The sequence below is a fragment of the Evansella sp. AB-rgal1 genome (assembly GCF_041820985.1).
Classification (GTDB): Bacteria; Bacillota; Bacilli; order Bacillales; family Salisediminibacteriaceae; genus Evansella.
In genome coordinates this window covers 1-57,671 of sequence record NZ_JBGUAU010000027.1, presented here as the reverse complement: position 1 = coordinate 57,671, position 57,671 = coordinate 1, and the positions used below count along the sequence as shown (strand labels likewise).

The 57,671-nt window shown below is 37.1% G+C and carries 47 protein-coding genes, 1 other RNA gene and 1 riboswitch (1 of these 49 running past the window's edge); of the genes, 38 read left to right on the top strand and 10 right to left on the bottom strand.

Annotated features, from left to right (window positions below; translation table 11 throughout):
• The 11 genes from hisF to ACERII_RS19805 form a co-directional block, all read left to right on the top strand.
• Window positions 1-565, top strand: partial view of an imidazole glycerol phosphate synthase subunit HisF gene (hisF, locus tag ACERII_RS19855; RefSeq protein ID WP_373644635.1) — the 3' portion only. It extends 194 nt beyond the left edge of the window; the window shows 565 of its 759 coding nt (coding positions 195-759); its start codon lies beyond the left edge, outside the window; it ends in the stop codon at window positions 563-565.
• Window positions 562-1,245, top strand: a complete 684-nt coding sequence (hisIE, locus tag ACERII_RS19850; RefSeq protein ID WP_373644634.1) for a bifunctional phosphoribosyl-AMP cyclohydrolase/phosphoribosyl-ATP diphosphatase HisIE — start codon at window positions 562-564, stop codon at window positions 1,243-1,245. Before hisF ends, hisIE begins: the two co-directional genes overlap by 4 nt.
• A gap of 472 nt (window positions 1,246-1,717) precedes the next feature.
• Window positions 1,718-2,611, top strand: coding sequence for an AraC family transcriptional regulator (locus tag ACERII_RS19845; RefSeq protein WP_373644632.1), 894 nt, complete (start codon window positions 1,718-1,720; stop codon window positions 2,609-2,611).
• Window positions 2,612-2,693: 82 nt separating this feature from the next.
• Window positions 2,694-7,715, top strand: coding sequence for a pectate lyase (pelA, locus tag ACERII_RS19840; RefSeq protein WP_373644630.1), 5,022 nt, complete (start codon window positions 2,694-2,696; stop codon window positions 7,713-7,715).
• Between the two features lie 358 nt (window positions 7,716-8,073).
• A complete protein-coding gene (locus tag ACERII_RS19835; protein WP_373644628.1) occupies window positions 8,074-9,150 on the top strand; it encodes a tetratricopeptide repeat protein in 1,077 nt (358 codons plus the stop codon).
• Window positions 9,151-9,430: 280 nt separating this feature from the next.
• Window positions 9,431-10,384: a thioredoxin-disulfide reductase gene (gene trxB, locus ACERII_RS19830; RefSeq protein WP_373644626.1), complete on the top strand. Its 954-nt coding sequence runs from the start codon at window positions 9,431-9,433 to the stop codon at window positions 10,382-10,384.
• An 849-nt stretch (window positions 10,385-11,233) separates the two neighbouring features.
• Window positions 11,234-11,731: an 8-oxo-dGTP diphosphatase gene (locus tag ACERII_RS19825; RefSeq protein WP_373644624.1), complete on the top strand. Its 498-nt coding sequence runs from the start codon at window positions 11,234-11,236 to the stop codon at window positions 11,729-11,731.
• 15 nt (window positions 11,732-11,746) lie between these two features.
• A complete protein-coding gene (gene rapZ, locus ACERII_RS19820) occupies window positions 11,747-12,655 on the top strand; it encodes an RNase adapter RapZ (protein ID WP_373644622.1) in 909 nt (302 codons plus the stop codon).
• Entirely contained in the window at window positions 12,652-13,596 is a 945-nt protein-coding gene (locus ACERII_RS19815) for a gluconeogenesis factor YvcK family protein (RefSeq protein ID WP_373644620.1), read from the top strand. The genes rapZ and ACERII_RS19815 overlap by 4 nt, the downstream gene beginning before the upstream one ends.
• A gap of 37 nt (window positions 13,597-13,633) precedes the next feature.
• Window positions 13,634-14,575: a DNA-binding protein WhiA gene (gene whiA, locus ACERII_RS19810; RefSeq protein ID WP_373644618.1), complete on the top strand. Its 942-nt coding sequence runs from the start codon at window positions 13,634-13,636 to the stop codon at window positions 14,573-14,575.
• A gap of 102 nt (window positions 14,576-14,677) precedes the next feature.
• Window positions 14,678-14,935 (top strand): HPr family phosphocarrier protein, encoded by a 258-nt coding sequence (locus ACERII_RS19805; RefSeq protein WP_373644616.1) that lies wholly within the window; start codon window positions 14,678-14,680, stop codon window positions 14,933-14,935.
• Between the two features lie 227 nt (window positions 14,936-15,162).
• Here the strand turns inward: ACERII_RS19805 and clpP are convergent, their stop codons facing one another.
• Window positions 15,163-15,750: an ATP-dependent Clp endopeptidase proteolytic subunit ClpP gene (clpP, locus tag ACERII_RS19800; protein WP_373644614.1), complete on the bottom strand. Its 588-nt coding sequence runs from the start codon at window positions 15,748-15,750 to the stop codon at window positions 15,163-15,165.
• A gap of 1,180 nt (window positions 15,751-16,930) precedes the next feature.
• On the opposite strand from clpP, the gene rpoN reads away from it, so the two are divergent.
• The 15 genes from rpoN to ssrA all read left to right on the top strand — a co-directional run bounded on the left by rpoN (window position 16,931) and on the right by ssrA (window position 34,237).
• Window positions 16,931-18,274, top strand: a complete 1,344-nt coding sequence (rpoN, locus tag ACERII_RS19795; protein WP_373644613.1) for an RNA polymerase factor sigma-54 — start codon at window positions 16,931-16,933, stop codon at window positions 18,272-18,274.
• Between the two features lie 294 nt (window positions 18,275-18,568).
• The gene (locus ACERII_RS19790) at window positions 18,569-18,820 is read left to right on the top strand and encodes a glutaredoxin family protein (RefSeq protein ID WP_373644612.1); all 252 of its coding nucleotides are present in this window, start codon (window positions 18,569-18,571) and stop codon (window positions 18,818-18,820) included.
• Between the two features lie 173 nt (window positions 18,821-18,993).
• Entirely contained in the window at window positions 18,994-20,019 is a 1,026-nt protein-coding gene (locus ACERII_RS19785; protein WP_373644611.1) for a sugar-binding transcriptional regulator, read from the top strand.
• A gap of 161 nt (window positions 20,020-20,180) precedes the next feature.
• Window positions 20,181-21,188, top strand: a complete 1,008-nt coding sequence (gene gap / locus ACERII_RS19780) for a type I glyceraldehyde-3-phosphate dehydrogenase (RefSeq protein ID WP_373644610.1) — start codon at window positions 20,181-20,183, stop codon at window positions 21,186-21,188.
• A gap of 128 nt (window positions 21,189-21,316) precedes the next feature.
• Window positions 21,317-22,501 (top strand): phosphoglycerate kinase, encoded by a 1,185-nt coding sequence (locus ACERII_RS19775; RefSeq protein ID WP_373644609.1) that lies wholly within the window; start codon window positions 21,317-21,319, stop codon window positions 22,499-22,501.
• Window positions 22,502-22,591: 90 nt separating this feature from the next.
• Window positions 22,592-23,350: a triose-phosphate isomerase gene (gene tpiA, locus ACERII_RS19770; RefSeq protein ID WP_373644608.1), complete on the top strand. Its 759-nt coding sequence runs from the start codon at window positions 22,592-22,594 to the stop codon at window positions 23,348-23,350.
• On the top strand, window positions 23,343-24,881 hold the full coding sequence (gene gpmI / locus ACERII_RS19765) for a 2,3-bisphosphoglycerate-independent phosphoglycerate mutase (protein WP_373644606.1): 1,539 nt from the start codon (window positions 23,343-23,345) through the stop codon (window positions 24,879-24,881). The genes tpiA and gpmI overlap by 8 nt, the downstream gene beginning before the upstream one ends.
• 118 nt (window positions 24,882-24,999) lie before the next feature.
• Complete coding sequence (eno, locus tag ACERII_RS19760) at window positions 25,000-26,286, top strand: phosphopyruvate hydratase (protein WP_373644605.1); 1,287 nt, start codon at window positions 25,000-25,002, stop codon at window positions 26,284-26,286.
• Between the two features lie 1,187 nt (window positions 26,287-27,473).
• The gene (gene secG / locus ACERII_RS19755; protein WP_373644604.1) at window positions 27,474-27,707 is read left to right on the top strand and encodes a preprotein translocase subunit SecG; all 234 of its coding nucleotides are present in this window, start codon (window positions 27,474-27,476) and stop codon (window positions 27,705-27,707) included.
• Between the two features lie 336 nt (window positions 27,708-28,043).
• Complete coding sequence (locus ACERII_RS19750) at window positions 28,044-28,730, top strand: alpha/beta hydrolase (protein WP_373644603.1); 687 nt, start codon at window positions 28,044-28,046, stop codon at window positions 28,728-28,730.
• A 281-nt stretch (window positions 28,731-29,011) separates the two neighbouring features.
• The gene (locus ACERII_RS19745) at window positions 29,012-29,767 is read left to right on the top strand and encodes an alpha/beta hydrolase (protein ID WP_373644602.1); all 756 of its coding nucleotides are present in this window, start codon (window positions 29,012-29,014) and stop codon (window positions 29,765-29,767) included.
• A 38-nt stretch (window positions 29,768-29,805) separates the two neighbouring features.
• Window positions 29,806-32,160: a ribonuclease R gene (rnr, locus tag ACERII_RS19740; RefSeq protein WP_373644601.1), complete on the top strand. Its 2,355-nt coding sequence runs from the start codon at window positions 29,806-29,808 to the stop codon at window positions 32,158-32,160.
• Between the two features lie 187 nt (window positions 32,161-32,347).
• Window positions 32,348-33,133, top strand: a complete 786-nt coding sequence (locus ACERII_RS19735; protein WP_373644599.1) for a hypothetical protein — start codon at window positions 32,348-32,350, stop codon at window positions 33,131-33,133.
• Between the two features lie 123 nt (window positions 33,134-33,256).
• Window positions 33,257-33,727, top strand: a complete 471-nt coding sequence (smpB, locus tag ACERII_RS19730) for an SsrA-binding protein SmpB (protein ID WP_373644598.1) — start codon at window positions 33,257-33,259, stop codon at window positions 33,725-33,727.
• A 170-nt stretch (window positions 33,728-33,897) separates the two neighbouring features.
• Window positions 33,898-34,237, top strand: a transfer-messenger RNA (tmRNA) gene (ssrA, locus tag ACERII_RS19725).
• Window positions 34,238-34,667: 430 nt separating this feature from the next.
• Here the strand turns inward: ssrA and ACERII_RS19720 are convergent.
• Both ACERII_RS19720 and ACERII_RS19715 read right to left on the bottom strand, forming a co-directional pair.
• Entirely contained in the window at window positions 34,668-35,075 is a 408-nt protein-coding gene (locus ACERII_RS19720; protein ID WP_373644596.1) for an LAGLIDADG family homing endonuclease, read from the bottom strand.
• A gap of 555 nt (window positions 35,076-35,630) precedes the next feature.
• A complete protein-coding gene (locus ACERII_RS19715) occupies window positions 35,631-36,314 on the bottom strand; it encodes a DUF421 domain-containing protein (protein WP_373644595.1) in 684 nt (227 codons plus the stop codon).
• A gap of 198 nt (window positions 36,315-36,512) precedes the next feature.
• Here ACERII_RS19715 and ACERII_RS19710 point away from each other — a divergent pair, with 198 nt between their 5' ends.
• Window positions 36,513-39,713, top strand: a complete 3,201-nt coding sequence (locus ACERII_RS19710; protein ID WP_373644593.1) for a DEAD/DEAH box helicase — start codon at window positions 36,513-36,515, stop codon at window positions 39,711-39,713.
• Between the two features lie 93 nt (window positions 39,714-39,806).
• On the opposite strand, the gene ACERII_RS19705 is transcribed toward ACERII_RS19710, so the two are convergent.
• Window positions 39,807-40,250, bottom strand: a complete 444-nt coding sequence (locus ACERII_RS19705; RefSeq protein WP_373644591.1) for a DUF5392 family protein — start codon at window positions 40,248-40,250, stop codon at window positions 39,807-39,809.
• A 304-nt stretch (window positions 40,251-40,554) separates the two neighbouring features.
• On the opposite strand from ACERII_RS19705, the gene ACERII_RS19700 reads away from it, so the two are divergent.
• Window positions 40,555-41,181: an FMN-dependent NADH-azoreductase gene (locus tag ACERII_RS19700; protein WP_373644589.1), complete on the top strand. Its 627-nt coding sequence runs from the start codon at window positions 40,555-40,557 to the stop codon at window positions 41,179-41,181.
• 301 nt (window positions 41,182-41,482) lie between these two features.
• On the opposite strand, the gene ACERII_RS19695 is transcribed toward ACERII_RS19700, so the two are convergent.
• Window positions 41,483-41,650, bottom strand: a complete 168-nt coding sequence (locus ACERII_RS19695; protein WP_373644587.1) for a hypothetical protein — start codon at window positions 41,648-41,650, stop codon at window positions 41,483-41,485.
• 142 nt (window positions 41,651-41,792) lie between these two features.
• Window positions 41,793-41,943, top strand: a riboswitch (cyclic di-AMP (ydaO/yuaA leader).
• 300 nt (window positions 41,944-42,243) lie between these two features.
• Here ACERII_RS19695 and ACERII_RS19690 point away from each other — a divergent pair.
• The 3 genes from ACERII_RS19690 (at window position 42,244) to ACERII_RS19680 (ending at window position 45,251) form a co-directional block, all read left to right on the top strand.
• Window positions 42,244-43,596 carry a TrkH family potassium uptake protein gene (locus tag ACERII_RS19690; RefSeq protein WP_373644585.1) on the top strand — a complete coding sequence of 451 codons (1,353 nt, stop codon included), beginning with the start codon at window positions 42,244-42,246 and terminating at the stop codon, window positions 43,594-43,596.
• A 403-nt stretch (window positions 43,597-43,999) separates the two neighbouring features.
• Complete coding sequence (gene pfkA, locus ACERII_RS19685; RefSeq protein ID WP_373644583.1) at window positions 44,000-44,962, top strand: 6-phosphofructokinase; 963 nt, start codon at window positions 44,000-44,002, stop codon at window positions 44,960-44,962.
• Between the two features lie 85 nt (window positions 44,963-45,047).
• Complete coding sequence (locus tag ACERII_RS19680; protein WP_373644581.1) at window positions 45,048-45,251, top strand: hypothetical protein; 204 nt, start codon at window positions 45,048-45,050, stop codon at window positions 45,249-45,251.
• A 69-nt stretch (window positions 45,252-45,320) separates the two neighbouring features.
• On the opposite strand, the gene gdhA is transcribed toward ACERII_RS19680, so the two are convergent.
• Entirely contained in the window at window positions 45,321-46,703 is a 1,383-nt protein-coding gene (gdhA, locus tag ACERII_RS19675; RefSeq protein WP_373644579.1) for an NADP-specific glutamate dehydrogenase, read from the bottom strand.
• A gap of 211 nt (window positions 46,704-46,914) precedes the next feature.
• On the opposite strand from gdhA, the gene gltC reads away from it, so the two are divergent.
• Window positions 46,915-47,820 carry a glutamate biosynthesis transcriptional regulator GltC gene (gene gltC / locus ACERII_RS19670; protein ID WP_373644577.1) on the top strand — a complete coding sequence of 302 codons (906 nt, stop codon included), beginning with the start codon at window positions 46,915-46,917 and terminating at the stop codon, window positions 47,818-47,820.
• Window positions 47,821-47,886: 66 nt separating this feature from the next.
• Here the strand turns inward: gltC and ACERII_RS19665 are convergent, their stop codons facing one another.
• Window positions 47,887-48,429, bottom strand: a complete 543-nt coding sequence (locus tag ACERII_RS19665) for a YkoP family protein (RefSeq protein ID WP_373644575.1) — start codon at window positions 48,427-48,429, stop codon at window positions 47,887-47,889.
• A 284-nt stretch (window positions 48,430-48,713) separates the two neighbouring features.
• On the opposite strand from ACERII_RS19665, the gene bglB reads away from it, so the two are divergent.
• A complete protein-coding gene (gene bglB / locus ACERII_RS19660) occupies window positions 48,714-49,811 on the top strand; it encodes a beta-galactosidase BglB (protein WP_373644573.1) in 1,098 nt (365 codons plus the stop codon).
• Between the two features lie 35 nt (window positions 49,812-49,846).
• Here bglB and ACERII_RS19655 read toward each other — a convergent pair whose 3' ends face one another.
• A complete protein-coding gene (locus tag ACERII_RS19655) occupies window positions 49,847-50,026 on the bottom strand; it encodes a hypothetical protein (RefSeq protein ID WP_373644571.1) in 180 nt (59 codons plus the stop codon).
• Window positions 50,027-50,394: 368 nt separating this feature from the next.
• On the opposite strand from ACERII_RS19655, the gene ACERII_RS19650 reads away from it, so the two are divergent.
• The 4 genes from ACERII_RS19650 to ACERII_RS19635 all read left to right on the top strand — a co-directional run bounded on the left by ACERII_RS19650 (window position 50,395) and on the right by ACERII_RS19635 (window position 53,753).
• Window positions 50,395-51,660 carry a C40 family peptidase gene (locus tag ACERII_RS19650; RefSeq protein ID WP_373644569.1) on the top strand — a complete coding sequence of 422 codons (1,266 nt, stop codon included), beginning with the start codon at window positions 50,395-50,397 and terminating at the stop codon, window positions 51,658-51,660.
• Between the two features lie 325 nt (window positions 51,661-51,985).
• Window positions 51,986-52,480 (top strand): RNA polymerase sigma factor, encoded by a 495-nt coding sequence (locus tag ACERII_RS19645; protein ID WP_373644567.1) that lies wholly within the window; start codon window positions 51,986-51,988, stop codon window positions 52,478-52,480.
• A complete protein-coding gene (locus tag ACERII_RS19640; RefSeq protein WP_373644565.1) occupies window positions 52,470-53,045 on the top strand; it encodes a hypothetical protein in 576 nt (191 codons plus the stop codon). Before ACERII_RS19645 ends, ACERII_RS19640 begins: the two co-directional genes overlap by 11 nt.
• Window positions 53,046-53,051: 6 nt before the next feature.
• A complete protein-coding gene (locus tag ACERII_RS19635; RefSeq protein WP_373644563.1) occupies window positions 53,052-53,753 on the top strand; it encodes a YfjL-like protein in 702 nt (233 codons plus the stop codon).
• A gap of 291 nt (window positions 53,754-54,044) precedes the next feature.
• Here the strand turns inward: ACERII_RS19635 and trhA are convergent, their stop codons facing one another.
• Window positions 54,045-54,692: a PAQR family membrane homeostasis protein TrhA gene (trhA, locus tag ACERII_RS19630; RefSeq protein ID WP_373644561.1), complete on the bottom strand. Its 648-nt coding sequence runs from the start codon at window positions 54,690-54,692 to the stop codon at window positions 54,045-54,047.
• Between the two features lie 138 nt (window positions 54,693-54,830).
• On the opposite strand from trhA, the gene ACERII_RS19625 reads away from it, so the two are divergent.
• Window positions 54,831-55,403 (top strand): DUF1836 domain-containing protein, encoded by a 573-nt coding sequence (locus tag ACERII_RS19625; RefSeq protein ID WP_373644559.1) that lies wholly within the window; start codon window positions 54,831-54,833, stop codon window positions 55,401-55,403.
• 122 nt (window positions 55,404-55,525) lie between these two features.
• On the opposite strand, the gene ACERII_RS19620 is transcribed toward ACERII_RS19625, so the two are convergent.
• Window positions 55,526-56,932, bottom strand: a complete 1,407-nt coding sequence (locus ACERII_RS19620; RefSeq protein WP_373644653.1) for a Na+/H+ antiporter NhaC family protein — start codon at window positions 56,930-56,932, stop codon at window positions 55,526-55,528.
• Window positions 56,933-57,671 lie beyond the last annotated feature (739 nt).

Below are 57,671 nucleotides of genomic sequence, written 5' to 3'. Positions count from 1 at the left end.
AGTGGAAGAAGTGGCAGGGAAGCTTGCGATTCCATTTACCGTTGGTGGTGGAATTAACACAGTAGAAGATATGAAGCGCATCCTTCGTGCTGGGGCGGATAAAGTTTCTGTGAACACGGCGGCGGTTCTCCGACCTGAGCTTATTAAAGAAGGAGCGGACTTCTTCGGCTCCCAGTGTATCGTTCTTGCAGTGGATGCGAAATGGGATGACGAGCTAGGATCGTGGCGTGTCTATACTCATGGTGGACGTAAACCAACAGAACGAGACGTGATCTCTTGGGTGAAGGAAGCCGTGGCACTTGGTGCTGGGGAAATTCTCTTAACGAGCATGGATAAGGACGGGGAAAAATCTGGTTTTCATGTGGAATTAACGAAAGCTGTTAGTGAAGCTGTTTCTGTTCCTGTGATTGCTTCAGGTGGCGCAGGATCTAGCGAGCATTTTTACGAAGTGTTTGAAGAAGGGTTAGCTGACGCGGCACTCGCAGCTTCCATCTTTCATTATAAAGAAACTTCCGTAGAAGAAGTGAAAAGCTATTTGAAGGAAAAGGGGCTGGAGATACGATGAAGCTAGCAAATATCGAATTTACGTTTGATGATAAAGGATTGATTCCAGCAATCGTTCAAGATGCACAGAGCAAAGAGGTTTTAACGTTAGCATACATGAACGAGGAGTCGTTGAAAAAAACAGTAGAGACTGGCGAAACTTGGTTTTATAGTCGATCTCGTCAAGAGCTTTGGCATAAAGGCGCTACTTCTGGGAATACACAACGTGTGGTGGATATTCGCACCGATTGCGACCAAGATGCGTTGGTTGTGCTAGTAGAGCCTAAAGGACCAGCGTGTCATAACGGAACGTTTACGTGCTTTACAGAACAGGTACAAGAGCAAGGGGAAGATGGCTCCACGGTAGATGACAACGTAAGCAGCGAGGCACCATCCAATGGTGAAGACCGTTTCGCCATCATCCGTGAACTAGAAAAAGTCATCGCCCAACGCCAAGCTGAATTACCTGAAGGATCGTATACGACATACTTATTCACGGAAGGTGTGGATAAGATTCTTAAAAAAGTTGGCGAAGAAGCTGCGGAAGTGATTATTGCTGCGAAAAACAAAGACAAAGAAGAACTTACTTGGGAAAGTGCAGATCTCTTATTCCATTGGCTAGTGCTGTTACGAGAACAAGGCTTGCCGTTGGATGCTGTGTTGAAAAGGTTAGAGGAAAGACATGGTGGAATAAAAGAATAATCATTTGCTTACTAATTAAATAGAGCATGAAAAGGCAAACAAATTACACCCAGATTTGTTTGTCTTTTTTTGCGTTTTATGGTTATATTTGCATGCTAGTGGAACTGGAAATATCTTGTGGGATCAGATATTTCCTATGAAAGATTAGATTGAAAATAGAAATTATTTACAAAACAACAAAAAAGTTGATAACCAAACCCTTCGTACAGTAAAGATAACCTTCTGTATGAAGGGTTTCTTTCGTACCATAAGTCAAAAAGTCAATTTAGGTATTAAGACTCTTTCGCTTTTTAGTATGTTTATTGCCAGTCGATTCCATTGATAATCATTTAATTAGATGTATGTGATAAAGCAATATTTGAATATTATAGAGCCAATTTGTGAATATTCGGTACTCCATATCCATGTTAAAATCCATTTTGTAACCGCTTCCTTACATAGGTATAGTGACGACAGAAATGGACGTGATCAGGTGGGAAAGTATGAAACAAAAATGCTTCAGGCAGATAGAGATCCAATTTTTCAGATTGACTTTAAAACTGATTACAAAACAATTATTAATTTTCATTCTCATGAAGGCTATGAAATTGTTTGGCTCACAAATGGAGAAGCGAATTATATTTTCGAGAACAAAGTGTATCGTTTAACAAAAGGACAAGTTTTGTTTTTTAAAAGCTCCGAATTACACAAAGTTAGATTAAAAGAAGGATGTCCATATGAACGAGTTGTCCTTATGTTCACGGAGGAATTCTTCTCCTTTCAGCATCCTATTTTCACAAACTTCCAACAGTTTTTTGAGGAGAATAAAACTCCTCATTATGCCCTTCACTTCTATACGTGGAAAGCTGATCGCTTTCAACACATTATTGATCAATTATTACACGAAGATGGAAGTAACCAATTGTGGGAACGTAAGAGTGCATTGGAGTTGTATATGCTTGAATTACTTTTGTTTCTAGGAAGAGAAGTTATGGCAGAAACAGAAACTGAACGCCCCCTATATGTTGTGAATAGTTCTGTTGAGAAAGAAGATATGCTTGAACGAGTTTTACAAGAGATTGCACTTATTTGGAATACACAATGGCGGTTAGAGGATCTAGCACAGCGACTTCACATAAATAAATATTATTTATGCCATTTTTTTAAAAAAGAGTTTGGAGTTACTGTTCATCAATATATTCTGCAAAGAAGGATGTACGAAGCGAAAAAGCTATTAGTGTATACAAATATTCCAATAAATCAAATTGCGGAAAAGGTTGGATTCCTAACTGCTTCTAATTTTATCAGAACCTTTAAAAAGCATATTCTTGTAACACCAAAGAAATTTAGGAACAACGAAACAATGGAAACATTAGAGTTTACATAATTCCAAAGGAATAATGAAAGGGGTGATGCTGCTTCTTCGTTGTACGTTATATTTATTAATCTAATAGGGAGATGGAGAGAGAATGAGACTAGCAAAACGTTTAGGAAATTGTACTCTTATATTTATGATTATGTTTATGAGTGTTTTTTCATCTATACCAATTAGTTTTGTAAAAGCTGCAGATGTTAGTGACGAAAATGTGTTTACTTTTGAAGCTAATTTCAATGATGATATTACTGGTGATGTTCCGGGCAATGTCACTGTTAATGAGGCTGGTGGTACTGTAAGAGTAGTAGAAGTACCAGATGAAGCGAATAAGAGTGTTTTTTTAGAAGATACAAGTGACGTAACGCATGTTGCTCTATATAAATCAGTGGAAGATTTAGTAGGGGAAGTTACAGTAGAAATGAAGATTATGCAGCCTAGCTACACTAGCTCAACAAAGGTGATGCGATTAAAAGGGAATGGCACGGCTGTGACTTTGGAAACGAATGGTGGCAATATCAGCTACCGTACAGGTAGTAATTTTCAGCCTCTAGTTCCATTGGTTGAAAACAAATGGTATCACATTAAGGTTGTAATGGATATTGATGCTCAAACTGCGGATGTACATATTGACGGAGAGCTGAAGCTTGAAGGTGCAGCATTTGATCAACCATTAACAAAATTTAATTTCTTTGAGACTTTCACTCCTAATAGTGGAACGAAAGGTCATTATGTGGATGACTTAAAAATTAGTGGTCTTTTACCTGTTGAGGACGATACCCCAACAGACCCAACAGATCCAACAGAACCGTCGGAACCAGTGGAAGATGGAAAAGATGGTATTTATGAAGCAGAATATGCGGAGTTTGAAGCTGCAATTATTGATAATAAACATGTAGGTTTTACAGGAATAGGCTTTGTTGATTATGTTCCAAATGCTCCAGGTGGCTGGATTGAATGGACGGTGGATGTGCCAGTGGCGGGGGAATATAACTTAGATTTCCGTTATGCTCACGGAGGCACGGATTTACGTCCGAAAGAAATCGTGGTAAATGGTGAAGTTGTGAATGGTAGTTTAGCATTTGATCCATCAGGTGGATGGGCTACATGGGTATACACATCCATGAAAGCAACGCTTCATGCTGGAGAAAACACAGTGAGAGCTATCGGTATCGCACCTAGTGGTGGAGCAAATGTGGATCATTTACGAGTTTACTTAGAGTTTGATGAGATTTTAGAAGCTGAGGATGCACTATTTGAAGCTGCTATTATCGATAACAAACATGTAGGCTTTACGGGTACAGGCTTTGTTGATTACGTTCCGAATGCTCCAGGTGGCTGGATTGAGTGGACCGTTGATATTCCTGTAGCTGGATCGTATAAACTAGATTTCCGTTATGCACACGGAGGGACTGATTTACGTCCAAAGGAAATTTTAGTGAACGGAGAAATAGTTACACCAGAATTAGCATTTGATCCTACTGGTGGTTGGACTGTTTGGCAATATTCTTCCCTACAAGCGGAGTTAGTGGAAGGAGAAAATGTCATACGTGCAGTTGGTATTGCACCTAGTGGTGGAGCAAATGTCGATCATTTACGAGTTCATAACAAAGCGGACAGTTCAAGTGAAGGACCGATGGATATAGAAGAAGTGGAAATTACTGATATCGTTAGTGGCCTATTATTGAACGATCTAAACGAGTTAGGAATGTTAGTTGATAGCGAAGATAGTGATAAGGCTAATCAGCCAATTACAAGACTTGAGTTTATGGCTTTGATTAATGATACATTTGGTTTTGTTAAAACAGAAAAGTTTAAAAACCTTAATCTTTCTACAAATGTTTGGGAAGTAACTGTTGACGAGTGGTATGCTTACGTTTTAGAAGCAGCACATCAAGCAGGGTACATGGCTAGTCTTGAGGAAAACGGAAACATTTACCCAACTCAAGAAATGACGAAGCAAGAAGCAGATCAAGTATTTGCAGCGCTACAAGGAGATACTTCAAACTCTAGTAACACTGAATTGTTAACTTGGAGCGAGGCACTGGAATTAGTAGGAAGTCTTTCTGTTACTCCTCAAGAAAACGTGAAAGTTGTTGGGGTACAGGCTATTTCAAATAATCTACTTGTGGTTACACTAAATAGTTATTTTGAAGAATTTGATTTTAGTGATGTGGATGTAGTTTCCCCAACAAGAAATTGGGCGCTATTATCACCTGGATTTAAAAACCTTCGTGTTGATAAGGGAGCACTAGGTATAAACAAATTTGGACAGAGCGTATTAGTTCTTCATAGTTTAGATGAGTGGGATGAGTACGCGGAACTTGAATTTGAACAAGAGGAAGTACGATTTAGTGGAGATCTAGCTAATGCGATCACGGAAGCGAACAACCTTCTTACATGGCAAATGGATCATGGTGGTTGGACGAAGAACTGGCCACATATTTACACACGTGAGTGGAATGGAACAGAACCACGTTCTGAATGGGTTCATAATGGGCGGGAGTTAGGAACCATTGATAATGATGCTACAATAAGTGAAATTATCTTCTTAGCTCAAATTTATAACGAAACAAAAGATGAAAGATACAAGGAAAGTATTGAAAAAGGGTTTGAATTCCTCTTTAACCTTCAATACGACACAGGTGGTTTTGCACAAGTATATCCAGCAAGAGGCAATTACTCTGATTATGTAACATTCAACGATGAAGCAATGATTAACGTGCTGGAAATGTTGGATGATGTATTAGAGAGAAGATATCCTTTTAACTCTGACGTTATTAGTAATGACTATTACTCTTTCATTGAAGAGTCGATGGAACTTGCGGTTGATTATATTGTGAAAGCGCAAATAGAAGTAGATGGGAAGTTAAATGTATGGAGTGCACAGCATGATCCTGTAACGTATGAACCAAGGGGAGCACGTTCTTATGAACACGCATCAAATTCAGGTTCAGAATCTATTGGGATTATCCGCTTCTTAATGTCTCGTCCACAAACAGAGGAAGTGAAGCGTAGCATATTAGGGGCATTAGAATGGTTAGACGAGGTGAAATTAGAAAACACTCGTTATGTTAGTGGAGACCCTAACAATGTTTATTTCTACGATGATCCAAATTCTACTGCTTGGTATAGATTTTACGAAATCGGTACGGATAGAGGAATATTCTCTGGTCGTGATGGAGTAATTAAATACGACATTCTTGAAATTGAAGAAGAAAGACGAAATGGATATGCATGGGGCGGACACTGGGGAACGCAGTTACTAGATGTTTCGCAAAAAATAGGATTTTTTGATAATAAAGTGTTTGTACGAGTAGTGGACACTAACTCGGAAGATGTATTAGGAAGAACTTTGATACAGGATGATATAGAGCGAGCAAAAGGGGAAACGAAGGAGTTAGAGAAGAAAGAATATGAAATTACGGTTGCTCAGGACGGCAGTGGTGATTATGAAACCGTTCAGGCTGCTATCGATGCGGTTCCAGAGAATAATACGAAACCAGTAACCATTCATATTAAAAATGGTACGTATTATGAAGTAGTTACAGTACCAGCCAATAAACCTTTTATTACAATGATCGGTGAAAGCGAAACAGATACGGTTATCACCTATGACAATTATGCAGGGAAAGATAACGGCGTCGGAGGAACAATTGGTACAAGTGGTAGTGCTAGCGTATTTTTACGTGCAAATGATTTTAGAGCGGAAAACATAACATTTGAAAACTCATTTGATGAGAGCTTAGATGTGAATGGAAAACAAGCAGTTGCTGTATATGCTAGTGGCGATCGTATGTACTTTAAGAATGTTAAATTTATAGGAAACCAAGATACACTTTATACTCACTCTGGTAGTCAATATTTTTATCAAGTGTATGTGGAAGGTGATGTTGACTTTATTTTTGGTGGGGCCCGTGCGGTATTTGAAGATTCTATTATCCATTCACTAGATAGAGGTTCCAGCACAAATAATGGCTATATAACGGCAGCTAGTACATTGCTTTCAGAGGAATTTGGAATGTTAATTCTAAATAGTAAATTAACGTCTGATGCACCTGCTGGAACAGTATATTTAGGAAGACCATGGCCTGCTGGTGGAAACCCAGAGGCAAGAGGAAGCGTCGTCTTCATGCACAGTGAATTAGGAGAACATATTCATGTTAGTGGTTGGACTTCCATGAGTGGGTTAGATCCAGCAGATGCTAGATTATTTGAATATGAAAACTATGGTCCGGGAGCTGTTGTTAATGATGCAAGAAGACAGTTAACAGACGAAGAAGCGGCACAGTGGACAGTAGCTAATGTGTTAAAAGGATGGAATCCAAATGGCGACTCTCCAGGGAACCCAAATCCTAATCCAGGTGATGGTGATAGCCCAGATCCAGGAGATGGTGATGATGAGTCTCCAAACCCAGAAGTACCTGATAAAGTGTATGAAGAAACGGTTTTAGTTTTTGAAGACTTTGAGAGTATTGCTGTTGGATCTCAGCCAGATGGGTTTACGTTTACAGGTGATGTAAGTGAAGTTGTGGAATTAGATGGTGTAGGAAAAGTATTACATTTACCGGCATCTGGTAATAGCAATGGATTTACGTTAGAGTTTGACCCACAAACAGGCATTGTTTCTGCGGAATTAGATTTTATGCAACCTGTAAGAGCCAATGCAACAGTTGTCCTTGTTTTAGCGGATGATTCAGGCAATGATGTGATTCGAATTGAAGCACGTGATCATTTGTTTAGTACAAGACTACCTGATAATACATTTAAGCATAGTACTGTACAAAATATAAATGAAAAATGGACAAATGTGAAAGTGATTGCAGACGTTACAACACAAACTTTCAATTTGATCATAGATGGAGAAATAGCTTTTGAAAATGAAGGCTTTTACCGTAATGGCGAGAATATTGCGCAGATAAAATCCATCACTCCAGGTAGCAGTGTAAGGGATCATTACGTAGATAATATAAAAGTAAGTGAATTAGTAGAGGTAACTGATTCAGATGACAATGATGATTCAAAAGAGAAGAAAGAGAAGAAAGAGAAGAAAGTAAAAAAGGATAAGAAAGATAAAGTAGAGAAAAAAGAGAAAAAAGAGAAAGATAGTGATAGGTAAAATTTGATAAAACATTTCCAGATCACTCAATATTGAAACAACTAGTTTTGTAATTTAACCAAATCAAAAAATGAGTCTCCCTTATAAGTGTGAGGGAGACTCACTTTTTTGCAAAAATTCATTACATGTTCACCAAAAGTTCAGGGACCAGACCGGTGAACATTTTGTGTCTTTATAATAAACTAGGACAGGGAGTGGCGTTGTTTGTATTGTTGTGACATGATATACTGCAATTATTAAATTCGAAGCTTTTTTCGTTATGTTACACATTACGTCTATATCAACTATTACTTAGTTATATAAATACATGAATTTAATACATTTGTTTCAATTTTAGTACGATAGGAGGTTCGTGTTCATGCGTGAACTAAATTCAAAAAAGGAAATGGGAAAAATCATTCCATTTTTACAAGATGGGGCTTATTTCTATCGAAAAGGCATAGAGGCATATCAAAATAGACAAATAGAACAAGCGCTTCAATATATAAACAAGGCTATACGCATTGAACCAGAAGAACCTGTGTTTTTATGTCAGCTAGCAATTGTACTGTCAGAAAAAGGAGAATTCGAAACAGCCAACGACCTTTTACAGAAGGTAATCACAGAAGTAGATGAATCCATGGCGGAATGCTACTTTTTTATGGCAAATAATCTAGCACACGTAGGGAAATTTGAATTAGCAAAATTACGCTTAAATAAGTATTTACAAATGGATCCAGAAGGAGAATTTGCAGAAGATGCACATTCTTTATTATACATGTTAGAGGAAGAATTAGAATTTCTAGAAGACTTTGGCACTTTATCCAATTACCCATCCCAACTTGAGGTAATAGTGGATTTAATTCACAAAGGTGATTATGACTCTGCTGAAAAAGAAGCAAGAGGTTATTTAATGGAAAATCCAAAAGAATGGGATGTTTATGCTTACCTTGCTGAATCACTTATGTATCAAGGGGAAATGGAACATGCTAAGTCTATTCTTCAAGATTTACTTATTAAAGACGAACCTAACTTTTTAGCACAATGTATAATGACAGTACTTCTAGCGAAGGAAGATCACAATAATAAGGACCTATGGATTAAAAACCTTGTTAATTTAAGACCTATAAAGGATTGGCACTGTTATTACCTTGCTAAAACTCTTTATTGTGTAGGTGAATATGAGAAATCCTATCAATGGTTTAAAAAATTATTTCAAGGAAGTCAGTTTTTAAAGCTACCAGCTTATTTTCATCAAATGGCAATTTGTGCTTGGAAAAATGGACATGAAGAAAAGGCTCGAGGACTTTGGGAAAGAATTCGTGAGATGGATAGCGAAAATGAAAATATTGCAAACACTTTCTTAGATTTCCTATCTACTGAGGAAAAAATGGACCCTTCGGATGTTTGGTTCACCTATCAACAACCGAAAGAACTTCTCGAAACAATGGAATGATATTCTTACCATAGGAAATAGTAAGGTTAGATAATCATAATGACATTGTGGTGTATATTCTTTTTTAACAAACATAACTTATTTACACCTGTTATGAGGATCATCATAACAGGTTTTTTTACGGACCAAATCATAAAACCAGCTACAAATCCTCGACACAAAAGAGACACATTTAACTGAAATTCATGAGCAGAATTTTGGACTTATTATGTTTTTTTTCATAGGATATACTTATAAAACAATAGCAAGTAACATGCAGTTCACTAGGGGAGTGGAAGTAATGAGTGAAGAAAAAATTTATGATGTAGCAATTATTGGTGCAGGTCCAGCTGGAATGACTGCTGCTGTATATACATCTCGTGCAAATCTTTCAACAGTTATGATTGAGCGAGGAATACCAGGAGGTCAAATGGCCAACACGGAAGACGTTGAGAACTATCCTGGATATGAAAGTATTTTAGGTCCAGATTTATCGACAAAAATGTTTGATCATGCAAGAAAATTTGGAGCGGAATATGCTTATGGAGATGTAAAAGAAATTGTTGATGGAAAAGAGTTTAAACGGGTTGTAACAGGAAGTGGCGAATTTAAAGCACGTGCTATTATCCTAACAACAGGTGCAAAGTATAAAAATCTAGGAGTGCCAGGTGAATCAGAGTTAGGCGGCCGAGGAGTATCCTACTGTGCGGTTTGTGACGGTGCTTTCTTTAAAAACAAAGAGCTCGTAGTTGTAGGTGGAGGAGATTCCGCAGTAGAGGAAGCTGTGTATCTAACACGCTTTGCAAGTAAAGTAACCATTATTCACCGAAGAGATCAATTTCGTGCACAAAAAATATTACAAGATCGTGCCTTTGCGAATGAAAAAATAGATATAATTTGGAATACTGTTGTAAAAGAAATAAACGGAACAGATAATAAGGTTTCTAGTGTTACATTAGAAAGCACTGTGGATGGAACACAGCAAGACTTCAAAACGGATGGAGTATTTATTTATATTGGGATGCTTCCAATAAATGAGCCGTTCTTAAATCTAGGAATTACAAATTCGGATGGCTATGTAGAAACAAATGATGAAATGGAGACGAAGATTCCTGGTGTTTTTGCGGCAGGAGATATTCGTGAAAAAACATTGCGACAAATTGTTACTGCAACTGGTGATGGAAGTATTGCAGCTCAAACAGCACAGCATTATGTGGAAAGTTTATTAGAAGAGTTAGAGACATCAAACAAATAAAACAACGGAGAGGGTTGTATAAAAGGGATGAACTTCCTTTTGTATTACCCTCTTCTTATTCTACATCTACCCTGAAAATAAGTATTTCAATTAGAGGTTAATTTATTTAGTATGACAAAATTGTTGGTTGATATTCCATTCGCTCCAGTGTCTCGCCTTTACTCTACTTCCCACTGGAGTTCGTGGACTTGCTCTCATTCCATAGAAAATGAATGGTACTTAAATACTTCATAACGTATTTTCATCCTTCATGGTGCAAGTGTTCATTTCTTTTTGGCTCATCGAAAGAAAGTCGGTAGTAGTACTAAGCCATACTTCACTGTATATTTTCCTTAACTTTCATTCACTCGATTTTTACATGCTGAAATTTTATCATTTTAGGTAAGACAAGCAGGATAGAAATGACAACGTTTTCCAAAACTGTAACAATCATTTTTTAGGTCTGTATCACTGACAGCCTTATACGGTTGTACATGTTTGTAAACTTTGTTAAGAAGAGTGGTCTACATAAAAATATTTCGTAATTGGTACTTAATTCTACTGTAACAATGCTGAAATATAAACAGGGTATTATAAAAGTAGTAATTGACCCCCTTTTTTTTATATATTTTTGTAGCACGGGCTAATCAGCTCGTGCCCTTTTTTTTATGACCAAAAAACCTCAAAAGTTGTTTAATTCCAGTATCTTGTTTGGTTGTTACAAAAAAGATGTAGTATAATTTATAAATAGACTGTTATATTGATGGAAATACACTGAACGATTGATGATTCAACTTTTATAATATATTGAATAAGATGAGAAAGAAAACAATCCAACATATAATGTAAAAGTTATTTGAGGTGAATAAGTTGCAACGTGTAACGAATTGTATTTTAGAGAAGGGCAACGAAGTCTTAACCTTAAGAAAACCAAAACGTGGTTGGTGGGTTGCGCCAGGAGGGAAAATGGAAGTTGGAGAATCCATTCGGGAAACTGCTAAAAGAGAGTTTTATGAGGAAACAGGTATTACAATTAAAAATCCTGAATTAAGAGGGGTTTTTACTATCGTTGTCGAAGAAAATGAAGACGTAGTAAATGAATGGATGATGTTTACTTTTCATGCGAAAGAATACGATGGAGAACTATTAGAAAAATCACCAGAAGGGCATCTGGCTTGGCAAGAGAAAACATCCATCAGTAATCTGCCTATGGCATCAGGAGACTACTTTATTTGGGACCATGTGTTAAATCGAAAAGAAATAATGTATGGAACATTTTACTATACAAAAGATTTTGACCTTCTGTCCTATCGACTTGAAGGAGACGACTTTGAGTTATCAGCTAAAAAAGAAGAAAGTAATATTTAGGAAGGAGGGATACATGTGGATCATAATATTGAAGTAAGTCAATCTACTCATGATTTAGAATTAGTAATCATAACAGGAATGTCGGGTGCGGGGAAAACAGTAGCTGTACAAAGTCTAGAGGATTTGGGTTACTTTTGTGTTGATAATCTTCCACCGGCATTAATACCTAAATTTATTGATCTTGTAGAAGGTTCAGGGGGCAAAATGAAAAAAGTTGCTCTCGTAATAGATTTAAGAGGAAGAGAGTTCTTTGATCAACTATTTAATGCTATTGATACAATTGGAGTAGAATCCAAAGTAACTCCACAAATATTGTTTTTGGATTCCCGTGATAACGTGCTTGTTAGTCGATACAAAGAGACACGACGTTCTCATCCCTTAGCTGCAGGTGGCCCTCCACTAGAAGGGATTCAAGCGGAACGGGCACTTTTAGATGAACTAAAAGGACAGGCACAAACAATTATTGATACAAGTGATTTAAAGCCTGTACAATTGAGAGAACGTATTATCCAGAGGTTTTGCATGTCAGATAAACAAGTGTTTAACGTTCATATACTCTCCTTTGGTTTTAAACACGGAATTCCGATAGATGCTGATTTAGTTTTTGATGTACGTTTTCTTCCAAACCCGCATTACATCGACCATATGAGACCTATGACAGGATTAGATAAGGAAGTATCAGATTATGTGTTAAAATGGTCTGAGACACAGCAATTTATTGAAAAATTGTATGACTTAGTATCATACATGCTCCCCCATTATAAACGAGAAGGAAAAAGCCAGTTAGTTTTAGCGATAGGCTGTACTGGTGGAAAACATCGTTCTGTTACATTAGCAGAGTACTTTAAAGTGAAATTTGAAGAAGATAGCTACTATACGTATTCCACTCATCGGGATGTAGAGAAAGGGAAACGAGAAGGTTGAAAAAGGCAAATATCGTTGTTATAGGTGGGGGAACAGGGTTATCCGTTTTATTAAGAGGGTTAAAAACCTTTCCAGTAGATATATCTGCTATTGTTACTGTCGCTGATGATGGAGGAAGCTCTGGTCGTTTGAGAAAAGAGTTAAAGATTCCACCTCCAGGAGATGTGCGAAATGTTCTTGTTGCATTAGCGGAAGTAGAGCCATTAGTGGAAAAGCTTTTTCAACATCGTTTTGAAAACGGAAGTGGATTATCTGGACATTCCTTAGGAAACTTATTATTAGCTGGAATGACATCTATTACGGGTGACTTTGCAAGAGGTGTTCAAGAAATCAGCAGGGTTTTGAACGTGAAAGGAAAGGTGTTTCCAGCAGCTAATGAAGAAATTGTTCTACATGCGGAACTAGCCGATGGTTCATTTGTCGAAGGCGAATCTAGAATTCCATTAGCAGGACAGCAAATAAAAAGAGTTTTTTTGGAGCCGTCCAATCCTGAACCATTACAGGAAACGATCTATGCATTAGAAAATGCAGATTTGATTGTATTAGGTCCAGGAAGTTTATATACTAGTATTATTCCTAATCTACTTGTACCACAAATTTCACAAGTAATTAAGAATTCAAAAGCATGGAAAGTGTATATTTGTAATGTAATGACTCAACCTGGTGAAACTGATGAGTTTACTGCTGGAGATCATGTACAGGCAATATATAATCATGTGGATAATCTTCATCTAAACTCCATCATAGTAAATAAACAAACAATACCGTTTTCATATGGACAAAGGTATGCTGAAGAAGGTGCTACGGTTGTTAGTGTAGACGAAGAACGGTTACAAAAGATGGGCTTAGAAATAGTAGGAGATGATCTACTTTATTTTGATAATTATTATCTAAGACATGATGCATTGAAGCTATCACAACGACTTGTCTCAATGCTTTAACAATGTATTAGCTATTAGAAAGCAGGGGGTGAGGCATGTGTCTTTTGCTTCCATGACAAAAAAAGAATTAACACAACTAGAAATTGAGGATTGCTGTACGAAATCTGAATTAGCAGCACTTATTCGAATGAATGGCTCTATTTCTATCAGAAATATGGAAATTGCTTTGGACATTCAAACAGAGAATGCCGCCATCGCGAGACGAATTTATACTCTAATTAAAAAGTTGTTTGTAGTGCATGTGGAACTTCTTGTTCGTAAAAAAATGAGATTGAAGAAAAACAATGTATATGTAGTAAGAATTACGAAAGAAGCAAGGTTCATCTTAGAACAACTTAAAATAGTTGATGACAGCTTTGTTTTTACAAGAAAAATATCTCCTTCATTGATTAAAAATGAATGTTGTAAACGAGCTTATCTTCGAGGAGCTTTTTTAGCAGGTGGCTCTGTAAATCATCCTGAAACATCTTCTTATCATCTAGAGATTTTTTCCTTCTATGAAGAACACAATGAATCGATGTGTGAATTAATGAATTATTTCCACTTAAATGCTAAAATATTAGAGCGGAAAAAAGGTTACATTCTCTACTTAAAAGAAGGAGAAAAAATCAGTGAGTTCTTAAATATTATAGGAGCACATCAAGCACTACTTCGATTTGAAGACGTACGAATTATGAAAGATATGCGAAATTCAGTTAATCGTTTAGTGAACTGTGAGACGGCTAATTTAAACAAAACCGTAGGAGCAGCTATTCGACAAGTTGAAAATATTCGATATATTAAACAGGAATTAGGCCTCGAGGTATTGCCTGAAAAATTAAGAGAAATAGCAGTACTTCGATTAGAGCATCAAGATGTTACTTTAAAGGAATTAGGGGAAATGGTGTCTAGTGGAAAAGTGAGTAAATCAGGAATCAATCATCGATTACGAAAAATAGATGAGTTTGCAAATAAAATGAGAGCAGGAGAGAATGTATAAATCCTCCTCTTTCATTTGTAACCAGAGTGGAAGCGTTTTATTTCACTATTAAATAGAAGGAATGCTACAAAAAGATATATATATAAAAAGGGAGGAATACAAATGATTGAAAAGAATGTTGTTGTAAAGAAAAAAAGTGGTTTACAAGCTCGTCCTGCAGCATTATTTGTTCAAGAAGCAAATCGCTTTCATTCAGAAATCTTTATTGAAAAAGATGGAAAAAAAGTGAATGCAAAAAGTATTATGGGGATCATGAGTCTAGCTATTAGTGCAAATAAGGAGATTACACTTTCCATCGAAGGAAATGATGAGGAAGCCGCAATGGAAACACTTATTACATTTGTAAGTAAAGAAAACTAATAACTGTATGTAAAGCTTTTTGAAATCATACTTCATATATCATAAAAAGGTAGACGAAAATTTATTTGAATTTTTGATCTACCTTTTCTTGGTTAGTGATAAGTATCCATAAGTGGAGGCGAAGTTTTCTCTTTTAGGTAGCTTTCAGGTCCTCTCACTCTTTCTTCGATCACGAAAAAAGCTTGAGGTAATTTCTACCCCAAGCTTTCTTAATCATGTATCACACTTTATTCAGCGCGTTTTTCCATTACTTCATCAATTAAACCGTAATTTTTCGCTGCTTCAGCAGTCATGAAGTTATCTCGCTCTGTATCTCGCTCAATTACTTCAATTGGTTGACCAGTACGCTCAGAAAGGATTTGGTTTAATTTCTTCTTCATTTCTACGATACGTCTTGCATGGATTTCAATGTCAGTTGCTTGACCTTGAGCACCGCCTAATGGTTGATGAATCATTACCTCACTGTTCGGTAAAGCAAAACGTTTACCAGGTTCACCTGCAGATAATAAAAATGCACCCATGGAAGCCGCCATACCAATACAAATTGTTTGTACTTTTGGCTTAATGAACTGCATTGTATCATAAATTGCCATACCTGCAGTGATAGATCCCCCTGGACTGTTAATATAAAGAGAGATATCCTTGTCAGGGTCATCTGCTGCTAAAAATAATAGCTGTGCTACAATAGAGTTTGCTACATTGTCATCAATAGCTGATCCGAGCATGATAATACGATCCTTTAAAAGTCTGGAATAAATATCGTATGCGCGCTCTCCACGATTTGTTTGTTCAATTACTGTTGGGACTAAATTCATTTAGTACTCCTCCTTTATCTAATTTAAAAATATGCGTAAATTAGACTTTCATGAATGCTATTTTAACCATATCATATATTATTGGTCAATGAAGGTCAAATAATATGTATCAGAAAAAAATGTTTTTCTTCGACTCTTTCATGATAGCCTAAATTACGTTATTTCAAACGTCTTTTTAAAATTAATAACTTCTGCAGACAAAGCTATTAAAATGTAAATTATCTCCTGAAAATTAACGAGTTTACTTCAGAGGTGCAAATAAGCCATTCACAAGTAAAAACACATTTTTTTATTTTTATATTAGAGTTTTATTACTAAATGGATTTGAAATCACAAAGTAATTCACAACCCTTTTCACATAGGCGGAAATAAATATTTCCTTCTTGTGATTTCGATGTGATTTGCCATGTGAATTATCCAAAAACACTTAAAATAAGAGGAGAATTTTCCTTTAAAAGTCAGAATATAGCTTGGTATGGGGGAAATAAGGGAAGGTTTTCCGGTTAATATGCCAAAATACTCAAATTCTCATGTTTATTAAGTAAATAGCCGGAAATTCTCCTTCTATTTTAGCTGTTTTCGGTGTCATTTTCTAATTAAGGGAAGTTTCTCCCCTTATTAAATAACCCATGTTGCTGATTCCCTCATTGGTCCAAGTGGGGCCATGAATAATAAATATAGAATGATTTGAACAAACGGATAAGAGACTGATCGATGAAGTTCTTCGTGCCGTAATTAATATGCGAATCTACTTTGATTTCGGTTGTGAGAGTTGTACGATTTAGCGTGTGAAATTACCTGCGTTTTTCTGTTTTGCACCTCTGAAGTAAACCCGGTACCTGTGTTCACTTACATGAACGTCTAATCTTAATAACTTTGTATGTTGCTATTTACTCGCTTTCCAGAGTGATCTGAAGTATCGTTAGCTTTATCCACAACAGAAAATGATTGTAAAAATATGCTTCTAAAAAGTATTCACAAGAAAAAATGGTTAATTTCATTGGCAAAAATAAATAGTTTTATTTTTTTAGATATAATACAATCTTTGTAAGCGTATACATTTTAGGGGGTGTCATTGAAATTTATAAGTGAATAAGAAACAATCATGTTACATTTTCAAACAGATGTAAGGCAATAACACTATGTATTACTGTATAATAACACGTAAGGAGGTGTTGGAATGAATATGGATTTTGGTTTATATCAACAGCAGTCTATGAAACTTGTTATGACAAATGAACTACGTCAGGCAATTACCATATTACAGTACTCTGTTTTAGACTTAAATCAATATTTACATGAGCAGCAATTAGAGAATCCACTAATTGAATTGAAGGAAAAGCACCTCGACGAGCTTGAACAGAGCAATTTTGAAAAGCCTACATTTTCTCATGAATATACCATTCGTAACACCGAACACGAAGAATCTTTCTCGGTACTAGATCAAGTAAGTGCAGAGGATGAAGGATTACAGGATTTTTTATTAAATCAAATAAGGTTTCTAGATATAGATAATACTATACGAAGGATTGTCACCTATATCGCACTATCTGTAGATGAAAATGGGTACTTAAAACAAAGCTCAGAGGAAATCTCTGAAGATATGAAAGAACCTATATATATTATTGAAGAGGCAATTAAGGCGTTACAGAGCCTTGAACCATATGGAGTAGGCGCAAGGTCATTACAGGAGTGTCTTCTCATTCAGTTGAAAAAATTAGGGATACGGGATTTGTTAGCTGAAAAAGTGGTTGAGTTTCATTTAGATGAACTAGCAAAAAAGCAATTTAAACAAATAGCAAAAAAAGTCCATGTGGATATTGAAGAAATACAATATATTTCTGATTTTATCCAAACACTTAATCCAAAGCCAGGTTCCTTTTTTCATAATGAACCAGCTAAATATATCGTTCCTGATGTAACTGTGAAAAAAATAAAGGGCAACTATATCGTTGAACTAAATGATGAGTATATGCCTAAAATGACGATGAATTCTCGATACGAAGCATTAATGAAAGAGGGAGATTCGGAAGTTAATCAATATATGAAGCAAAAATATGAACAATTTCAATGGATAAAAAAAAGTATTGAACAAAGACAACAGACATTATTACATGTTACAAAAGCAATTGTTGAATACCAAACAGATTTTTTAGAACATGGTCCAACTCATTTTCTGCCACTTACGTTGAAGCAAGTGGCAGATACCATACATGTTCACGAATCTACTGTTTCTCGAGCAACGACAAAGAAGTATGTTCAAACAAGTAGGGGAGTGTTTGAATTAAAATACTTTTTTTCTTCTGCCGTAGGGAAAGAAACAGGAGAATCGAATTCTTCGGAGAAAGTAAAAATATACTTAAGACGATTAGTGGATAATGAAGAGAAGCAAAAACCGTTATCGGATCAGAGACTATCTGATCTATTAAAGCGTGAGTTTGGAATTGTGATTTCTAGAAGGACGGTTGCAAAGTATCGTGAGGAAATGCATATTCCGGCTTCTTCTCAGAGGAAACGTTATTAGTTTATGTACTCTGATAAAAGGGTGTTGAATAGAGAGAATGCTAACTATGTTGGCTTTAATTCCATTCGCTTCTGTCCACTCCTTTCCTGTGGGGAGTTGCCGAACCACCTTCACGACTACGTCGCTAAGGTGGCTTGCCTTTACTCTGCTTCCCACTGGAGTTCTGCGGGCATTCGCTCATTCCAAATATAGTTGATGTTAGTAAATTTTCAACCTGGTCCAATTTTCGTTTGCACGTTCTTTACTGAAACAAGATATAGTTCTACTATTATTTAAAAGGAGTTAAAGCTAACAATGACCACACTTTATTTTTACACCAAAAATGGTTGTCCTTTATGTGATAAAGGCCTAATGATTTTGAAAGATTTACAAAAAAAATATAATTTTGAAATTCAGGAGCGCGATATCTATACGTCTGATGAGTGGCTTGAAACGTACCAGATACGTATCCCGGTTATTGAGGATGCGGAGGGGATTGTATTAGATGAAGGAATCATCAGTAATTTACAATTAGAACAAATTCTCAACAAAATGTTCACATGTTAGTGCTTGCTAGACAATCATTTCCTTGTTACAATAAATCTGGAAGTTCAAAAGAATTCTTATCCAGATTGTTGTTCAAAGAAATGATATTTTTTTTTGGAGCAAGCGGGACATAATACGTCTACGAGGGACTTACAAAGACCCGGTTGTGGAGTCGACATAAAGGAGCTTTTTACATGAGAATGCTTTTGGAACTACAGAAAAAATTGTTACCTGATTTAGTGAAAGTTCTAGGAATGAGATACCGAGTACTGCGTTTTATTCGATTAATGCAGCCAATCGGTAGAAGAATGTTATCTCAAAACCTAGAAATGTCAGAAAGGACACTTCGTAGCGAAGTTACTTTTCTAAAAGAGCAAGGTCTCATTCATGTTGAATCCTCTGGTATGACCTTGACAGAGGAAGGTAATATTTTGCTTACACAGTTAGAAGACATGATGAAGGAAATTTTTGATATTCGATCGATGGAATCCGAATTAAAAGATCTCCTTAAATTGAAAGAGATCTATATCGTTCCCGGAGATAGTGATATTTATCCATGGGTGACGAAAGAAATGGGGCGTATGTGCGTTTCATTAATGAAAAAAAAGCTATCAACTAGAGGGAACACCATTGCAGTTACAGGAGGAGCATCCATCGCTGCGGTAGCAGAAATGATGGTTCCAGATACTGATTTAAAGGAAGCACTCTTTGTTCCAGCTAGAGGTGGACTTGGTGAACAAGTAGAGAACCAAGCGAATACCATTTGTGCAACAATGGCAAGAAAAGCAATGGGTAACTATCGATTATTGCATGTACCTGATCAATTGAGCAAAGAAGCGTACCAATCTTTGATTGAGGAGCCTTCCATTAAAGAAATTCTTCACTTAATACGATCTGCAAATATGGTTGTTCATGGTATTGGTGAAGCGAATGTAATGGCAGAAAGAAGAAATTCTTCTGAATTAGTTATAAATAAACTTAAAGAAGAAAAAGCTGTTGCTGAAGCTTTTGGATACTATTTCGATAAATCAGGAGACATTATACATAAAGTACTAACAATCGGATTACAATTGGAGGATTTAAACACTATTCCGCATATTATTGCGGTTGCAGGTGGTTCTTCAAAAGGTATGGCAATACAGGCATACATGAAGAATGGATCTTCTCAGGTACTTGTCACCGATGAAGGAGCAGCAAAATCTATCTTGCAAAAAAATTAAGTTTATTTCTATTTTTAAATGGATAATAGGACATGTAATACGAATAATTGGAAATACTGTATGCTTAGATAAGGTATTTTACTTATTTATTCGAGGGATAACTATCATGTTTCCCTTTAATATAGAATTATTGTTTTTTACTAAAAGGAGGAAATTTAAACATGGCTACAAAAGTTGGTATTAATGGATTTGGACGTATTGGACGCGTGGTTTTCCGTGCGGCCCTAAATAACCCTGAGGTAGAAGTAGTGGCAGTTAACGACTTAACTGATGCTAACACACTTGCACACTTACTTAAGTATGACTCTGTGCACGGGAAATTAGATGCTACAGTTGAAGTTTCTGGCGACAACTTAGTTGTTAACGGAAAAGAAATCAAAGTTATCGCTGAGCGTGATCCAGCACAACTTCCATGGGGAGACCTTGGTGTAGAAGTAGTTGTTGAATCTACTGGACGTTTCACTGCTCGTGCAGATGCTGCGAAACATTTAGAAGGCGGAGCGAAAAAAGTAGTAATCTCAGCTCCAGCATCTGAAGAAGATATCACAATTGTTATGGGTGTTAACGAAGACAAGTACGATGCAGCTAACCACCATGTTATCTCTAACGCATCTTGTACTACGAACTGCTTAGCTCCATTCGCAAAAGTATTAAACGATAGCTTCGGAATTCGTCGTGGTATGATGACGACTGTTCACTCTTATACAAATGACCAACAAATCTTAGACTTACCACATAAAGATTTACGTCGTGCTCGTGCTGCTGCAGAAAACATCATTCCTACAACTACAGGTGCTGCAAAAGCTGTTGCATTAGTACTTCCTGAATTAAAAGGGAAATTAAACGGTGGAGCTATGCGTGTTCCAACTCCTAACGTTTCTTTAGTTGACCTTGTAGCAGAATTAGATAAAGATGTAACTGTTGAAGAAGTAAACGCTGCTCTTAAAGAAGCTGCGGAAGGACCGCTTAAAGGAGTTCTTGCTTACAGTGAAGAGCCATTAGTTTCTGGTGACTACAATGGTAACCCATCTTCTTCTACTGTAGATGCTCTATCTACAATGGTTATGGAAGGTAACATGGTTAAAGTAATTTCTTGGTACGATAACGAGTCTGGTTACTCTCACCGTGTTGTAGACCTTGTTAACTTTATTGCGAAAAAAGGTCTTTAATTCCTAACAATTTTTAAAATGTAATAGAAAGAGGAGACAGCGTTGTATCCTGTTCTCCTCTTTCATTTGTTGTTGAAATATCATTCCATTCCATTTAGTTATGCAAAATGTATAAGGAGGAACGGTTCATGAACAAGAAGTCAGTTAGAGATATTGAAGTTAAAGGGAAACGAGTATTTTGCCGTGTAGACTTTAACGTACCAATGAGTAATGGGAAAGTTACGGATGATACACGAATTCGTGCTGCGTTACCAACAATTCAGCATTTAGCAGAGCAAGGTGCGAAGGTTATTCTTGCAAGCCATTTAGGACGTCCTAAAGGGGAAGTAGTAGAAGAACTTCGTTTAACTGCTGTTGCAGAGCGTCTAAGTGAATTACTTGGTAAAACAGTTGTAAAAACGGATGAAGTATTTGGTGATGAGCCTCAAAGTAAAATCGAAGCATTAAGTGAAGGTGACGTACTTTTACTTGAAAACGTTCGTTTTGAAAAAGGGGAAGAAAAGAACGACCCTGAGCTTGCAAAACAATTTGCTGCACTAGCAGATGTTTATGTAAACGATGCATTTGGAGCTGCACACCGTGCCCATGCTTCTACGGAAGGTATTGCACACCACATTCCTGCTGTTGGTGGTTTCTTAATGGAGAAAGAATTAGAAGTTCTTGGAAAAGCACTTTTAAATCCAGAAAGACCTTTCACAGCTATCATCGGTGGAGCAAAAGTAAAAGACAAAATCGGTGTAATTGACAATCTATTAGACAAAGTAGATAACTTAATCATCGGTGGCGGATTAGCTTATACGTTCATTAAGGCTCAAGGCCATGAAATTGGTAAATCACTTTTAGAAGAAGATAAAATTGAATTAGCAAAAGAATTCATGGCAAAAGCAGAAGAAAAAGGCGTTAAATTCTATATGCCAGTGGATGGTATTGTTGCAGATAAATTTGGTGCAGATGCTAATACACAGGTTGTAGATATTGACAGCATTCCTGCTGACTGGGAAGCATTAGACATAGGACCGAAAACAATTGATACTTACCGTGATGTAATTCTAAATTCTAAATTAGTAATTTGGAATGGACCAATGGGTGTATTTGAACTAGAGCCATTTGCTAACGGAACAATTTCTGTTGCAAAAGCCCTTGCTGACGCACAAGATGCATATACAGTTATCGGTGGTGGAGACTCTGCTGCAGCTGTTGAAAAATTTGGTTTTGCTGAAAACATGGACCACATTTCTACAGGTGGAGGAGCTTCCTTAGAATTCATGGAAGGGAAAGAACTTCCTGGAGTAGTTGCTCTTAACGATAAATAATTCTTTTTATTTAAAAAGTTTGTAGTGGATCGTTACGAATTTCCCCTGGTTTTATAACAATATTTTTTTCAAAAAAAAGGAGGCACCTAGATGCGTAAGCCAATTATTGCAGGTAACTGGAAGATGAACAAAACAAAAGGAGAAGCTCTTGACTTCATCAATGAAGTGAAGGGAGCTGTACCTTCAAAGGATGTTATTGAGTCCGTTGTTTGTGCACCGGATTTATTCCTTGATGCTCTTGTAAGTGCTGCGGAAGGCTCAGACTTAGCTATAGGGGCACAAAATATGCATTTTGAGGAAAGTGGTGCTTTTACAGGCGAAACTAGCCCAGTTGCATTAAAAGACATAGGAGTGAAATATGTTATTATTGGTCACTCTGAACGTCGTGAATTGTTCGCTGAAACAGATAAAGGTGTAAATCAAAAAGCACTTGCTGCATTCCAACATGATTTAACTCCCATTATTTGTGTAGGTGAAACGTTGGAAGAGCGTGAAGCAAATCAAACGTCTGATGTTGTTACGAAACAAGTAACAGCTGCATTACAAGGTTTTACGGAAGACCAAGTAAAGCAATCTGTCATTGCATATGAGCCAATTTGGGCAATTGGTACAGGTAAAACAGCTTCATCTGAAGATGCTAACGAAACTTGTGGCGTTATTCGCCAAGTAGTGAAAGAAATTGTTTCTGAAGAAGCTGCGGAAGCTATCCGTATTCAATACGGCGGAAGCGTAAAACCAGCTAACATTAAAGAGCTTTTAGATCAATCTGATATTGATGGAGCACTTGTTGGTGGTGCAAGCTTAGAAGCAGCATCTTATTTACAACTTGTGGAGGCAGGAAATGAGTAAGAAACCTAATGCTCTTATTATTTTAGACGGCTTTGCCCTTCGTGATGTAACACAAGGAAACGCTGTGGCACATGCGAAAAAGCCTAACTTCGATCGCTATTGGAATGAATTTCCACATGCTACTTTAACAGCAAGTGGTGAAGCGGTGGGTTTACCAGATGGACAAATGGGTAACTCAGAAGTAGGACATTTAAATATTGGTGCAGGTCGTATTGTATATCAAAGTCTTACACGTGTTAATTTAGCGATTCGCGAAGGTGACTTTTTTAAGAACGAAACATTCTTAAATGCAATGAAGCATGTGAAAGAGAAGGGAACAAACCTTCATCTCTATGGACTTCTATCTGACGGTGGAATTCATAGTCACATTCAACATATGTTCGCTCTTCTAGAACTTGCGAAAAGTGAAGGCATTGAGAAGGTATTCATTCATGGCTTTTTAGATGGACGAGATGTTGGTCCTACATCTGCAGAAGCGTTTATTCGTCAAACAGAAGAGAAGCTACAAGAACTTGGAGTAGGTCAAATCGCTACTATTCAAGGTCGTTACTACGCAATGGACCGAGACAAGCGTTGGGATCGTGTGGAAAAATCATATCGCTCTATGGTATATGGAGAAGGTTTGAAATACACAAGTCCTGTAGAAGCGCTTGAGGATTCCTATAAAAATGACATTCATGATGAGTTCGTTTTACCGACTGTTATCACTGAAGCCGACGGTGAGACACCGAGAGCTACAATTCAAGACGAAGATGCAGTAATCTTCTTCAACTTCCGTCCTGACCGTGCAATTCAAATGTCTCAAGTTTTCACAAACAAAGAATTTGTAGGATTTGATCGTGGAGAAGCTTTCCCGAAAAACTTACACTATGTATGTTTGACTCACTTTAGTGAAACAGTAGAAGGCTATGTAGCATTTGAACCAGCAAACTTAGATAACACAATGGGTGAAGTTGTTTCTAATGCTGGATTAAAGCAGCTTCGTATTGCGGAAACAGAAAAGTATCCACATGTAACGTTCTTCTTTAGTGGTGGACGCGAAGAACCGTTTCCAGGTGAAGAAAGAGTTCTTATTGACTCACCAAAAGTTGCAACATATGATCTTCAGCCTGAAATGAGTGCGTATGAAGTAACTGATGCATTATTAGCGGAGATCAACAAAGATGTTCATGATGTGATCGTGTTAAACTTTGCTAACCCAGATATGGTTGGTCATTCTGGTAAGCTAGAGCCAACAGTAAAAGCGATTGAAGTTGTAGATGAGTGCTTAGGAAAAATTGTGGACCTGATCCTTGAAAAAGGTGGAAATGCAATTATTACTGCAGACCATGGAAATGCAGATATGATCGCAAATGAAGATGGTTCACCAATGACAGCTCATACTACAAATCCAGTTCCTGTAATTGTGACAGATAAGTCTATTGAAATCCGTACGGATGGGATTTTGGGTGATTTAGCACCAACAATGCTAGAGATTAGTGGTGTAGAGCAACCTGCTGAAATGACTGGAAAGTCTCTTATTAAAAAATAAGAAAAATTTACTAAAACTTTAAAAATATACGACTGTTTTTAAACAAATAGTAGATACTATTTAAATGATATTTATCCAATAAATTGAGTTTTTTCAAAAAAAAAGGAGTGTTTCTAACATGACAATAATTTCTGATGTTTATGCACGTCAAGTATTAGATTCTCGTGGTAACCCAACAGTAGAAGTAGAAGTATATCTTGAAGATGGCGGTTTCGGTCGCGCAATGGTACCAAGTGGTGCTTCTACTGGTGAATACGAAGCAGTTGAGCTTCGTGACGGTGGAGACGAGTGGATGGGGAAAGGTGTTACGAAGGCTGTTGCTAACGTAAACGAAGTTATCGCACCTGAACTTGTTGGCTTTGATGCACTTGATCAAGTTGGGATTGACCAATTAATGATAGATTTAGATGGTACAGAAAACAAAGGTAAATTAGGTGCTAACGCAATCCTTGGTGTTTCTATGGCGGTAGCTCGTGCTGCTGCTGATTCTCTTGGATTACCACTTTACGTTTACCTTGGTGGATTCAACGCAAAAACTCTTCCAACTCCAATGATGAACATCATCAACGGTGGAGAGCATGCGGACAACAACGTAGACATTCAAGAATTCATGGTAATGCCTGTTGGAGCTGAAACATTCCAAGATGCACTACGTATGGGTGCTGAAATCTTCCATAACTTAAAGAGCGTATTAAAAGGAAAAGGTTACAATACTGCTGTAGGTGACGAAGGTGGTTTTGCTCCTAACCTTGGTTCAAACGAAGAAGCTCTTTCTACAATCATTGAAGCGATTGAAAAAGCTGGTTACAAGCCTGGAGAAGAAGTTCTTCTTGCAATGGACGTAGCTGCTTCTGAGCTTTACAAAGATGGTAAATATAACCTTAAAGGTGAAGGTGTTGTAAAAACTTCTGCTGAAATGGTTGATTTCTATGAAGAGCTTTGCAACAAATACCCAATCGTTTCTATCGAAGACGGCTTAGACGAAAACGACTGGGAAGGTTTCAAATTATTAACTGAGCGTCTTGGTGGAAAAGTTCAATTAGTAGGTGACGACTTATTCGTTACAAACACTGCGAAGCTTTCCCAAGGTATCGAACAAGGAATTGGTAACTCTATCTTAATCAAAGTTAACCAAATCGGTACTCTTACAGAAACATTTGACGCAATCGAAATGGCGAAGCGTGCTGGTTACACTGCAGTTATCTCTCACCGTTCTGGTGAAACAGAAGATAGCACAATCGCTGACATCGCTGTTGCGACTAACGCTGGTCAAATCAAAACTGGTGCTCCTTCACGTACAGACCGTGTTGCGAAATACAACCAATTACTACGTATTGAAGATGAGCTACAATTCATCGGAAAATATGCTGGTAAATCTGCATTCTATAACTTAAAAAATCTTTAACAATTGTTTGAATTAAAGTGGACCCGGTAATCTGATGATTGCCGGGTTTTGATTTACTTCTTAAACTCTCTCCTTCGGGAATTGAAAGTCCACTTCAATTCCCAAAGGAGCGGGAAGTAGGTAGCAACGGGAATTGAAAGTCCACTTCAATTCCCAAAGGAGCGGGAAGAAGATAGCAACGGGAATTGAAAGTCCACTTCAATTCCCGAAGGAGCGGGAAGAAGGTAGTAACGGGAATTGAAAGTCCACTTCAATTCCCGAAGGAGCGGGAAGAAGGTAGCAACGGGAAGTGAAAGTCCACTTCAATTCCCGAAGGAGCGGGAAGAAGGTAGCAACGGGAATTGAAAGTCCACTCAATTCCCGAAGGAGCGGGAAGAAGGTAGCAACGGGAAGTGAAAGTCCACTTCAATTCCTGAAGGAGCGGGAAGAAGGTAGCAACGGGAAGTGAAAGTCCACTTCAATTCCCGAAGGAGCGGGAAGAAGGTAGCAACGTGAATTGAAAGTCCACTTCAATTCCCGAAGGAGCGGGAAGAAGGTAGCAACGGGAATTGAAAGTCCACTTCAATTCCCAAAGGAGCAGGAAGCAGGTAGCAACGGGAATTGAAAGTCCACTTCAATTCCCAAAGGAGCAGGAAGAAGGTAGCAACGGGAAGTGAAAGTCCACTTCAATTCCCGAAGGAGCGGGAAGAAGGTAGCAACGGGAAGTGAAAGTCCACTTCAATTCCCGAAGGAGCGGGAAGAAGGTAGCAATGGGAAGTGAAAGTCCACTTCAATTCCCGAAGGAGCGGGAAGAAGGTAGCAACGGGAATTGAAAGTCCACTTCAATTCCCGAAGGAGCGGGAAGAAGGTAGCAACGGGAATCCTATTTCTAATTTTTGCTGCATCGATGAAAGAATCTGAAAAGGTAAATAAAGCGAGTTTAAAGACCTTTTTCCCTTTTAGAAAGAATCTGAAAAGGTAAATAAACGTGAGTTTAAAAACCATTTTGCCGTTCGAAACAAGCTGAAATGGTAATTAACGCGGGTTTAAAGACCGTTAGCCCATCGAGTAGAAGCTAAAACTGCAAATAAAACCGTTATATAATAGTATCATCAAGTAATAATTCCAAGGACAAGTTCATATTGCTTTGTCCTACTTTTCATGCTATATTTTAAGAAGGTTTAATTGTCTGTTTGGAGGTGTAGAGTTTGCTACTAACATTAACTTCAGTTTTATTAGTAATCGTTTCCCTATTATTAATCACGGTTGTAGTTTTACAATCCGGTCGTAGTGCAGGATTATCAGGAGCTATTTCTGGTGGTGCTGAACAAATTGTAGGAAAGCAAAAAGCACGTGGATTAGAAGCTGTGTTAACCAAAGCCACAGCTATTCTAGGAGCATTATTCTTTATTTTAACAATATTAGTTGCTTTTTTCATGTAATAGAGAACATACAAGTAGCAGGCAAAACGCTTGCTACTTTTTTCGTTGTAGACTTCCATGCAAGTGAAAAAATTGCACCATGGGGAATCAAAATGCGTTATAAGATGTTTTAAGAAACATCAACTTCTCGACAAATTCCCCTAGGAAAGCGAGCAGGCTGGAGCGAATGGAATACAAGCCAACAAAGATGTTAATACTTGATAGTTTAACTCCACTTGATACGTGTATTATCAGGGGAGATTAAAAACTAATACTTAAGGGAAAATAAAATAGAATAGATATATGAGCAAGTAACGTGACAGTTTCTTTCACTATGATAGAATGGATGTGATTCCTATGATCGGTTGCCTATGTTTACATGGATTTACTGGCACTCCTTCCGAAATGGAGGCCATAACTTCCCATCTAACAAAAAAACAATGGCTAGTGTATAGTCCGACATTACCAGGTCATGGAACAAAGGACGGGCTAAGAGGAGTTACATACAAACATTGGATATATGCAGCGAAAGTAGCTGTAGAAGAGTTGTTACATCGTTGCGAAAAAGTGTATGTTATCGGTTTTTCTATGGGAGGTATGATCGCTAGTTTTATTGCCGCAAACTATCCAGTTGAAAGACTAGTACTTATTAGTGCGTCCGCCTATTATCTAAACCCAAAACAAATTTTCCAAGAGGCAAAAGGTTGGGTGTTAGAAGGGTTACGTGGAGAACTAGTGGATGATCATATGTACTCGTTTTATCGTCAAAAAATAAAAGATACACCGCTTCTTGCAACAAAAGAATTTGCTTTGATGATTCGGCAACTTCGGAAGCACTTACGTAATGTAAGAATACCCACATTGATTATTCAAGGGGAAAACGATGGACTAGTTCCTGCAAGAAAAAGTGCTGAGTTTATTCATGAGCAAATTCAATCCGAAGAGAAGAAACTTTATTACTTCCCGAAAGCAAAGCATTACATATGGTTTGGTGAGGATAAAGATGCATTGTTACAACGTATTGACGAGTTTTTAAAAACTTGATTTCATCTTTATACAATACATACAGTGTGCCTTCCTATCAAGGTGGGCATGTTTTATTTAAGCTTTATGAATGAAATAATCTCTGTAAAGAACTAATGTGCCAATACCTGTTAAGATCGCACAGAAAACGTGAGAATCGCACAGAAAGGTGTTAAGATATCACAAGTTCAGCACGAACTGTGAGGACATGATTTTCTAAAATAAATAAGCCCCTTAAAATATAGGTAATACAATCACTACAATCAACCTAGTACTACTAAAATTAAGAGGAGAAGGATAGAATGATGAAGATTACGCAACCGAAGCCATTTACATTTGAAGCAGAAGGAGATCGAGCAATATTACTGTTACATGGTTTTACAGGGAACTCAGCAGACGTGAGGATGCTCGGCAGATATCTTGAGAAGAAAGGATATACATCGCATGCACCACAATATAAGGGTCATGCAGTTCCACCAGAAGAACTGTTGAAATATAGTCCAGACGAGTGGTGGGAGGACGTTTTAGAAGGCTACCAGCATTTAAAGGATCTAGGCTATGAAAAAATTGCAGTGGGAGGACTTTCTCTTGGGGGTGTATTTTCTCTAAGAGTAGGGTACACACTACCAGTAAAGGGAATAATACCGATGTGTGCACCTATTTCGATAAAACGAGATCTGCGACGTTTGCATGCGGGAGTTTTAGCGTATGCCAAAAAATATAAGCATCATGAGAAATTGCCAAAAGAGCAAATAGAACGAGAGATGGAAGAGTTTGAAGGCCCAGAATTAGATGAATTACTGCAATCGTTACAAAAGCATAATGAAGAAGTGCGGTCCAATGTAGACATGATTTATGCACCAACTCTTGTGGTTCAAGCAAGAAAAGATCAAATGATTGATACAGAGAGTGCAAATATTATTCATGAAGAAATCCAATCTGATCAGAAAGAAATTAAGTGGTATGAGGAATCAGGCCACGTTATCACTTTGGATAAAGAAAAAGAGCAATTACATGAAGATGTCTACCATTTTTTAGAAACATTAGATTGGGATTAACTAATACCAGATTACCTACTTAGAAAGGAGTGTTACAAATGAGTGAAATGACAAAAGATAGGTTACTGACTTACATGAAAGATGAAGCAGAAAAGCCATTATCCATTAGCGAGTTAGAAGAAGCGATGGGTTTAAAGGACTCGAGTCAATTTAAAGAGTTCGTGAAAATGTTAAATGAATTAGAAGACTCAGGGAAGATCGTTCGAACGCGTAGTAATCGGTACGGAATCCCTGATAAGATGAACCTTTTACGTGGCTCTGTCATCATGCATCCAAAAGGCTTTGCTTTTGTAAAAACGGAGGAAGGTCATGATGATGTTTATATCGCAGGAGCTGAAATGAATGGGGCAATGAATAACGATACAGTATTAGTTCGTCTTCACCCAGGGTCCTCCGGTGCTAGGCCAGAAGGTGCGATCATTCGGATTTTAGAACGCGGGGTGAAAACTACCGTAGGTACATATGTGGATGATAAACACTACGGGTTTGTAATCCCTGATGATAAGCGAATTCCTAATGATATTTTTATTCCGAAAAATAAAGAGGGCGGAGCTGTAGACGGTCATAAGGTTCTTGTAGAAATAGTAAAGTATCCAGAAGGAAGAATGAGTGCCGAAGGGGAAGTCCTAGAGGTGTTAGGACATAAAAATGACCCAGGTGTCGATATTTTATCCGTTATTTATAAACACGGACTTCCTGGAGAATTTGATCAAGAAACATTGGATCACGCAAACTCTGTACCAAATGAAATTGATCCTAGTGAAATTGTCAACCGACGTGATTTGAGAGAAGAAACAATTGTAACCATTGATGGTGCTGATGCGAAGGACTTAGATGATGCTGTTCAGGTGAAAAAACTAGAGAATGGTAACTATTTATTAGGAGTTCATATCGCAGATGTTTCTTACTATGTAAAAGAAGATTCTCCCATTGATAAGGAAGCCGCAGAGAGAGCGACAAGCTGCTATCTAGTGGACCGCGTTATTCCGATGATTCCACATAGATTGTCTAATGGGATTTGTTCCTTGAATCCACAAGTTGATCGACTTACGTTATCTTGTGAAATGGAGTTTTCACCAAAAGGTGAACTAGTGAATCATGAGATTTTTCAAAGTGTCATTAATACTACAGAACGAATGACATATACAGATGTTCGCAAAATTCTTCAAGAAGAAGATGAAGAGGTAACCAAACGTTACGAGAGTCTCATTCCATTTTTCCAAGGCATGGCAGAGCTTGCAGAAATCCTTCGTAACAAGCGTATGGCTAGAGGTGCAATCGACTTCGATTTCAAAGAAGCAAAAGTGTTAGTAAACGAAGAAGGTGTACCAACAGACATCGTCATGAGAGAGCGTTCGGTAGCAGAGCGATTAATTGAAGAATTTATGCTTGCAGCGAACGAAACGATTGCGGAGCATTTTCATTGGATGAAGGTACCGTTCATGTATCGTATCCATGAGGATCCTGATGAAGAGAAGCTAAACAGATTTCTCGAGTTCATTACGAACTTTGGATATGTTGTAAAGGGATCCGCTAATACAGTCCATCCTCGTGCGTTACAAGAGCTTCTGGAGCAAGTGAAGGGGGAGCCGGAGGAAGCAGTCATTAGTACGGTCATGCTTCGTTCTATGAAACAAGCGAAGTATGATCCAGAGAATGTGGGGCATTTCGGACTTTCAGCAGATTTCTATACTCATTTCACATCGCCGATTCGTCGTTATCCTGACTTAATCGTTCACCGTTTGATTCGAACGTATTTAATTGAAGGGAAAACAGATGAGCCGACTCGTGAAAAATGGGGAGAGAAGCTATACGAAATTGCTAAGCATTCCTCTGAAATGGAACGTCGTGCAGAAGATGCAAGTCGTGAAACAGATGAGCTGAAAAAGGTTCAATATATGGAAGACAAAGTGGGACAAGAATTTGATGGAATTATTAGTGGTGTAACGAACTTTGGTATCTTCGTTGAGCTTCCAAATACAATTGAAGGTCTTGTTCACGTAAGTTATTTAACGGATGATTATTATCACTATGATGAAAAGCAATACGCTATGATCGGGGAACGTACAGGAAATGTGTTCCGTATTGGTGATGAAATCGAAGTTCGTTTAATTAACGTAAATGTGGACGAGCGAATTATTGATTTTGAAGTAGTGGGAATGAAAGCTCGCCGTGAGAGAAAAGTGGATCGTCCTCGTGTTATTGAAGGTGGAAAACGCCCATCTAGAAGGAAGGGCAACGAGGCAAAAGGGATGAAGCTTGGTGCCAAACCACCAAAGGGTGAAGAATCAAAAGACAAAAACACAGGTGGAGCAAAGAAGAAAAAGAAGAAAAAGTTCTTCGAAAATGCCCCGAGCAGTAAACGAAATAAAGGGAAGAAAAAGAAAAGATAAGAGTGTTGAAGAGATTTTAATGAAAAACAAGCTAAGTGTAAGGTGTGCTTAGCTTGTTTTCGTTTTAGTCGAAAAAGGCGAGGGAGAGTTCGTTAACAAGGAGACCTATTCTGAAATTCTAGCCGAAATATGAAGTGTCGTTAATGTTTTTATGGCGAAAGCGAACCTTTCAGAAGGATTTTCGCTCGTGAAAGGAACGATCAGAGAGAGCGCGAACCTTTCAGAAACATTTTTGCTCGTGAAAGGAACGATCAGAGAGAGCGCGAACCTTTCAGAAACATTTTTGCTCGTGAAAGGAACGATCAGAGAGAGCGCGAACCTTTCAGAAACATTTTCACTCGTGAAGGGAACGATCAGAGAGAGCGCGAACCTTTCAGAAACATTTTCACTCGTGAAGGGAACGATCAGAGCGAAAGCGAACCTTTCAGAAGGCTTTTCGCTCGTGAAGGGAGCGATCAGAGCGAGAGCGAACCTTTCAGAAACATTTTTGCTCGTGAAAGGAACGATCAGAGCGAGAGCGAACCTTTCAGAAGGCTTTTCGCTCGTGAAGGGAACGATCAGAGCGAAAGCGAACCTTTCAGAAACATTTTCGCTCGTGAAGGGAACGATCAGAGCGAAAGCGAACCTTTCAGAAGGCTTTTCGCTCGAGAAGGGAACGATCAGAGCGAGAGCGAACCTTTCAGAAGGATTTTCGCTCGAGAAAGGAACGACCAGAGAGAAAGCGAACCTTTCAGAAACATTTTTGCTCGTGAAAGGAACGATCAGAGCGAGAGCGAACCTTTCAGAAGGCTTTTCGCTCGAGAAGGGAACGATCAGAGAGAAAGCGAACCTTTCAGAAACATTTTCGCTCGAGAAGGGAACGATCAGAGCGAGAGCGAACCTTTCAGAAACTTTTTCGCTCGAGAAAGGAACGATCAGAGCGAAAGCGAACCTTTCAGAAACATTTTTGCTCGTGAAGGGAACGATAAACTAAACTTAAGTAGTGGTATAACAATTTTTCACGTCATCACAGAAAGAATTGTATCCCTAAAATTGAAAATCTTCCCTATTCTTGGTATGATGAAGCAGTGAGAAGAGTGGAAAGGATGCAGAAGCCATGGGAACATCAGAAGGAAAATTAATTGCACAAAATAAAAAGGCACGCCATGATTATTCCATTGAAGAAACATACGAAGCGGGAATGATTTTAACCGGTACAGAAATAAAATCATTACGCGGAGGTCGTGGGAACTTAAAGGATTCCTTTGCTCGTGTTAGCAACGGAGAAGTTTGGTTGCATAACATGCACATAAGCCCATATGAGCAAGGAAACAGATATAACCACGATCCAGTAAGAGCAAGAAAACTCCTTATGCATAAAAAAGAAATTAACAAATTAATTGGTTTAACAAAGGAGAAAGGGTACACACTAGTACCGTTAAAGGTCTACATTAAAAATGGGTTTGCAAAAACACTTTTAGGTCTAGGGAAAGGGAAGAAGAAGTATGATAAGCGTGAGGACTTGAAGAAAAAAGATGCAAACCGTGAAATTCAACGTGCATTTAAGGATAATCAGTTAGGTCGATAAAATGACTAACAAATGAGTACTTTCCATCCTTGGTGAACGTTACCATTTGAAATGATATACAGATATGTTATAATCAATTATGCAGTTACGGAAACATAATTAAATAAGCAAACTAGCTTTGACTTATTCTATCCGTACGATTTCCTTTGATTCTTCTATCATGGGGACGTTCTGGATTCGACAGGGGTAGGTCGTGCTTAAGTTGCGAGCCGAGCTGAGTGTCCTCGTATAAAACGCTCATCGCCTATAGTTGGCAAACAAGAAAACAATTTCGCATTTGCAGCTTAATTAGTTGCTAGCGGTTCCTCCCTTCATCGCCCATGTGAAGGTACAGGGACTCACTTATAGTGGGATACGCCTTGCGTCCACCGCCTGAGGACAATAGGAAGAGATCAATCGGGATAGCTACACGGAAGCCTGTCAGTTGGCTGAAGTGTTAGCGAAATGCTAATAAACTGACTACGCTCGTAGACGCTTATGTTGCGTTATCCTTGGACGTGGGTTCGATTAATTATTAGTCGCCTTGTGTGGTGACACACAAGTGAAAACTTGGCTTTATCGATGAAACCTAACCTGTTATGAAAAAAAACAGTAAGGCAATATCGAGCGGTATGAGGAGTAATCTACCAGCCGTGTATCGACTTATAGGCTGCCTACTGGGTAGTACTAGGATGTGAAACCCTACCGAAAAGGTAAAAAATATGTTTCACATAATACGCCAAGGGACTTGAGTAAATCTCAAGTTCAAGATATAGTCAGTGCCATGACGAAAGCATGGAATATCATGTCCCACCGTCTCCACCATACATAACTTATGGTGGTTTTTTTGTGTTTAGATTAGAAATGTGCTTTCTGACTTTTTATCGCACCGGTTATTTAACACGAGGTGATGCAGCATAGAGGTAATCAACTTTTAAGAAATCTAGCTTGTCATAGAGTGTTATAAACTAAAGAACTGTTTTTCAAAAGCTATCTTCTGTTCTCTCATCTCTAAAGAGTATTTTCCGTTCCTTGGAGTCACTCTATCATAATGTTCTAAAAGGTGGATTGCACGATCCTTTTTATTCTTAACTCGTAAATATGGAGCTATAGATTGTAACAGTGAAAAAACATCTTCTTTTCTTTTAATGGTTAATGTATAGGAATCGCGATGAATTCCAGGAGAATAATTTTTCTTATTACAAATTACTCCACCGGTTAGCGAATGTATATATTCTAGTAATTCTTTATCTGTTGAAGCATTAGAGATAATCGGTCTTCTATTCTCTTTCTGATGCATTTTTGTTAAGGTTATGGTTCCTTCTCCGTCAATAATACCTGCAAGGTACGATGCTTCATACTCTTTCATAGTACAGCCTCCTACAGAGAGAATGATACAAAATTAGACTAGCTATTAATAAAATCATCACGAATAGTGAAAACAGTTTATCGTTTTATCCAATTAATACTGCATTTAGTCGTTTAAACCTCTATCGAAATGCACATTTTTTTAAAAAATTAGAGTAATTTTAAACCTTAGATCTATTCTAATAGTTTAAATAAATTTTATGCTTATTAGAAACCTATTTCACGTTTTGTTATGATTATTTTAATTTAAATAGATAATATTGTAAATTCTTCTATAATTGACTAAACTCTCTGGTCACTGAGAACCGTCACCGTTTGCCACGTAAAACCAAAGTTTATGTTTTAAATACTTAATGAAAATTACAGCTAAATTAGTTAGGATATTATAAAAAAAAAGAAAGAAGATGTATCGACAAAGGATGATTCAATCCTTTCAAGAATTAATTACTTTTAGATGGATAGATTGCTCATAGACGGATGAAGTACCTGAACGTGCTAAAATCACATTATTAAATTAGTTCCTTCATTTTCTCAGCTACTGTGATACACATTTTAATTAATTGTATGTATTAATGTATAGCGAATCACCTTCAAGCCACTCTGCATAGAATACTTTCTTAACATTAGCAATTCCTTGTTTATTTAGTTCGTTAAGGAGCCACTCTTTGCTGTAGCCGGTCTCTTGCAAATTATCATATACAATTTTCCCATCTGAGATAACGGTAGTAGGTAAATAGACGAGCTTCGTACTAATATTTAAATCTTGTTTTGATGGTGTATCGTAATTGGATTTTTTTAATACACTAATCGAGCCATTAGGCTCTAAAATAGCATAGGCTACTTCACGGATAGAAAACACATTTTTACTTCTTAAAAGTCTTTGGAGCTGATTTATATCAAGACGATTTTTCTTTAGTTGTTGGTAATCAATCTTCCCGTTTTTGATAATAATAGAGGGGTTTCCTTCTAGTATACTTCTCGTTTTCTTTACTTTTTGTGTAAGCATTTCAATCAAATAAATAAGAATCCCCCATAAAGCTACAGCATAAAGAACGAAATGAGCTCCTATTTCCTTATCATAAATTGCGTTTCCTACTAATTCTCCAAGTACTAAGGCAGAAATAAAGTCAAAGGGAGTCAGTTGAGTAATTTGTGTCTTTCCAAGCACCTTTGTTAAAACAAGTAATGCGAAGAAACCAATGATAAGTTCAGTCGTAAGTTGTAAGAAATTTGTATTCAAGTAAATCCCCTCTAACTGCAAAATTTGTCATATTATTTTTTACTATAGTTAAAGGAGCTATACCAATAAATGATTAAACCGAGAGGAGTCTACTTTCCATTGGACTTTAGTGGTTTGCATTATATAATAATGATACTAATTTTTTTAGGAGGATGAAACAAAGCATTTTTCTAAAAAGCCTTGAAGGAGCGGTAGTCCATGGAGATAAGAATCAATCAGAAAATGATAAAGGAAATGTGTGGTACTGTCTCCTACAAAAAAGGTGATACGTTTTACCGTTCCAATAAAGTAACGATACATCAATATACATCGGATCATTGTGAAGCAACGGTACATGGAGTCGAAACCTTTTATGTAACGATTACGAAGGATTCACAAGAAGATCTTCAGACTGCGTGTAGTTGTCCAACATTACCTAATTTTCAAATGGGCTGCCAGCATATTGCAGCTGTTTTATTAGCTATGAAAGATATGCAGGGTAAAGGAATGACAATGGAAGAAGTGAATGGCAGTGAGCTAACAGACCATTTTTTGACGTTATTTAATAGCCCCAACCCGAAGAAAAGCAGACACCAGCGTTATTTTGAAAAAAGAGAGGTTCTTGATCTCAAGTTCATCTGTAAACCAGTCACCATTGGGAAGGGGAATAACGTATTTGGGGTGGAGATAGAGGTAAGTGGCAAGAAGCTACCTCATATTCGGCAATTTTTGACGGATGTAAAGTTAGGAAAACCTAGCTCTGTTTCTAGATCATTTACGTATGATCCAAATATCCATTGTTTTTTTCCGGAAACAGATGCCGTGTTACATCAGCTAATCAGAGTGATCCAGGACGAAAAAGCGTTTTTAGAAGGGGTTTCTACGAATGAGGAGTATGGACTTACCGATCAGGTTTTACTCATACCTCCTTCTTCATGGGGAGGACTAGCGCCTTTACTTACTCAAGCGCCATCAGTAACGGTGGAGCAAGACAATCACCAATATGAGAAACTAGCAATAACACATGGAATTCCCCCTTTAACCTTCAGTTTTCAAGAGTCTCAGGGAGAGGATTACCTATTAAAAATAGAAGGCTTTGATCAATTGATTGTAATGAATTTATATCAATCTGTTCTTAGTAAAGGGAGATTATTTCAGCTACAAGAACAAGATTGTGACCGATTGTTCGAGCTACAACAGATGGTAGTGGCACCAGGGAAAAATGAGATTCCTATTCCAGAGGAGAAAATCAATTTTTTTCTAGAAAAAATCGTTCCAGACTTGAAAAAGTTAGGAAGAGTAGATATCTCTAAAGAGCTATCACAGAAGTTTATGAAAACACCTCTTACGATAAATCTCTATCTCGATCGTCTGAACAATAGACTGCTAGCAGGATTAGAATTTCAATATGAGAATGTGATTATTCAACCTCTTGAAAGTAGAGACATTCCAACTGGCCCAATGATTGTAAGGGATATGGAAAAGGAAGATGAAATACTTACGATCATGGAGGAAAGTGGTTTTTCTAAAACAGATGGTGGGTATTTTATGCAAAATGAATCATTGGAGTACGAATTCTTATATCATGTTGTTCCAACGCTTCAGAAAAAACTACGATTGTATGCAACTACAGCGGTTCGAAATCGCATCTTTAGAGAGAATACCTTTCCTAAAATTAGAGTAAAAGTGAAAAAGGAACGGACGAATTGGCTGGAGTTTAAGTTTGAAATGGATGGAATCGCCGACAAAGAGATCAAAGAATTACTAGCTGCTATAGAAGAAAAACGTAAATATTATCGACTTCGGAATGGCTCCCTCTTTTCCCTCGAAACAAAGGAAGTAGAAGAAATTCAGCGATTTCTCTATGGTGGCCAAGGCCCAATTCAAGAGGATAATCTAGAAGCTTCTCTAAACATGCCTATTACGGATGGGTTAAAATTCCTTGATATGATGGAAGAGAGTGATGTTTTTACAGCAGAGGAATCCTTTCAACAGTTCCTCGAAAAACTGCGTCATCCAGGGAGCTTGGATTTTGAGGTGCCAACACAGTTAGAGAACATATTACGTGGTTACCAAAAAGAAGGGTTTAAGTGGATGAAAATGCTGGCGAATTATGGCTTTGGCGGAGTTTTAGCAGATGATATGGGCCTTGGTAAAACAATACAGAGCATTACTTTTATTCTGTCGGAGCTTTCAGCTATCCGAGAGAACAATCAGCCTGTTCTCATTGTTTGCCCATCCTCTTTAACGTATAACTGGTTGCAGGAAATCATGACCTTTGCTCCTGAACTTCAGCCGATTGTCATAGATGGGAACAAGCAACAAAGAGAAGAGCTCTTAAACAATAGGGAGGATGTAGATATCATCATCACATCGTATCCATTGCTTCGCCAAGATATAAAAAACTACGAGAAAGAAATCTTTCATACTGTTTTCTTTGACGAGGCACAGGCATTTAAAAATCCTGTCACTCAAACCGCTCGAGCGGTAAAGAGAATACAAGCAGATCGTCGTTTTGGTTTGACGGGAACACCAGTGGAAAATTCACTAGAAGAGCTTTGGTCCATTTACCATGTAATATTTCCGCAGCTATTTCAAGGGTTAAGAGAGTTCAGCTTTCTTACCAAGAAGTCCATTGGACGAAGAGTTCGGCCATTTTTGCTTCGGAGAATAAAAGAGGATGTCCTTTTTGAGTTCCCTGAAAAGACAGAGTCTCTCGAATCAGTAGAATTGCTTCCAGAACAGAAAAAACTATACGCTTCCTATTTAGCCAAGCTCCGACATGATACATGGAAGCATCTTGATAAGGATACCTTTCGAAAGAATCGTATTCGGATATTAGCTGGACTAACCCGTCTGCGACAAATATGCTGTCATCCGGGATTGTTTGTTGACGGGTATAAAGGAAGCTCCGCTAAGTTAGAGCAACTTCTTCAAATACTAGAAGAATCGAGAAATGCTGGAAGAAGGGTTTTAATTTTTTCTCAATTCACCAGCATGCTCCAAATCATTGGCAGGGAATTGAGGGTACGTGGGTTAACGTACTTCTATTTAGATGGACAAACCCCGTCTATGGAACGATTAGAGACATGTAATCGATTTAATGAAGGGGAACGAGATTTATTCCTTATTTCTTTAAAAGCTGGAGGAACAGGTCTAAACTTAACAGGGGCAGATACTGTTATCTTATATGATCTATGGTGGAACCCAGCTGTCGAGGAGCAAGCGGCAGACCGTGCACACCGCATTGGTCAAAAAAAGGATGTAAATGTCATCAAGCTAGTTGCACGAGGTACTATTGAAGAAAAAATGAATGAGCTCCAAGATAAAAAACGGGACCTTATTGCAGAAGTTGTTGATTCTGAAGAGCAGAGCACAACATTGACAGAAGATGACATTCGGGAAATTCTTATGATATAAAAGTGTTTTAGGAAGGCATTATGCCCCATTTTCTCATCAAAAAAAGTAAAGGAATGACTTAGCTAACTCAAACCTAGCTAAATCATTCCTTCGTTATTTACCCAAATGCTTATTAGTATTTTCCTCTTGTTGCAAAAACTCCAAAAAGATTGCAACGGATTTATATGGCTCAGAATGTAGTTGATCCAAGTATTTCTCCTTGGAGTAATCATTTATGACTTCACTTTTCTTAATGCGTTTCTCGATATATTCAAAACTTGTATTGTGAATTTCTTTATTATAGTACTTTGATTCTTTAAAGAATGCCATTCCAACAGCACCAGTGACACAGAAGATGAGTACCATCATGCCAATTTCAGCATTCGATGGAGCATACGTAATTAAGAAATATAAGTTAAATATAGAGGAGAACAGTAATGGAATAGCAATAAATGTAAATATCATGCTTTTCTTTGTTAAAGGTGCTATTTCCGAATGCATTTCCTCTAATTGACTCTTCACATAATTTGAACGGTTGTTTCCTCGAAATAAACTCATGTTCTTTCACATCCTTTGTATAGTTTAAAAGGCTTTATATATCATTATGAACCTATTTTTTATTTTATAGTCTCATATAAATTCATTGGAAGTATCTTCTCTTCCTTTTACAAATTTTCTACTTAGAAATTGTTAGTCTTTTTTTGCGTGATGTTTATTGTTTGACTTTCACACTTAGTATCATTATACTAATCTTTATATTTAGTATGCATAGCAACTATTTTCTTGTTGGTTGTCCTCATGCTTATTTTTAAAACAAATTGTTGCTGTAGCAACGGTTATTATATTATGGAGGTAGTTATTTATGACAAGGGTTTTATTTATTAAGGCAAATTCAAGACCAATCGAACAAGCGGTAAGTGTGAAGTTGTATCATACTTTCCTTGATGCATACAAAGCAACTCACCCAGAAGATGAAGTTACAGAGCTTGATTTGTTTGAGGAAAATCTTCCGTATTACGGATTAGATAGTATTAATGGAATGTATAAACTAGCGAATGGCTTTGAATTAACCCCATCAGAGACACAAGCTACGAATTTAGTAAATAAATATTTAGATCAGTTCTTAGCAGCGGATAAAGTAGTATTTGCATTCCCATTATGGAACTTCACTGTACCAGCAGTATTACACACGTATTTAGATTACTTAGCACAAGCAGGGAAAACGTTCCGCTATACACCAGAAGGACCAGTTGGTTTATTAACGGATAAAAAAGCTGTTCTATTGAATGCAAGAGGTGGAGTGTACTCCGAAGGTCCTGCTCAAGCTTCAGAAATGGCAGTAAATTATGTATCAACAATGTTAAACTTCTGGGGAGTAAAAGATATCACTTCGGTAATCATCGAAGGACATAACCAATTCCCGGATCAAGCAGAAGAAATTATTCAAAAAGGTTTAGACGAAGCTGTTTCTGTTGCGAAGCAAGCATAAGTAAAATAAGTAGGGCTGTTCCCAAAAGTCATCTAATTGATGATTTTTGTTTGGAACAGCTTTTTTACTAGGTCCATTTGTAGGCGCAACAGACAGAGGTAGTGCCTACCCAGGCCTACGGTTAAATCCGAGAACAAACGAGAGTATGAGGGAGAAAAGTGACTAGGTCATTTTATAGGCACTACCGCAGTAGTGCCTACCTTGGCATGCGGTTAAATCCGCGAGCAGACGGGAGCATGAGGGAGAAAAATAAAAATGGTGTGCTCCAAAGGCTTAAACTTTTGAAACACACCACTTTTTTCTAGTTTTTTTCGTTATGTACATAAGGAAAGTAAGGGTGCTTTGGGTAAATTGTGTTCGGAAATAAATTTGGTTTACTCACATAGTCTTGTTGACTCGCATTCTTTAATGGTTGAATAAACTGAAGTCCACTTCCATCGAAATAAGGTAATTTCTCTTCTAATTTCATTATGATCAGCCACCCTTTTTGTTAGTATCTACTCACATTAATTATAAGTAAGAGATAGTACTTTTGTCACTAAATTGTTGAAAATATTTCTATTGACAGTGTCGTGAACTAGGAGTAAATTACGATTATAAAAGTAAATAAAAACCTTATATCGCTGAATTTGTTATACAAAACGGAGGAACCACTTTGGTAAAGAGGAAGAACTCTTTATCTTGGGGTGAATCATTTTTATGAAGGGGTACTCTCAACTCCTAATCCGACAGCTAACTTCGTAAGCGTTACAAAGGGAACAGAAGAAAACTTATATTTATACTTTACGAATATGTAGAGTTGCTAAAGGGTTAAAGTATAAAAAACTTCGGTTTTCGTTATGGTAGACTGGGTGACTAACTACTTTACCATTTATTTCCTGTTCTTATTTCAAGAGAGAAGGTCTGATTCAGACTCTTCTTTAAGGCGCAAAGAAAAGGGGAAACTCAAAACCTACCTTTTTAATGCCCTACATCGAGATTAGTCTTTTTTGTATTTGAGGAGATGAACAAAGTGGATAAAGCATTAGCGTATATTAGCACAAAACAAGGTAATAGTGAGTTATGGTGAACTTTGGAGTAACGAAAGTCAATTCGATAAAGTTAACTTCTGTACAAATAATCGTGATATTCTATGTTGCTGCCGTTTTCTTATCTACGATTCTTTTAAGCTTACCAATTGCGTTAAATCCAGGTGTAGAATGGTCGTTCATTAATGCTATTTTTACTGCAGTCAGTGCCATAAGTGTTACAGGATTAACCGTTGTTTCCACTGCAGAAACGTTCAGCGTAACAGGTGTCTTTATTCTAGCTTTTATTCTTCAGTTTGGTGGTATAGGAATAATGACTCTTGGTACCTTTATTTGGGTTCTTTTAGGAAGGAAAATTGGTTTTCGCGAAAGACAATTAATAATGACGGATCAAAATCGGCACACCTTTTCAGGACTTGTTCAACTAATGCTCCAAATATTACTATTATTTTTAATAATTGAAGCAATTGGAACAGTGATATTAGGTACTTACTTTCTAAACTATTATCCAACTTGGCAAGAGGCTTATTTACAAGGTTTCTTTGGGGCTGTAAGTGCCGCAACGAATGCTGGTTTTGATATTACAGGGGAGTCCTTGGCACCTTTTGCAAAAGATTATTTTGTCCAATCTATAAATATGCTTCTGTTAATATTCGGAGCAATAGGTTTTCCCGTTTTATTAGAAATAAAAGAGAGTATGAGATCAAGAGAAAAATTTCACTTCTCTTTATTTACAAAAATTACAACAATCACTTTTTTCATTTTAGTTCTTATTGGAACACTTTTGATTTATTATTTTGATAGAAGTCATTTTTTCACGGATAAGTCTTGGCATGAATCCCTTTTCTTTGCACTCTTTCAATCTGTTACAACGAGAAATGGTGGTTTAGCAACAATGGATGTAAGTGAGTTTACCGTTTCTACTCAATTGGTCCAAAGTCTTCTTATGTTTATTGGTGCTTCACCTAGCAGTGTTGGCGGAGGGATTAGAACTACAACATTTGCTATTGCCATTTTAGCGATTTTTGCATTTGCTCGTGGCAGACAATCGGTGAAGATATTTAAACGGGAGATAGATACAGAGGATATTATGAAATCCTTTGTGGTAATCTCAGTTGCGGTTATGCTCTGTGGAACTGCGGTAATACTTCTAGCCAATACGGAATCATTTCCTCTAATGGCAATTGTTTATGAAGTGAGCTCCGCCTTCGGAACAACAGGGTTATCTATGGGGATTACTCCCGAGCTAAGTACTCCTGGCAAGATTGTGATTATCTTCCTCATGTTTATTGGGAGAATAGGAATCTTTTCCTTTCTATTTATCATTCGAGGAAAAACAACGACAGAACTATATCATTACCCAAAAGAGAGAGTTATTATCGGGTAAATGAAGTTTCCTTCAGGGGCAACACGTCTGCCAATGAAATAGTTGTACGTTGTTGATTAATGAGGATACGTCTTGAAGTAGATAAGTACTATGTACATCCTTTAGAATGAGTGGAAACCATATAGCTCATCAGCGCACCTAGGAAAGAGAGCTTGCAGTAGCGAAGGGAACATAATCATACACAATTAGTATCCTTTATAGTTTGATTCAATTTTAAAAGGGGTATTTTGAGGATATCACCTTAAACATATAAAATTTCGTAATATCCGATTTCAAATAATAACATGAAGTAATAAATTAACAGTATTGTGGATAATTTAAGTATGGACTGTATCTAAGTATCGTGTAATTTTTGACAAATAGTACATACAAATAATACTTTCACTTAAAAGGAGTGGTTTCTTTGAAAAGAGTTGCTGTGATGACAAGTGGTGGAGATTCACCAGGAATGAATGCGGCTGTTAGAGCTGTAACGAAAAAAGCAATTTACCATAATCTTGATGTCTATGGTGTATACAGAGGCTATGAAGGATTAATGGAAGGAGATATAAAAAAGTTAGAGCTAAAGGATGTTGGTAGTATTATCCATCGTGGCGGAACTATATTAGGAACCGCGAGAAGTGAACGATTCAAAACGGAAGAAGGGCAACAGCAAGCTTTAGAGCAACTAGCAAAGCACGATATTGATAGTCTTGTTGTTATCGGCGGAGATGGCTCGTATCGAGGTGCTCAAGCTTTACATAAAAAGGGGATTAATACAATTGGAATACCAGGTACCATAGATAACGATATAAATGGTACTGATTTCACATTAGGATTTAGTACTGCTATAAATACAGTTATTGAAGCAGTAGACCGAATTCGAGATACAGCAACATCTCATGAGAGATCCTTTGTTATAGAAGTAATGGGGAGAGATGCAGGGGATATTGCAGCTTGGTCTGGTTTAGCAACAGGAGCAGAAAGTATTTTTATCCCAGAGACCGTGATGGATAAAGCGGAGATGGTTACACGCTTGAAAAAAGGGTTTGATAGAGGAAAAAAACATAGTATCATCATTGTTGCAGAAGGCGTTGGAACTGCCGAAGAGTTTGCAACCTATATTAATGAAAATTCAGAGTATGATTCTAGGGTAACTGTTCTTGGACATATTCAGCGTGGGGGATCTCCTGTCGTGTTTGACCGAATTCTAGGCTCAAGGCTAGGGGGAAAAGCGATTGATTTATTAATGGAAGGTATTTCTGGTAAAGCTCTTGGTCTGGAAAAAAATGAGATCTCTGTTCACGATTATGACTATGTTTTTCAAAAGAAAGACCATAAAGATTTAGATGAATATATTCAATTATCTAAAGAGTTATCAATATAATAATATACTAAGTAATAAAAAAAGGTAAAACGTATGTATGGTTTTACCTTTTTTTGGGTAAAGTACTATGTGGAGGTTATATGTTATGGAAATAACGTTTAGACGAGATTTAACTCGAGATGAAAGAGAAAAAGTACGAGTATTCGTAGGATTTTACAGAGGTAATGCGACATTTATAGCAAATAGTTTCCTTGAGATTACACCGAAACATCATTTTTCAGAACAACAATTTTTAAAGACACTATATACATTAAATATCCCCATACAAAACGTCGATGCTACGAGGTAACATCGACGTTGTTTATTTTATTTAAGACAAAGTTTTTAATTGTATATCTAAAACTAGGTCTTTGCCTTCTTAGATAACTCCTTGAGAAATCATTGCATCTGCGACTTTTGTAAATCCAGAAATGTTTGCGCCTACGATAAAGTTACCTGGCACATCATACTCTGCTGCAGATCGTTTGCTGCTTTCATAAATGTCTTTCATAATTTCTTGAAGTTTATTGTCCACATCTTCAAAGCTCCAACTAATTCTACCGCTATTTTGTGCCATCTCTAGAGCGGAAACAGACACGCCACCAGCATTTGCTGCTTTTGCTGGTCCAAATAGTACATCGTTTTCTAAGAAAACAGAAATTGCTTCTAACGTAGAAGGCATATTAGCTCCTTCACCAATTGCTTTTACATTATTCGCAACAAGTTGTTTTGCAGCTGCTTCATCAATTTCGTTCTGAGTTGCACAAGGCAATGCAATATCACAAGGGATAGACCAGATTCCAGCACATCCTTCGTGGTATTCGGCTTCAGGATGGTGATTTACGTATTCGGATATTCGTTTATATTCTACTTCTTTTAATTGTTTGACTGTATCTAAGTTAATGCCATTTTTGTCATAGATATATCCGCTGGAGTCACTACATGCCACAACCTTTGCACCTAATTGAACTGCTTTTTCTATAGCATAAATAGAAACGTTTCCAGACCCAGATACAATTACTGTACTTCCTGAAAAACTAAGTCCTTTATCTTTTAACATTTCATCTACAAAGTATACTGTTCCATAACCAGTAGCTTCTTTTCGTCCTAGACTGCCTCCATAACCAACACCTTTACCAGTAAGGACGCCTGCTTCGTAACCGCCACGGATCTTTTTATACTGACCAAATAAGTAACCAATTTCTCTCGCACCTACACCGATATCACCAGCTGGAATATCCGTATCTGGTCCGATATATTTAGAAAGCTCCGTCATAAAGCTTTGAGTGAAGCGCATTATTTCCCCATCAGACTTCCCTTTTGGATCAAAATCTGCTCCACCTTTTCCTCCACCAATAGGTTGACCAGTGAGAGCATTTTTAAAAATTTGCTCAAATCCTAGAAACTTGATAATACTTGCATTTACAGATGGGTGAAACCGAAGTCCACCTTTATATGGTCCAATCGCACTATTATATTGTACGCGGAATCCACGGTTTACTTTTACGTTTCCTTGATCATCGACCCAAGGTACACGAAAGCTTATCATTCTTTCTGGCTCAACAATTCTTTCAAGAATACCATGGTGGATATATTTAGTGTTTTTCGTAAGAACTGGTATTAAGGAATCAAAAACTTCTTTTACAGCTTGATGGAATTCAACTTCATTGGGGTTTCTCTTCTTTACTTGTTCAAAAACATCATTTACATACTCTTTCACAATTGTTACTTCTGCTTGTTCCGTTTTTACTAAAATCGCCATCTAATTTACCCCTCCATTTAATGTTCACTAACTTTTTTATAATAAACTTTGATTATAAATCTCTTAGAAATAGCTAATTTGTAAGAGGAATTAACGTTCATGTGTTAGATTTTCCGTTAAGGTTGATTTTATTATTAAAAAATGATCTAATCAATATAAAGAATAGATAAGAATGATGCCAAAAAGAGATTGATGTTAAATGGAGGAAAGAATGGAACTTAGACAAATCACCTATTTCATGGAGGTTGCAAAACTAGAACACGTGACAAAAGCAGCAGAATCGTTACATGTTGCCCAATCAGCTGTAAGTAGACAAATTTACAACCTTGAAAAAGAGCTAGGAGTAGATTTGTTTATTCGTGAAGGGCGTAATGTGAGATTAACCCCGATTGGAAGGGTATTCTTAGAACGAATGAAGCAAGCAACGAATGTAATACATGATGCTACTCGAGAAGTAAAAGAATACTTGGACCCGGAAAAAGGAACCGTGAGAATTGCCTTTCCTATCAGTATGGCGGCATATACATTACCTACTGCAATTTCTGCTTTTCGAGAACTATATCCAGAAGCGAAGTTTCAATTGAAACAAGCTTTATATCATGAGTTAATGGACGGTGTAGAGAAGGGGGATTTCAACCTCGCATTAATTGGTCCTGTACCTAAACAACGCGAAAAAATAAAATGTAGTATTTTGTTTACCGAAAATATTGTTGCTTTGTTACCGATCAAGCATCCACTTGCAGAAAGACCATTTTTAACATTACCAGAACTGAAAGATGAGCCGTTTATTTTATTACCAGAAGGCTTTGTTTTCCGAAACATGGTAGTGAACGCTTGTAAACAGGTTGGGTTTGAACCAAGGGTGGCATTTGAAGGTGATGATATTGATGCATTGAAGGGTCTTGTGTCAGCTAGCTTAGGTATAACCCTTATGCCAGAAGTAACATTAATAGATAATTTACCACGATTAACTGTGAAGATCCCAATGGTAGAACCACGAGTAACAAGGTCTGTTGGAGTAATCACTCCGAAAGAAAGAGAACTACTTCCAACAGAAAAATTATTCTACGATTTTCTAAAACGATTTTTTGCTCGAATGGATAGATTTCAGAACTAAAGTGAGTACTTCAAATGGAGATGTCTTTGAAATACACACTATAGTATGGTGTAAAAGAGACAGTACTTATGTTTTCAATAATCGATCTTTTGACATAAACAAATAACTGACTTTCCTTTTTTCAAATATACTGGAGAACGATCCTGTTGACAGAATGTGAATGGGAATTTGAGAAGAGTATTTTAATAATCGATAGTACAAGTTAGGTATCGGTTTAGTGTCAAAGCCTAATCTACCAACTAGCTTGTTCAACATTGTTACTCCCCATATAGCTTTAATTTGATCATGGAGCTGATGGTTTCTTATATAGTTTGCAATGGCAGGTAATGCCTCGCTTACCATTTGGTATAACATCATGGTTCTACGTGTTTTTGATTTGATTAGAGACAAGTGTTGTAATAACCGTATGTTATGTAAATGTATTCTAACTAGATAATCTCCTTTGGTGATGATACTTCCATCTGAAAGTACTTGTTCTGGCCCACGATATTTATTAACATGAACTCGAAAAACAGGAATGTTATCTTTCGATGTAATTGTAGAAAACCTTCTAATCCTCTGATAAACAGGATCGAAATCATCCCAGATGTCAATTAGATAACCCTTCATTTTCTTCAATCTCCTCTAAATAAGGATGCTGTCAGTGTTGTGACAGTTTTCTTATACCATACATCATACTGTAAATTATATTTTTGCCAAAACAGAGCGAAACATTCTTTGCATGAGAGGAAAACAATTATTACCAACAACTATAAATCTTGTCAAAACAAGCACACTTTCTTGGTTTTATTTTTATTTATATCCGAATCTGTTGACTATTTCCAGTTTCATTCGGTACAATTACAACATATGCTTTTGAAAACGTTATTAAAAAGTGATGTGGAGGAGTTAACATGGGAGAGCTTACAATAGAAAAAAAAGAGGTACTAAAAAATATTCATTTACTAATGAATAATCTAACAACAATTAATGATAATACAGGAGAATTCCTTTTAAACTTTGATGGCTTAGTTGTTGATGACAAGAGCTGGAACGTATGGAATTGGCCACAAGGTGTTGGGTTATATGGTATCTATAAGTACTGGAGACTGACTGGAGATCAAAAAGCGTTAGACATCGTGAATGATTGGTTCGAAGCGCGTTTTGAAGAGGGAGTTCCACCGAAAAACGTGAATACAATGGCTCCTTTCCTTACGTTAGCATACTTGTACGAAGATACGAAGGATAAAACATTAATTCCGTACTTAGAAACATGGGCAGAGTGGGTTATGCATGATATGCCACGTACGAAAGAAGATGGCTTACAGCATATGACATACGGACCGGAGAATAAGAATCAGCTTTGGGACGATACATTGATGATGACTGTTCTTCCGTTAGCGAAAATTGGAGTTCTTTTTGATAGACCTGAGTATATTGAAGAAGCAAAAAAACAATTTTTGATTCATATCAAATACTTAAGTGATAGAAAAACGGGTCTTTGGTTCCACGGGTGGACGTTTGAAGAAAATCATAACTACGCAGAAGCGTTATGGGCAAGAGGTAACTGCTGGATCACGATCGCTATTCCAGAGATTATTGAGATACTAGATCTAAAAGAAGGGGATTTCTTCCGAGACTTTTTAGTAGATACCCTTACAAGACAAATTGAAGCTCTAGCAAAATATCAAGATGAAAGTGGTTTATGGCATACATTAATAGACGACAAGACATCTTACTTGGAAGCATCTGCAACTGCTGGATTTGCTTATGGAATTTTAAAGTGTGTGCATAAGCGCTATATAAGCCAAGATTATAAAGAAGTAGCTCATAAAGCAATTCAAGGAATCATAAATGAAACTGCAGATAACGGTGCACTACAAAAGGTATCTGTTGGTACAGGTATGGGGGATAACCTGCAATTTTATAAAGATATTAAAATCACGGAAATGCCATACGGACAGTCATTAGCAGTATTGGCTTTATCTGAGTTTTTAAATTCATATATTTAATTTAGTAAAAAAGTTCTGAGATAGAATTAATTGTCTCAGAACTTTTTTGCTTCCTCATTCTCTTCCCATAACAGAGTTTCGGAATCTTCCTCATGATTAAGATCATGATGTCTACTTTCGAGGTGAAGGTATAACGTTACCGTAACAAATGAAAAAATAACTAGAAAACTAATAACGGTACGATATAATAGTCTTCTCTTTGTTTGTATGGTCATATGTTATCAATCTCCTACCATAGTAATAATATCTACCACTAATCTTAACGAATATTGTGATAATTATACTCTGAAAAGGTATCTTTAATCTTTGACTTCGATTCAGTGAGATCTTTTAACAACTGTGTGACAAATAAAGTAATAGAGTTACATGAAATATAAACGTAACATTCGTATTACATTCTTGTGATGTTGCCTTGATATACTTCTAATTGCCTAACAATGGTAAATAGTAGATTTATTTACTAGTTATAGGAATTACTAGAATACATAATGTAGGAAAAAACTACAGTAAACTGCAAATTCTACCTCGATTCTACTTACAGCATTTTTTGCAGTAATCGAAATGAAATAGGAGGAAGAGCGTGTTGACAAAAAAAGTACTGGTAATACTAATGGTAATAGTTTTTATCGTAGGAAATTTCACATTACTTCCTGTAGCATTTGCAGACAACACCAATGATCTACAAAATCAACGTTCTCTCATACAGGAAGAACGTACGAGTATTCAAGAAGAATTATCAGAAACAGAGCAAGAATTACTAGAAACATTGCTTGAAATGGAACAACTACAGGAGCAAATAGATCGAGTGATAGAGGCTATATCAGACAATCAAGAAATGATAGTAGAAACAGAAGATAATATGGGAATACTAGAACTAGAATTAGAGCAATTGGAAGATGAGATAGAGTATTTTCAAAGAGATATCGATGTACGCTTTGATTTATTACAACAACGAGCGGTTTCTTATCATAAAAGCGGTGGGAACATAAGTTATTTACAGGTAATTCTAGGATCCAAAGGTTTTGGAGATTTAGTAGAACGAGTTTTTGCCATCTATAAAGTAGCGAAAGCAGATACAGATTTATTAGCTCAATATGAAAAAAGTATAGAACAGCTGGAAGAGAAGCAATCTTTAGCCGAAGGAAAAATGGTTGAAATGGAAGAACTTTTTACAGAATTAGTTGGAATGCAGCATCACTTAACGGAGCAACAAGATCAAAATGAAGAATTAGTAGCAATGTTACAAGAGAAGGAGAGTGAGTATAAAGAAACTCTTGTAGCTTTGCAAGAAAGAGATAGTGAGTTAGCTTCTCAGGAATCAGAGATGTTAGCTAGAATTAACGAAGCGAGAGAACGTGAAAGAGTCCGTCTTGCTGAAGCTTCCACCCAAACGGTGCGCAATGCAGAAACTACAAATGTTGCTGCAACATCATCCATTCAACAAGTTTCTAGGACTACTGGTGGATCTGTTACTGACGTTATTAATGCAGGGAAAAAATACATAGGAAACTCTGTATACGTTTTTGGTGGTGGTAGAACAGCTTATGATATTCAAAATGGTAGATTCGATTGTTCTGGCTTCGTACGTTGGGCATATTCGCAAATCGGAGTTAACTTAAGTTATAGCGCAAGGTCCATGGTGAACGATGGACGTCGTGTTTCTACTAGTGAAATGAGACCAGGTGACCTAGTTTTCTTTGATACATATCGAACAGATGGTCACGTAGGTATTTATGTTGGTGGAGGCCAGTTTATCGGCTCCCAAAGTGGTGGAGTTACAATAGTGAGTATGAACAGTGGCTACTGGAAAAATACATTTAATGGTCGCGTTGTGAGGGTTGTTGAATAAATAGAATGAAACAATATACCCGCTATGAGGATACTCATAGCGGGTTTTCGTTTTTTGAGGGGATCTTACTTACTTATTAAATGCTATGTTAAGGAACAATGTAGATTTTTATAGAAGGTGTGCGAGACCCCACAGGGAGGTATCGACCGAGGCGGTTTGCATATCGTTCAAAGGAACGAGATCAACCTGGAGTAAAAATCAACATCAATTTTTATAGACCCTTTTAAAAAATGTATATTTTTTTTGTAACAAAAAGGAATTTCATGGTACTAATGTAGTGAGAAGTAATAGATTATCCTTCTAGCTAAGCCTAGGGATGGAGGAAATGATGAAACTGGAGGAAGTGTATAATCAAATTCAACCAAATATATACGCTTTTTTTTACGCCAAAACAAACAACAAAGAAATATCTGAAGACTTAACCCAGGAAGTTTTCTATGAAGCTATAAAGAGCTTTGCTACTTTTTCTGGGAACGCGACGATGAAAACATGGCTATTCTCTATTGCGAAAAACATGCTTAGAAAATTTTATCGATCGAAGAAGTATAAAGAAATGCTAGAATCAAAAATTCAACAGGAACGAAAAGATTCAGAATCAGTAGAAGAGAATGTTGTCAAAAAGGAGGAAGGGGAACTACTTAGAAGTCTCATAACCAATTTAGAAGAACATTCAAAGGAAGTAGTAATCTTACGTGCATATGGGGAATTATCCTTTCAAGAAATTGGTGTACTTTTAAATAAAAGTGAAAATTATGCAAGAGTGACATTTCATAGAGCCAAGCTAAAACTTCATAAGGAGTTGAAGAAGTATGAAGGATAAACAACGATCTCATATTTTTCAAGATTTGTTACCTTTGTATCATGAAGGGTTATTAAGTAATGAAACCAAATCATGGCTAGAGGAGCAAATAGAAGGTAATTCGGAATACGAAGAACTATTGAATATGACAAATGAATCTTTACCTGTTAATGACATTGAGTCACCAATTAATAATGAAAAGATGTTTCAACGAATAAATCAAAAGTTATCTCTTTATCAAATTATTTTTGTTGCCATTTCCTTTATTCTAGCTATTCAAACATCTATATTAAACGAAAGCTTTGGCTTTATCCTGTCCTATTCAGTATTAGGCTTAGTCTCCTACCTGTTTTATAAAAACATGAAAATTGTTTTCTTTATCTCTTTTATTCCCATATTTATGTGGCAAATAGGAATTACCATTTCGGATATTCGTAGCGGATCCCTGATTGGAGATGTTAGTAATATCGCAGCTATTTGGTACATTTTATCTGGTGCGGTCTTGATGTCGATTATCCATTACGTATTTGCGTTTATAGGAAGTATCATAGGTTTACTCATTTTGAAACTGAAGGAAAAGGAGTGATATTTTATGAAGGTGAAAAAATGGATTTATAGCATTCTCATTGTTGTTTTGTCAACAATAGTGTTAGTTCTATATACTGGTTTTAATGGAAATCCAATTAGTAAATTTATTGCGGAAAAATCATTGAGTAATCACCTAGAAGAGACGTATCCAGATAGAGAGTTTCGTATAAAGGAAGGATTTCATAACTTTAAAATAAGTGGCTATGAATTCAACGTTGTGGAAATAGGAAGTGGCATAGAATTTGATTTTACAATGAATGGTGATTTTATTCCGAGACTTGGGCTTGATGGAGTTCGTCAGAGTCAACTTGATAGGAGACTCATGGAGAGATTGAGTGATGAAGCGGAAGAAGAGATGACCACTTTATTAGCAGACGAAATAAACACTCTCAAAAGGATCGATGTAAATGTGGAAGTGTTAAAAGGGCAATTACCCAATGATGTTGTATGGGATAAGGATTTACCATTTGATAATCAGCTAACTATTTACATCTTGTTAGATCTCTCTGATCTGAAAAAAGAAGAATTTTTTCACATCGCACAGAATGTTCAAGAGAAATTAAACAAAGAAGGCTACGATTATGAGCGAGTGATAATTGATGGAAATGTGTTTGAAAATGAACAGGATGATTATGGCTATGTGAAGTATGCACTTGGTTTTCATAAGACGGAGAAATTGAAAGAGAAGGATATCAAAGAGTTTTAAAAAATGCGGTGGGGGTTCACCTCTTGTAAGATGAGCTCAATATCTAGACAGGCACGGCATTTACAGTTGAGAGAACTTTTTAGCTTTTGAAGTGTAGGACCTGCGTTTATCAGGTAAATTCATTGCTAAGTAGATACACAACCTTCAAGGAAAAAGATAACTCTCTAGTTCATTCTAGAGAGTTATCCCATTTTTTTAGGTGTGGTTTGAAGTGACATCTTCTATTTAGTGGAAGATAATGTGGTCCTGGTCCTTTACACTCGCTATTTCCGTTATACTGTAACAGCATTCTTAGATAACATACAAAAACACAGATAAGAAGTGCGCAAAGCTTCCTAGAAGGATAAATATATGAAATATTTCATGGAACCCCATATACTTGAAAGCTAACCATTTTGGCTTCAAACCGTAAATGACCCCGCCAATGGTGTATAAAACCCCACCAACGATTAATAAAACAAGCCCGTTTGAATGAATGACATTACTAAGAGGAGCGCTAAAGAAAATGACGATCCATCCCATAGCTATATAAAGTGTAGTGGAAAGCCAACGTGGGCAGTGAAACCATACAAGCTTAAACACTACTCCAAACAGGGCGAGACTTGTAATGATTGAAAAGAGCACCCATCCAGTTACACCACGCAAGCTAATTAAACAAAAAGGAGTATAGGTTCCAGCAATTAAGATGTAAATCATGGAGTGATCAATTCTCCGCAAAAAAGCAATTACTTTATCTCGAGCTATGACCATGTGATACGTAGCTGAAGCAGCATAAAGTAAAATCATACTTATCCCAAATATAATCACAGCAGTAATATGAAGAGGGTTGGGCGTTGTGATAGATACTTTTATTACCATTGCAAGTAATCCGATAAAAGCCAAGATAGCACCAGCTAAGTGTGTTAATCCATTTATAGGTTCACGAATATAAGTGTTCATTAAACAATACCTCCATATACGTTATGTAGTTTACGATACTACATATAATAATACATGCGTTTTCAAATGCGGTCAACCGTTTACTTGTATTAAATAGTTCCGTATAATTGTAATATGTCAATGTGATAGGAGATTATCATGGAAAAAATGAAAGAACTTATTGAAACAATGGGGTTAGAAACAAATATAGCGATTGAGGATATTCCGAGTATTGATTTATATATGGATCAAGTTATCCAATTATTTGAAAACAATTGTAAGAATACCAAAAGAAACGATGACGAAAAAGTACTTACGAAAACAATGATAAACAACTATGCAAAGGGGAAACTTTTTTTTCCAATTGAAAACAAGAAATACTCAAAGGAACATATCATTCTCATTAGTCTTATTTATCAAATGAAGGGCGCATTATCTATAGGCGACATTAAGAAAACACTGGAGCCTCTAAACAAGAACTATGTAAATGAAAACATAGACCTGGAATCTATCTATCGAAGTTATTTAACATTGTCTGAATCCAATACTAAGAAGGTTCAAGAAGATATTCTAGACCAACATACGGAAGTTGAGAATGAGCTAGGTAAACTAGAAGGGGAAGACAAAGATTATATAGAACAGTTACTGATAATTACATCACTCATACAGATGAGCAACTTATACCGTCGCGTTGCCGAACGACTAGTGGATTCTATTGTTGAGGAAAAATAAAATGAAAAGTATATAATCTAGGACGGATCCACATAGAGTTTTGTGGATCCGTATTTTGATTACAACCTAATTTTAAATTTGACGCAGCCAAACTCCCAAGGCGTGGAGTGTTTTTTCATGGCTTAAAGGAAAAACGAAAACCCAGTATATAAAACAGTAGTGATACCAGCAGCTATTAGTGCTGGTTTTAGCTTAAATCTCGCATAGTCCATGACAGAAAGATCTAATATTTTTGCAATTGTATTTGTATCATCACTTAGTGGTGATGCAAGAGCACCGAAGGACCCGCTAGCAAAAACTGCACCCACGATTAGTGGTAAAGATACATCTGCTGATAAAGCAAGACTAATTCCTAAGGGCATTAATATCCCCCATGTACCCCAAGCAGAGCCAATAAAATAGGAAATAGCAGCTCCGAATACAAAGAGGAGAGGCGTTATTAATAAATCAGGAATCCAATCCGTGTAAGCCGTAACAAATCCTGAGAAACCTAAATCGTCTGTGACAGAGGACAATCCCCACACGACAGACAGTAGCACAATCACAGACATAAGTTCATTTCCACCATCAATAAAGCTTGTGATAAGATCATTCAACTTAAATTTTTGTAATAAAAAGAGTGCCATGGAAACAAAAACAGTAATTAATAATGCAACAACCATTGCTTGAAGAACGTTCGCACGAATAAAGGCCTCTGTTAATGTATAACCTTCTTCATTTCCATCCCACCACGTAAGGAAAAGCGTTAATCCAATAACTAAGCATACTGGGATTACCAAATTCCAAGGTTTGTTAGGGAGATCTTTGGATACAGCGGGGTGACACTCGTGCCAGTCATCCTCCTCATCTACATCTTCATCTATCTCCGTTGGTGCATCGGTGTGAGACGGGTGAAAAAAGCTCAAATAAATACCTAATAAAATAATGACAAAGGCGAAAAAGTTAAAGGGAATACTCTGAATAAATAAGGAGTATGGGTCTGTATCAATACCTGCATTTCTAGTGGATATTTGAATAACAGAAACCATATATCCTACAAAAGCTGTTGCCACAGGTATTAGTACAATGACTGGTGTTGCTGTCGTTTCTATTACGAAACCCAGCTCTTTCGTAGACATTTTTACTTTCTTTAATAGTGCTTTCATAATAGGAGCAATCGTCACAAAACGAAAGGTAGGTGCACTAAATGTCCCAATTGTTGATATATAAGTGACGATCAATGCTTGCTTTTTTGTAGTAATTTTATTAGCAGCAGTTTCCACGAAGCCTTTTATACCACCACTTACTTTAATCATTCCAATGAGCCCAGCAAAAGAATAAAGAAAGACAATAATCTTAATGTTGTTTTCGTCTATTAGTGCTTGCACTACGTAAACAAGCATTGTTTGAATTCCACCTAATATGGTGGGAGAAATAATGTAGGAGCCAACCAAGAGACCCACAATAAGTCCTGGTAGTACTTGTTTTGTGTAAATTGCGATAGGAATTACAACTAGAAAAGGAAGGATTGATAACCAGCTTGCTTCCATGACATCACCTACTAACATAGAATAATGAATCCTGTTTCTTATGATGTGAGGTTTCGTGGAGTATTATGTAAGAGAGTTTGTGTTGGTATGGGCACAACGCGTAAATACGTGTAAGTCGAGCATAGAGAAGTGCCAATTTGCCAAGAGCATTTTTAAAATACACAAAAACCGTGAGGATCGCACAGAAATGTGATTGGATCGCACAGAAATCGTGAGAATCGCACAGAACATGGTTGGATCGCACAAAAAACACGAGAATCGCACAGAACCATGGTTGGATCGCACAGAAAACACGAGTATCGCACAGAACCATGATTGGATCGCACAAAAAACGTGAGAATCGCACAGAACATGGTTGGATCGCACAAAAAACGTGAGAATCGCACAGAACCATGGTTGGATCGCACAGAAATCGCGAGTATCGCACAGAAAACGTGAGAATCGCACAGAACCATGGTTGGATCGCACAGAAATCGCGAGTATCGCACAGAACCATGGTAGGATCGCACAGAAAACGTGAGAATCGCACAGAACCATGGTAGGATCGCACAGAAAACGTGAGAATCGCACAGAACAATGCTAGGATCGCACAGAAAACACGAGTATCGCACAGAACATGGTTGGATCGCACAAAAAACGTGAGGATCGCACAGAAAACACGAGAATCGCACAGAACATGGTTGGATCGCACAAAAAACGTGAGGATCGCACAGAAAACACGAGAATCGCACAGAACCAT

Bases quoted from the DNA above. Each gene is read 5' to 3' on its own strand.
- ACERII_RS19645 (WP_373644567.1), top strand. From the start codon at position 51,986: ATGATGAAACTGGAGGAAGTGTATAATCAAATTCAACCAAATATATAC.
- ACERII_RS19710 (WP_373644593.1), top strand. From the start codon at position 36,513: ATGGAGATAAGAATCAATCAGAAAATGATAAAGGAAATGTGTGGTACT.
- smpB (WP_373644598.1), top strand. From the start codon at position 33,257: ATGGGAACATCAGAAGGAAAATTAATTGCACAAAATAAAAAGGCACGC.
- gap (WP_373644610.1), top strand. From the start codon at position 20,181: ATGGCTACAAAAGTTGGTATTAATGGATTTGGACGTATTGGACGCGTG.
- ACERII_RS19805 (WP_373644616.1), top strand. From the start codon at position 14,678: ATGATTGAAAAGAATGTTGTTGTAAAGAAAAAAAGTGGTTTACAAGCT.
- ACERII_RS19690 (WP_373644585.1), top strand. From the start codon at position 42,244: ATGGTGAACTTTGGAGTAACGAAAGTCAATTCGATAAAGTTAACTTCT.
- pelA (WP_373644630.1), top strand. From the start codon at position 2,694: ATGAGACTAGCAAAACGTTTAGGAAATTGTACTCTTATATTTATGATT.
- ACERII_RS19695 (WP_373644587.1), bottom strand. From the start codon at position 41,650: ATGAAATTAGAAGAGAAATTACCTTATTTCGATGGAAGTGGACTTCAG.
- trxB (WP_373644626.1), top strand. From the start codon at position 9,431: ATGAGTGAAGAAAAAATTTATGATGTAGCAATTATTGGTGCAGGTCCA.
- ACERII_RS19680 (WP_373644581.1), top strand. From the start codon at position 45,048: ATGGAAATAACGTTTAGACGAGATTTAACTCGAGATGAAAGAGAAAAA.
- ACERII_RS19775 (WP_373644609.1), top strand. From the start codon at position 21,317: ATGAACAAGAAGTCAGTTAGAGATATTGAAGTTAAAGGGAAACGAGTA.
- ACERII_RS19625 (WP_373644559.1), top strand. From the start codon at position 54,831: ATGGAAAAAATGAAAGAACTTATTGAAACAATGGGGTTAGAAACAAAT.
- rpoN (WP_373644613.1), top strand. From the start codon at position 16,931: ATGAATATGGATTTTGGTTTATATCAACAGCAGTCTATGAAACTTGTT.
- bglB (WP_373644573.1), top strand. From the start codon at position 48,714: ATGGGAGAGCTTACAATAGAAAAAAAAGAGGTACTAAAAAATATTCAT.
- gpmI (WP_373644606.1), top strand. From the start codon at position 23,343: ATGAGTAAGAAACCTAATGCTCTTATTATTTTAGACGGCTTTGCCCTT.
- ACERII_RS19745 (WP_373644602.1), top strand. From the start codon at position 29,012: ATGATGAAGATTACGCAACCGAAGCCATTTACATTTGAAGCAGAAGGA.
- ACERII_RS19750 (WP_373644603.1), top strand. From the start codon at position 28,044: ATGATCGGTTGCCTATGTTTACATGGATTTACTGGCACTCCTTCCGAA.
- eno (WP_373644605.1), top strand. From the start codon at position 25,000: ATGACAATAATTTCTGATGTTTATGCACGTCAAGTATTAGATTCTCGT.
- ACERII_RS19720 (WP_373644596.1), bottom strand. From the start codon at position 35,075: ATGAAAGAGTATGAAGCATCGTACCTTGCAGGTATTATTGACGGAGAA.
- ACERII_RS19640 (WP_373644565.1), top strand. From the start codon at position 52,470: ATGAAGGATAAACAACGATCTCATATTTTTCAAGATTTGTTACCTTTG.
- trhA (WP_373644561.1), bottom strand. From the start codon at position 54,692: ATGAACACTTATATTCGTGAACCTATAAATGGATTAACACACTTAGCT.
- ACERII_RS19705 (WP_373644591.1), bottom strand. From the start codon at position 40,250: ATGAGTTTATTTCGAGGAAACAACCGTTCAAATTATGTGAAGAGTCAA.
- ACERII_RS19835 (WP_373644628.1), top strand. From the start codon at position 8,074: ATGCGTGAACTAAATTCAAAAAAGGAAATGGGAAAAATCATTCCATTT.
- ACERII_RS19635 (WP_373644563.1), top strand. From the start codon at position 53,052: ATGAAGGTGAAAAAATGGATTTATAGCATTCTCATTGTTGTTTTGTCA.
- tpiA (WP_373644608.1), top strand. From the start codon at position 22,592: ATGCGTAAGCCAATTATTGCAGGTAACTGGAAGATGAACAAAACAAAA.
- ACERII_RS19620 (WP_373644653.1), bottom strand. From the start codon at position 56,932: ATGGAAGCAAGCTGGTTATCAATCCTTCCTTTTCTAGTTGTAATTCCT.
- ACERII_RS19665 (WP_373644575.1), bottom strand. From the start codon at position 48,429: ATGAAGGGTTATCTAATTGACATCTGGGATGATTTCGATCCTGTTTAT.
- gltC (WP_373644577.1), top strand. From the start codon at position 46,915: ATGGAACTTAGACAAATCACCTATTTCATGGAGGTTGCAAAACTAGAA.
- ACERII_RS19655 (WP_373644571.1), bottom strand. From the start codon at position 50,026: ATGACCATACAAACAAAGAGAAGACTATTATATCGTACCGTTATTAGT.
- rnr (WP_373644601.1), top strand. From the start codon at position 29,806: ATGAGTGAAATGACAAAAGATAGGTTACTGACTTACATGAAAGATGAA.
- hisIE (WP_373644634.1), top strand. From the start codon at position 562: ATGAAGCTAGCAAATATCGAATTTACGTTTGATGATAAAGGATTGATT.
- gdhA (WP_373644579.1), bottom strand. From the start codon at position 46,703: ATGGCGATTTTAGTAAAAACGGAACAAGCAGAAGTAACAATTGTGAAA.
- clpP (WP_373644614.1), bottom strand. From the start codon at position 15,750: ATGAATTTAGTCCCAACAGTAATTGAACAAACAAATCGTGGAGAGCGC.
- ACERII_RS19700 (WP_373644589.1), top strand. From the start codon at position 40,555: ATGACAAGGGTTTTATTTATTAAGGCAAATTCAAGACCAATCGAACAA.
- ACERII_RS19785 (WP_373644611.1), top strand. From the start codon at position 18,994: ATGAGAATGCTTTTGGAACTACAGAAAAAATTGTTACCTGATTTAGTG.
- ACERII_RS19790 (WP_373644612.1), top strand. From the start codon at position 18,569: ATGACCACACTTTATTTTTACACCAAAAATGGTTGTCCTTTATGTGAT.